The organism is Mycobacterium sp. SMC-17, from assembly GCF_045310915.1.
GTDB lineage: Bacteria > Actinomycetota > Actinomycetes > Mycobacteriales > Mycobacteriaceae > Mycobacterium.
Genome location: NZ_JBJIAK010000015.1, coordinates 56193 through 113023 on the forward strand (window position 1 = coordinate 56193; position 56831 = coordinate 113023).

General features: G+C 68.1%; 56 protein-coding genes, 2 tRNA genes and 1 pseudogene (2 of these 59 cut by a window edge). 32 read left to right on the forward strand and 27 right to left on the reverse strand.

The features are described from left to right. The 4 genes from ACJH7A_RS12205 to ACJH7A_RS12220 all read right to left on the reverse strand — a co-directional run. On the reverse strand, positions 1–389 hold the 5' portion of the coding sequence (locus tag ACJH7A_RS12205) for a DUF501 domain-containing protein (RefSeq protein WP_020099117.1). The gene continues 103 nt to the left of window position 1, outside the view; 389 of the gene's 492 nt are visible here — the first part of the coding sequence; its start codon is at positions 387–389; the stop codon falls past the left edge of the window. Beyond that, a complete protein-coding gene (locus tag ACJH7A_RS12210; RefSeq protein ID WP_318986709.1) occupies positions 382–1077 on the reverse strand; it encodes a septum formation initiator family protein in 696 nt (231 codons plus the stop codon). Before ACJH7A_RS12210 ends, ACJH7A_RS12205 begins: the two co-directional genes overlap by 8 nt. Before the next feature lie 23 nt (positions 1078–1100). Then, positions 1101–2390, reverse strand: coding sequence for a phosphopyruvate hydratase (gene eno, locus ACJH7A_RS12215; RefSeq protein ID WP_318986710.1), 1290 nt, complete (start codon positions 2388–2390; stop codon positions 1101–1103). 97 nt (positions 2391–2487) lie between these two features. Then, positions 2488–3213 (reverse strand): lytic murein transglycosylase, encoded by a 726-nt coding sequence (locus tag ACJH7A_RS12220; protein ID WP_318986711.1) that lies wholly within the window; start codon positions 3211–3213, stop codon positions 2488–2490. A 193-nt stretch (positions 3214–3406) separates the two neighbouring features. On the opposite strand from ACJH7A_RS12220, the gene efeU reads away from it, so the two are divergent. Genes efeU through efeB form a run of 3 tightly spaced genes read left to right on the forward strand, consistent with a single transcriptional unit; the run spans position 3407 to position 6760 of the window. Continuing rightward, positions 3407–4303 (forward strand): iron uptake transporter permease EfeU, encoded by an 897-nt coding sequence (gene efeU / locus ACJH7A_RS12225; RefSeq protein WP_318986712.1) that lies wholly within the window; start codon positions 3407–3409, stop codon positions 4301–4303. Next, positions 4300–5460, forward strand: coding sequence for an iron uptake system protein EfeO (gene efeO / locus ACJH7A_RS12230; protein WP_406802043.1), 1161 nt, complete (start codon positions 4300–4302; stop codon positions 5458–5460). Before efeU ends, efeO begins: the two co-directional genes overlap by 4 nt. Before the next feature lie 28 nt (positions 5461–5488). Beyond that, the gene (gene efeB, locus ACJH7A_RS12235; protein WP_061006160.1) at positions 5489–6760 is read left to right on the forward strand and encodes an iron uptake transporter deferrochelatase/peroxidase subunit; all 1272 of its coding nucleotides are present in this window, start codon (positions 5489–5491) and stop codon (positions 6758–6760) included. Here efeB and ACJH7A_RS12240 read toward each other — a convergent pair. Both ACJH7A_RS12240 and ACJH7A_RS12245 read right to left on the reverse strand, forming a co-directional pair. Further along, positions 6733–7020 carry a hypothetical protein gene (locus tag ACJH7A_RS12240; RefSeq protein ID WP_133427954.1) on the reverse strand — a complete coding sequence of 96 codons (288 nt, stop codon included), beginning with the start codon at positions 7018–7020 and terminating at the stop codon, positions 6733–6735. The genes efeB and ACJH7A_RS12240 overlap by 28 nt on opposite strands. A 343-nt stretch (positions 7021–7363) precedes the next feature. Beyond that, positions 7364–8314: pseudogene (locus ACJH7A_RS12245) on the reverse strand (cupin domain-containing protein). A 34-nt stretch (positions 8315–8348) separates the two neighbouring features. On the opposite strand from ACJH7A_RS12245, the gene ACJH7A_RS12250 reads away from it, so the two are divergent. After that, a complete protein-coding gene (locus tag ACJH7A_RS12250) occupies positions 8349–9041 on the forward strand; it encodes an alpha/beta hydrolase (RefSeq protein ID WP_406802044.1) in 693 nt (230 codons plus the stop codon). Here ACJH7A_RS12250 and ACJH7A_RS12255 read toward each other — a convergent pair. Continuing rightward, positions 9029–9976 carry a nucleoside triphosphate pyrophosphohydrolase gene (locus tag ACJH7A_RS12255; protein WP_406802045.1) on the reverse strand — a complete coding sequence of 316 codons (948 nt, stop codon included), beginning with the start codon at positions 9974–9976 and terminating at the stop codon, positions 9029–9031. The two genes, ACJH7A_RS12250 and ACJH7A_RS12255, sit on opposite strands and share 13 nt — an antisense overlap. After that, positions 9973–13623, reverse strand: a complete 3651-nt coding sequence (gene mfd, locus ACJH7A_RS12260) for a transcription-repair coupling factor (RefSeq protein ID WP_406802046.1) — start codon at positions 13621–13623, stop codon at positions 9973–9975. The genes ACJH7A_RS12255 and mfd overlap by 4 nt, the downstream gene beginning before the upstream one ends. 107 nt (positions 13624–13730) lie before the next feature. Here mfd and ACJH7A_RS12265 point away from each other — a divergent pair, with 107 nt between their 5' ends. The 3 genes from ACJH7A_RS12265 to ACJH7A_RS12275 all read left to right on the forward strand — a co-directional run bounded on the left by ACJH7A_RS12265 (position 13731) and on the right by ACJH7A_RS12275 (position 17228). After that, positions 13731–14978, forward strand: a complete 1248-nt coding sequence (locus tag ACJH7A_RS12265) for a diaminopimelate decarboxylase family protein (protein ID WP_406802047.1) — start codon at positions 13731–13733, stop codon at positions 14976–14978. Between the two features lie 112 nt (positions 14979–15090). Then, the gene (locus ACJH7A_RS12270) at positions 15091–16650 is read left to right on the forward strand and encodes an alpha/beta hydrolase (RefSeq protein ID WP_406802048.1); all 1560 of its coding nucleotides are present in this window, start codon (positions 15091–15093) and stop codon (positions 16648–16650) included. Further along, the gene (locus ACJH7A_RS12275; RefSeq protein ID WP_406802049.1) at positions 16650–17228 is read left to right on the forward strand and encodes an LppA family lipoprotein; all 579 of its coding nucleotides are present in this window, start codon (positions 16650–16652) and stop codon (positions 17226–17228) included. The genes ACJH7A_RS12270 and ACJH7A_RS12275 overlap by 1 nt, the downstream gene beginning before the upstream one ends. On the opposite strand, the gene ACJH7A_RS12280 is transcribed toward ACJH7A_RS12275, so the two are convergent. Beyond that, the gene (locus ACJH7A_RS12280; protein ID WP_064983424.1) at positions 17229–17822 is read right to left on the reverse strand and encodes a TetR/AcrR family transcriptional regulator; all 594 of its coding nucleotides are present in this window, start codon (positions 17820–17822) and stop codon (positions 17229–17231) included. 85 nt (positions 17823–17907) lie between these two features. Between ACJH7A_RS12280 and ACJH7A_RS12285 the strand changes: the two genes are divergently transcribed. From ACJH7A_RS12285 to pth, 8 genes are all read left to right on the forward strand, one after another. Beyond that, positions 17908–17979 (forward strand) — tRNA-Gln (locus tag ACJH7A_RS12285). A 38-nt stretch (positions 17980–18017) separates the two neighbouring features. Next, positions 18018–19460: a bifunctional UDP-N-acetylglucosamine diphosphorylase/glucosamine-1-phosphate N-acetyltransferase GlmU gene (gene glmU / locus ACJH7A_RS12290; RefSeq protein WP_406802050.1), complete on the forward strand. Its 1443-nt coding sequence runs from the start codon at positions 18018–18020 to the stop codon at positions 19458–19460. 103 nt (positions 19461–19563) lie between these two features. Continuing rightward, positions 19564–20544, forward strand: coding sequence for a ribose-phosphate diphosphokinase (locus ACJH7A_RS12295; RefSeq protein WP_406802051.1), 981 nt, complete (start codon positions 19564–19566; stop codon positions 20542–20544). After that, positions 20544–20882, forward strand: a complete 339-nt coding sequence (arsC, locus tag ACJH7A_RS12300; protein ID WP_406802052.1) for an arsenate reductase (glutaredoxin) — start codon at positions 20544–20546, stop codon at positions 20880–20882. Before ACJH7A_RS12295 ends, arsC begins: the two co-directional genes overlap by 1 nt. Further along, positions 20879–21529 carry an LpqN/LpqT family lipoprotein gene (locus tag ACJH7A_RS12305; protein ID WP_064859484.1) on the forward strand — a complete coding sequence of 217 codons (651 nt, stop codon included), beginning with the start codon at positions 20879–20881 and terminating at the stop codon, positions 21527–21529. Before arsC ends, ACJH7A_RS12305 begins: the two co-directional genes overlap by 4 nt. Positions 21530–21553: 24 nt before the next feature. Next, on the forward strand, positions 21554–22423 hold the full coding sequence (locus tag ACJH7A_RS12310) for an oxidoreductase (protein ID WP_064859485.1): 870 nt from the start codon (positions 21554–21556) through the stop codon (positions 22421–22423). A gap of 141 nt (positions 22424–22564) precedes the next feature. After that, positions 22565–23233, forward strand: coding sequence for a 50S ribosomal protein L25/general stress protein Ctc (locus ACJH7A_RS12315; protein ID WP_060999258.1), 669 nt, complete (start codon positions 22565–22567; stop codon positions 23231–23233). A 6-nt stretch (positions 23234–23239) separates the two neighbouring features. Further along, on the forward strand, positions 23240–23815 hold the full coding sequence (pth, locus tag ACJH7A_RS12320; RefSeq protein WP_061010663.1) for an aminoacyl-tRNA hydrolase: 576 nt from the start codon (positions 23240–23242) through the stop codon (positions 23813–23815). A gap of 76 nt (positions 23816–23891) precedes the next feature. Here pth and ACJH7A_RS12325 read toward each other — a convergent pair whose 3' ends face one another. The 7 genes from ACJH7A_RS12325 to ACJH7A_RS12355 form a co-directional block, all read right to left on the reverse strand. Continuing rightward, complete coding sequence (locus ACJH7A_RS12325) at positions 23892–24155, reverse strand: hypothetical protein (RefSeq protein ID WP_061010661.1); 264 nt, start codon at positions 24153–24155, stop codon at positions 23892–23894. Between the two features lie 247 nt (positions 24156–24402). Beyond that, a complete protein-coding gene (locus ACJH7A_RS12330) occupies positions 24403–24825 on the reverse strand; it encodes a hypothetical protein (RefSeq protein ID WP_064859489.1) in 423 nt (140 codons plus the stop codon). 147 nt (positions 24826–24972) lie between these two features. Continuing rightward, positions 24973–26610: a fatty acyl-AMP ligase gene (locus ACJH7A_RS12335; RefSeq protein ID WP_135355194.1), complete on the reverse strand. Its 1638-nt coding sequence runs from the start codon at positions 26608–26610 to the stop codon at positions 24973–24975. A 282-nt stretch (positions 26611–26892) separates the two neighbouring features. After that, the gene (locus ACJH7A_RS12340; RefSeq protein WP_406802053.1) at positions 26893–27861 is read right to left on the reverse strand and encodes a 4-(cytidine 5'-diphospho)-2-C-methyl-D-erythritol kinase; all 969 of its coding nucleotides are present in this window, start codon (positions 27859–27861) and stop codon (positions 26893–26895) included. A 66-nt stretch (positions 27862–27927) separates the two neighbouring features. Then, positions 27928–28848: a 16S rRNA (adenine(1518)-N(6)/adenine(1519)-N(6))-dimethyltransferase RsmA gene (rsmA, locus tag ACJH7A_RS12345; protein WP_406802054.1), complete on the reverse strand. Its 921-nt coding sequence runs from the start codon at positions 28846–28848 to the stop codon at positions 27928–27930. Next, entirely contained in the window at positions 28845–29972 is a 1128-nt protein-coding gene (locus tag ACJH7A_RS12350; protein WP_406802055.1) for a transglycosylase family protein, read from the reverse strand. The genes rsmA and ACJH7A_RS12350 overlap by 4 nt, the downstream gene beginning before the upstream one ends. Positions 29973–30100: 128 nt before the next feature. Beyond that, positions 30101–30934 carry a TatD family hydrolase gene (locus tag ACJH7A_RS12355; protein ID WP_406802056.1) on the reverse strand — a complete coding sequence of 278 codons (834 nt, stop codon included), beginning with the start codon at positions 30932–30934 and terminating at the stop codon, positions 30101–30103. Between the two features lie 25 nt (positions 30935–30959). Here ACJH7A_RS12355 and metG point away from each other — a divergent pair, with 25 nt between their 5' ends. The 5 genes from metG (at position 30960) to ACJH7A_RS12380 (ending at position 37414) form a co-directional block, all read left to right on the forward strand. Next, positions 30960–32561: a methionine--tRNA ligase gene (gene metG / locus ACJH7A_RS12360; RefSeq protein WP_406802057.1), complete on the forward strand. Its 1602-nt coding sequence runs from the start codon at positions 30960–30962 to the stop codon at positions 32559–32561. A gap of 9 nt (positions 32562–32570) precedes the next feature. After that, positions 32571–33926, forward strand: a complete 1356-nt coding sequence (gene gdhA, locus ACJH7A_RS12365; RefSeq protein ID WP_406802058.1) for an NADP-specific glutamate dehydrogenase — start codon at positions 32571–32573, stop codon at positions 33924–33926. A 137-nt stretch (positions 33927–34063) separates the two neighbouring features. Beyond that, complete coding sequence (locus tag ACJH7A_RS12370; protein ID WP_318986734.1) at positions 34064–35233, forward strand: FAD-dependent oxidoreductase; 1170 nt, start codon at positions 34064–34066, stop codon at positions 35231–35233. Continuing rightward, on the forward strand, positions 35230–36147 hold the full coding sequence (locus ACJH7A_RS12375) for an RNA polymerase sigma-70 factor (RefSeq protein WP_212812886.1): 918 nt from the start codon (positions 35230–35232) through the stop codon (positions 36145–36147). The genes ACJH7A_RS12370 and ACJH7A_RS12375 overlap by 4 nt, the downstream gene beginning before the upstream one ends. 13 nt (positions 36148–36160) lie before the next feature. Further along, entirely contained in the window at positions 36161–37414 is a 1254-nt protein-coding gene (locus ACJH7A_RS12380; protein ID WP_406802059.1) for an aminodeoxychorismate synthase component I, read from the forward strand. Positions 37415–37640: 226 nt separating this feature from the next. Here the strand turns inward: ACJH7A_RS12380 and rsmI are convergent, their stop codons facing one another. Next, positions 37641–38498 (reverse strand): 16S rRNA (cytidine(1402)-2'-O)-methyltransferase, encoded by an 858-nt coding sequence (gene rsmI / locus ACJH7A_RS12385; protein ID WP_406802060.1) that lies wholly within the window; start codon positions 38496–38498, stop codon positions 37641–37643. A 23-nt stretch (positions 38499–38521) separates the two neighbouring features. Here rsmI and ACJH7A_RS12390 point away from each other — a divergent pair, with 23 nt between their 5' ends. Both ACJH7A_RS12390 and ACJH7A_RS12395 read left to right on the forward strand, forming a co-directional pair. Continuing rightward, positions 38522–40060 carry a dolichyl-phosphate-mannose--protein mannosyltransferase gene (locus ACJH7A_RS12390; protein ID WP_406802061.1) on the forward strand — a complete coding sequence of 513 codons (1539 nt, stop codon included), beginning with the start codon at positions 38522–38524 and terminating at the stop codon, positions 40058–40060. 101 nt (positions 40061–40161) lie between these two features. Next, positions 40162–40773: an alpha-ketoglutarate-dependent dioxygenase AlkB gene (locus ACJH7A_RS12395; protein ID WP_060999285.1), complete on the forward strand. Its 612-nt coding sequence runs from the start codon at positions 40162–40164 to the stop codon at positions 40771–40773. On the opposite strand, the gene ACJH7A_RS12400 is transcribed toward ACJH7A_RS12395, so the two are convergent. Together ACJH7A_RS12400 and ACJH7A_RS12405 are read right to left on the reverse strand one after the other, a co-directional pair. Continuing rightward, a complete protein-coding gene (locus ACJH7A_RS12400) occupies positions 40774–41430 on the reverse strand; it encodes a DUF5642 family protein (protein WP_406802062.1) in 657 nt (218 codons plus the stop codon). It abuts the gene before it with no gap. A gap of 10 nt (positions 41431–41440) precedes the next feature. Next, positions 41441–42106, reverse strand: coding sequence for a DUF5642 family protein (locus ACJH7A_RS12405; RefSeq protein WP_406802063.1), 666 nt, complete (start codon positions 42104–42106; stop codon positions 41441–41443). A gap of 149 nt (positions 42107–42255) precedes the next feature. On the opposite strand from ACJH7A_RS12405, the gene ACJH7A_RS12410 reads away from it, so the two are divergent. Continuing rightward, positions 42256–42960: an LpqN/LpqT family lipoprotein gene (locus tag ACJH7A_RS12410; RefSeq protein WP_073694364.1), complete on the forward strand. Its 705-nt coding sequence runs from the start codon at positions 42256–42258 to the stop codon at positions 42958–42960. A 3-nt stretch (positions 42961–42963) separates the two neighbouring features. On the opposite strand, the gene ACJH7A_RS12415 is transcribed toward ACJH7A_RS12410, so the two are convergent. Together ACJH7A_RS12415 and ACJH7A_RS12420 are read right to left on the reverse strand one after the other, a co-directional pair. Next, the gene (locus ACJH7A_RS12415; protein WP_406802064.1) at positions 42964–43800 is read right to left on the reverse strand and encodes a shikimate 5-dehydrogenase; all 837 of its coding nucleotides are present in this window, start codon (positions 43798–43800) and stop codon (positions 42964–42966) included. Next, positions 43800–44798, reverse strand: a complete 999-nt coding sequence (locus ACJH7A_RS12420; protein WP_073694362.1) for a GNAT family N-acetyltransferase — start codon at positions 44796–44798, stop codon at positions 43800–43802. The genes ACJH7A_RS12415 and ACJH7A_RS12420 overlap by 1 nt, the downstream gene beginning before the upstream one ends. Positions 44799–44945: 147 nt before the next feature. Here ACJH7A_RS12420 and ACJH7A_RS12425 point away from each other — a divergent pair, with 147 nt between their 5' ends. The 7 genes from ACJH7A_RS12425 to ACJH7A_RS12455 all read left to right on the forward strand — a co-directional run bounded on the left by ACJH7A_RS12425 (position 44946) and on the right by ACJH7A_RS12455 (position 50439). Further along, positions 44946–45197: a type B 50S ribosomal protein L31 gene (locus ACJH7A_RS12425; RefSeq protein WP_073694427.1), complete on the forward strand. Its 252-nt coding sequence runs from the start codon at positions 44946–44948 to the stop codon at positions 45195–45197. Between the two features lie 125 nt (positions 45198–45322). Next, a complete protein-coding gene (locus ACJH7A_RS12430; RefSeq protein WP_073694361.1) occupies positions 45323–45553 on the forward strand; it encodes a WhiB family transcriptional regulator in 231 nt (76 codons plus the stop codon). A gap of 29 nt (positions 45554–45582) precedes the next feature. Then, positions 45583–46965: an MFS transporter gene (locus ACJH7A_RS12435; protein ID WP_406802065.1), complete on the forward strand. Its 1383-nt coding sequence runs from the start codon at positions 45583–45585 to the stop codon at positions 46963–46965. 55 nt (positions 46966–47020) lie between these two features. Next, on the forward strand, positions 47021–47935 hold the full coding sequence (locus ACJH7A_RS12440) for a lysophospholipid acyltransferase family protein (RefSeq protein ID WP_406802066.1): 915 nt from the start codon (positions 47021–47023) through the stop codon (positions 47933–47935). Positions 47936–48004: 69 nt separating this feature from the next. Further along, the gene (locus tag ACJH7A_RS12445; protein WP_073694359.1) at positions 48005–48802 is read left to right on the forward strand and encodes an enoyl-CoA hydratase/isomerase family protein; all 798 of its coding nucleotides are present in this window, start codon (positions 48005–48007) and stop codon (positions 48800–48802) included. A 14-nt stretch (positions 48803–48816) separates the two neighbouring features. Further along, on the forward strand, positions 48817–50058 hold the full coding sequence (locus ACJH7A_RS12450) for an MgtC/SapB family protein (protein WP_406802067.1): 1242 nt from the start codon (positions 48817–48819) through the stop codon (positions 50056–50058). A 120-nt stretch (positions 50059–50178) separates the two neighbouring features. Beyond that, the gene (locus ACJH7A_RS12455; RefSeq protein ID WP_406802068.1) at positions 50179–50439 is read left to right on the forward strand and encodes an SHOCT domain-containing protein; all 261 of its coding nucleotides are present in this window, start codon (positions 50179–50181) and stop codon (positions 50437–50439) included. A 27-nt stretch (positions 50440–50466) separates the two neighbouring features. On the opposite strand, the gene hchA is transcribed toward ACJH7A_RS12455, so the two are convergent. The 6 genes from hchA to ACJH7A_RS12485 form a co-directional block, all read right to left on the reverse strand. After that, positions 50467–51342, reverse strand: a complete 876-nt coding sequence (hchA, locus tag ACJH7A_RS12460) for a glyoxalase III HchA (protein ID WP_406802069.1) — start codon at positions 51340–51342, stop codon at positions 50467–50469. Between the two features lie 124 nt (positions 51343–51466). Next, positions 51467–51539 (reverse strand) — tRNA-Ala (locus tag ACJH7A_RS12465). Positions 51540–51587: 48 nt separating this feature from the next. Then, positions 51588–52772: a gephyrin-like molybdotransferase receptor GlpR gene (glpR, locus tag ACJH7A_RS12470; protein ID WP_406802070.1), complete on the reverse strand. Its 1185-nt coding sequence runs from the start codon at positions 52770–52772 to the stop codon at positions 51588–51590. A gap of 182 nt (positions 52773–52954) precedes the next feature. After that, a complete protein-coding gene (locus ACJH7A_RS12475; RefSeq protein WP_406802071.1) occupies positions 52955–53608 on the reverse strand; it encodes a GNAT family N-acetyltransferase in 654 nt (217 codons plus the stop codon). 3 nt (positions 53609–53611) lie between these two features. Beyond that, a complete protein-coding gene (gene glp, locus ACJH7A_RS12480; RefSeq protein WP_133427929.1) occupies positions 53612–54850 on the reverse strand; it encodes a gephyrin-like molybdotransferase Glp in 1239 nt (412 codons plus the stop codon). Positions 54851–54936: 86 nt separating this feature from the next. Continuing rightward, complete coding sequence (locus ACJH7A_RS12485; protein ID WP_406784555.1) at positions 54937–55827, reverse strand: UTP--glucose-1-phosphate uridylyltransferase; 891 nt, start codon at positions 55825–55827, stop codon at positions 54937–54939. A gap of 159 nt (positions 55828–55986) precedes the next feature. Here ACJH7A_RS12485 and ACJH7A_RS12490 point away from each other — a divergent pair, with 159 nt between their 5' ends. Both ACJH7A_RS12490 and ACJH7A_RS12495 read left to right on the forward strand, forming a co-directional pair. After that, the gene (locus tag ACJH7A_RS12490; RefSeq protein WP_064859513.1) at positions 55987–56559 is read left to right on the forward strand and encodes a 5-formyltetrahydrofolate cyclo-ligase; all 573 of its coding nucleotides are present in this window, start codon (positions 55987–55989) and stop codon (positions 56557–56559) included. A 267-nt stretch (positions 56560–56826) separates the two neighbouring features. Further along, a protein-coding gene (locus ACJH7A_RS12495) for an FmdB family zinc ribbon protein (RefSeq protein ID WP_061003899.1) crosses the window boundary here: on the forward strand, positions 56827–56831 show its 5' portion. Its footprint extends 313 nt past the window's final position; 5 of the gene's 318 nt are visible here — the first part of the coding sequence; its start codon is at positions 56827–56829; the stop codon falls past the right edge of the window.

The following is a 56831-nucleotide window of genomic DNA, read 5'->3' on the forward strand; positions in this document are numbered from 1 at the left end:
AGCGAATGCGCCATCACGACGTGCAGGCACTTGACCCGGTCGGGCATCCCGCCGCCGGAGAACGTCGTGCCCAGCGACTCGATGGCGTCCCGCTCGGCCAGGAACGACTCGTGCGCGCGCCGATACGCCGCCGCCAGCTCCTCGGAGGCCTGCAGCCGTTCGGTCATCTCGCGCATGAGACCCGACGACTCGAGCCGGCTGGCCGCGGCCGTCAGCGCCGGATGGGTCAGGTAATACAAAGTGGGAAAAGGGGTTCCGTCGGGCAGTCGCGGCGCGGTCTTCACCACACCGGGCTCGCCGTTGGGGCAGCGGTAGGCGATCTCCAGGACACCACGCGGCTCCCGCCCCAGCTGGGCCGCAACGGCTTCGAGATCAGCAGCGTCAACCACCGGGCGGCGCCTGAGGTGCGGGCAGATCGGTCGGAGGCACGTCACCATCGGGGGTGACCCCGTCGGGACCGGGCGCGACGACGGCAGGCGCCGGCGTGAGCCCGTGCGGCTGATCGGCGATGGTGTGCCACAGCGCGGTGTACCAGGGCTGGTTGCTCTTGGCGGTGGGCGACGGCGCGGGCGCGACGGGGGTCGTGACGGCGCCGGGAGGCAGTTGCACCTGATACGGGATGTCACCCGGCATCACGAAGCCCAACCGCTCACGAGCCTGCGCGGCGATGTACACCGGGTCGGCCAGCTTCACCTTCTGCTGCTCCAAATTGGCTATCTGCGAACGTAATTGGGACTCGGCGGTGGCCAGCTGCTGCATCTCGGTGCGCTGCGCGAAGAACGTCCGCACCGGCCCGGCGATGGTCAGGGTCAGCACGCACACCACGACGGCGAGGATCGCCGCGCGCCGCGCCGCCGACCCCAGCCGCTGCTCGGCATGGTGCTCGACCGACTCCGCATAGGCCTGCCGGATGGGCTCGGTGACCGGAGCCGGCAGGTTCTCCGGAACGCGCCGCGGCTCCGCCTTGGGGCGGTTACCCGCCTTGGCCGCCGACGTGCCGGCCCCGGCACGCCCCCGCTTCGCCTCGCCGGGTTTGGCGGGGCGAGAGGCGGGGGAACGCCGTTTGGGATCGGGCATGTCGGTAGGTCAGACCCGCGAAACTACTTGGCTTCCAACGCGAAACGCGGGAACGCCAGGTCGCCGGCGTAGCGCGCGGCGTCACCCAGGGTCTCCTCGATGCGGAGCAGCTGGTTGTACTTGGCGACGCGCTCGCTGCGGGCCGGGGCACCGGTCTTGATCTGGCCACAGCTGCACGCGACGGCCAGGTCGGCGATGGTGGTGTCCTCGGTCTCGCCACTGCGGTGGCTCATCATCGACTTGTAGCCCGCGGCGTGCGCCAGGGCCACGGCGTCCAGGGTCTCGGTGAGCGTGCCGATCTGGTTCACCTTCACCAGCAGCGCGTTGGCGGCACCCTTCTCGATGCCCTCCTCCAGCCGCTCCGGGTTGGTGACGAACAGGTCGTCGCCGACGAGCTGGACGCGGTCACCGATGGCGTTGGTCAGCGCGACCCAGCCGTCCCAGTCGTCCTCCGACAGCGGGTCCTCGATGGACACCAGCGGGAACGCATCGAGCAGCGAGGCGTAGAACTCGGCCATCTGCTCGGCGGTGCGGGTCTGCTTCTCGAAGGCGTAACCCGTTCCGTCGGTGTAGAACTCGGTGGCCGCGACGTCGAGGGCCAGCGCCACGTCGCTGCCCAGCTTGAGGCCGGTGGCGTCGATGGCGGTGCTGATCAGCTCGAGCGCGGCATGGGTGCCGGCGACGTCGGGCGCGAAACCGCCCTCGTCACCGAGGCCCGTCGCCAGACCCTGCTTCTTGAGCACCGACTTGAGCGAGTGGTAGACCTCGGCGCCCCAGCGCAGCGATTCCTTGAAGGTGGGGGCACCGATCGGGGCGACCATGAACTCCTGGACGTCGACACCGGTGTCGGCGTGCGCGCCACCGTTGAGGATGTTCATCATCGGCACCGGCAGGATGTGGGCGTTCGGGCCGCCGATGTACCGGAACAGCGGCAGGCCGGCCGAGTCGGCAGCGGCCTTGGCCACGGCCAGCGAGACGCCGAGGATGGCGTTGGCGCCGAGGCGCGACTTGTCCGGCGTGCCATCCAGGTCCAGCAGCGCCTGGTCGATGATGCGCTGGTCGTCGGCGGCCTGGCCGATGACGGCGGGAGCGATCTCGTCGAGCACGGCCTCGACGGCCTTCTCGACACCCTTGCCGAGGTAACGCGCGCCGCCGTCGCGCAGTTCGACAGCCTCGTGCTCACCGGTCGACGCACCCGACGGCACCGCCGCGCGAGCGAAGGTTCCATCGGTCAGAGCGACCTCGACCTCGACCGTCGGATTTCCCCGAGAGTCGAGAATCTCGCGGGCTCCGACCTGTTCGATGATTGGCACTTGGGTCTCCCTCTGGCGTCACGGACTCGTGCGAACGCCCATCAGCCTAAACGGTGCCCGTAGTAGAAGTGCGGCAGCTACCGGTACCTATCGCAACCTATCGCTGGTGCCCGTTGGCATACGCCGTCGCCCAGTCCCGCACGGCGCGCGCGTAGTCGTCGGACAGGTTGTAGGCGTGCAGCGCGTCCATCCAGCCGTGCGGGCTGGACAGATCCTTGCCGCGGTAGCAGAGATAACCCGCCGCCGACAGCGCCGCGTCGTCGATGTTGTCGGGGCTGGCGAACCCGGTGTTGTTTGCGTCGACGCCGTACAACCGCCACGTGTCCGGGATGAACTGCATGGGCCCCATGGCGCGGTCGACGGCGTCGTCGCTGTCCATGCTGCCGGAGTCGGAGTCCGGAATCCGCAGGTTGTTCATGGTGCCGTCGAGTGGCACGCCGCGGATCGGGGGCGTGACGTCACCGTTCGGGGCGATGGTCGCGCCGCGGTAGGTGCCGTGGTGGCTCTCGACCATCCCGATGCCCGCGAGCGTCGTCCACGCGATGTGGCACTTGGGGTTCTCGACCTCGGCCACGCGCGCGGCGTACCCGTAGGCCTCCAGTGCCATGACCGGAATGCCCAGCGGCGGTGCCAGATGCTCGGCCCAGTCACGCAGCTGGTCCGCGCCCCGACCCTTCACATGGGTATTGATCGGAGGCACCGCAGGCCCCGGCGGCGGCGGCACTCCGCGCAGGTAGCCGGGCTGAAACGAGCAGCTCGAGGCCATCAGGAGCGCCGTCGCGAGGACAACAGCGCTCGCCCGCAGCCAACGCGCTCGCAACACCGGTACTCCCCTATACCCAGAGATTGTCGACGGATTCGTCGCCCGTCATCGTCGCATGCCGAGCTGAGTGCACCCCGAAGCGCAAGCTTTCCGGCACGAAGGTACGACGGCCACCCATCCGCTGATAAGGTTGGCTTGCCTTGCTTTGGCAAGGCAAACCTGTGTTGCCGTTTAGTCTATCTAAGGATTGCGGATGACCACCACTTTCGCGGTCTCGACATCGCTGGTCGCCGCAGGCCCGGGCATTTCTTCACAGCTATTTGGCAGCTTGCTGATCGGCCTTCGTGAAGGCCTCGAAACTGCGATCGTCGTCACCATCCTCATCGCCTTCCTCGTGAAGTCCGACCGCCGCGACGCCCTCAAGTGGGTCTGGCTCGGGGTCGCCGCCGCCATCGCGATGACCATTGGCGTCTTCCTGTCCATCCAGCTCAGCGAGAACACCATCTCCGGCCTGGCAGCCGAGGCCATCGCCGGCGTCGCCTCCCTGGTGGCGGTGATCATTGTCACGACCATGGTGCTGTGGATGCGCAAGGCCGCCGCCACCATCTCCGGCGAACTGCGCAGCGACATGGCGCGCGCCCTGGAGACCGGCGGGATGGCCGTCGCCACCCTGGCCTTCCTGGCCGTCGGCCGCGAGGGCGTCGAGACGGCACTGTTCATGGTCGGCTACGCCAACGCGTCAACCGCGTGGCCGTTGGCCGGACTCGTGATCGGCCTGCTCATCGCCGTCGTCGTCGCCTACGGCATGTACGCCGGCGCGGTGCGGATCAACCTGGCGAAGTTCTTCAAGTACACCGGCGCGTTCCTCGTCGTCGTCGCCGCGGGCATCCTGTCGTACGCCATCCACGCGCTGCAGACCGTCGGCTGGCTGCCCGGGCTGGGCGCCAAAGCCTTCGACATGACCGGCGCATTCAACTGGTCGTCGTGGTACGGCCAGGTGATCCAGGGCGTCTTCAACATCAGCCCCGCCCCCTCGATCCTGCAGTTCGTCTGCTGGCTGGCGTACCTCGTGGTCGTCCTGACGCTGTTCCTGCGACCCGTCGCAGCCAAACCCGCCCCTGCTGCCACCCTCGAAAGGTCCGCCAAGTGAATCTCGCTGCCCTGAACGTCAAGACCGGCGTAGCTGCCTCGGTAGCCCTGCTCGCCGGCCTGACCGCGGTCTCCGCGTGCTCGTCCAAGACGGACGAGAACAAGTCCGCCTCCGGCGAGATCACCGTGACCGCGACCGATGATGCCTGCAAACTGTCGGCAACGTCGGCCAAGACGGGCACCAGCACCTTCGTCGTCACCAACAACGGCACCAAGGTCACCGAGTTCTACGTCTACGGCCCCGGCGACAAGGTCATGGGCGAGATCGAGAACGTCTCCCCCGGCCTGCAGCGCAAGCTGATCGTGCAGCTGCCCGAAGCCGGCACCTACAAGACCGCGTGCAAGCCCGGCATGGTCGGCGACGGCATCCGCGGCGACTTCACCGTCACCGGCGACACCGTCAAGATCGACGACACCGGCAAGTTCAAGGAAGCCGCCGACTTCTACAAGAAGTACGTCGTCGAGCAGACCACCGCGCTGGTGCCGGCGACCGAGGCCTTCGCCGCCGCCGTGAAGAAGGGTGACGTCGCCGGCGCCAAGGCGCAGTACCCGAAGGCCCGTACCTTCTACGAGCGCATCGAGCCGGTGGCCGAGTCGTTCCCGGATGACCTGGACCCGCGGATCGACCTGCGCGAAGCCGACGTCAAGCCCGGCGACAAGTGGACCGGCTTCCATGTCCTGGAGAAGCAGCTGTGGATCACCGGCCTGCAGCCTGACGCCAACGCCCTGGCCGACCAGCTGGTCGCCGACGTCAAGGAGCTCGAGGCCGGCGTCAAGGATCCGAAGTGGACCATCGACTCCACCAAGATCGCCGGTGGCGCGCAGGAACTGCTGGACGAGATCGCCAAGACCAAGATCACCGGCGAAGAAGACATCTTCAGCCACACCGACCTGTGGGACATCCAGGCCAACATCGAGGGCTCGCGCACCGCGGTCGGCTCGGTGGACCCCATCCTCGACGAGCGCAACCCGCAGCTGGGCAAGGACGTCGACGCGGCCTTCGAGAATGTCCAGAAGCTGCTGGACAAGTGGCGCCAGGGCGACGGCTTCATCTCGTACGACAAGGTGACCGAGCCTGAGCGGCAGGAACTTTCGCGCGCCGTCGACGCCTTGAGCAAGGAGGTCAGCGAGGTGCAGGGTGTCGTCGCCAAGCAGTGAGCCCCAGCCGGCGACCGCTGAGCCGACCGTGACCGAGTCCGGTGGGCTCAGCCGGCGCAAGCTCTTCGGCGCTGCCGGGGTGACGGCCGCCGTCGTCGGCGCCGCCGCCACCGGCGCGCTGGCCGGCCGTTCCTCCGCGGCCGTCGTCGACAACAGCCTGACCAAGCCGGTGCCGTTCCGCGGCACCCACCAGGCGGGCATCGTCACCGCCGCGCAGGACCGGATGCACTTCGCCACTTTCGACGTCACGACGGACAAGAAGGCCGACGTCGTCGCGATGCTGAAGAAGTGGACCGAGATGGCCGAGCGCATGACGCTCGGCGAGGAGGCCGTCGCGCACGGGGCCATCGGGCTCAATCCGTACGCCCCGCCGGCCGATACCGGTGAGGCCCTTGGGCTTTCACCCTCTGCGCTGACCCTCACGATCGGCTTCGGCCCGACGTTCTTCCGCAAGGACGGCAAGGACCGGTTCGGCATCGACGGGCAGCGGCCGGCACATCTGGTCGACCTGCCCAAGTTCCGCAACGAGACGCTCGACCCGAAGCGCTGCGGCGGCGACATCGTCGTGCAGGCTTGCGCCAACGACCCGCAGGTCGCGGTGCACGCCATCCGCAACCTGGCCCGCGTCGGTTTCGGCACGGTCGCGGTGCGGTACTCGCAGCTCGGGTTCGGCCGCACGTCGTCGACCACCGTCACACAGTCCACGCCACGAAACCTGTTCGGGTTCAAGGACGGAACGAACAACCTGAAGGCCGAGGACACCGCGGCCATCGACCAGCACGTCTGGGTCGGCTCCGGCGACGGACCGGCCTGGATGACCGGCGGCGCGTATCTGATCAGCCGCCGCATCCGGATGCTCATCGAATCGTGGGACCGCACGGTGCTCGCGGAGCAGGAGCGGGTTATCGGGCGGCAGAAGGGCAACGGCGCACCCAACGGGTACACCGACGAGTTCACCCCGCTCGACTTCGAGAGCAAGGGCGCCGACGGCGCACCGCTGATCGACGTCGACTCGCACGTGCGGTTGGCCTCACCCGAGGCCAACAAGGGCGCGAAGATCCTGCGCCGCGGGTACAACTTCACCGACGGCTCAGACGGTTTCGGCCACCTGGACGCGGGCCTGTTCTTCATCGCGTTCGTCCGCAACCCGGCCGAATCGTTCATCCCGATGCAGAAGTCGTTGTCCGACAACGATGCCCTCAACGAATACATCACGCACACCGGCAGCGGCATCTTTGCCTGCCCGCCGGGTGTGCGTGATGGTTCGTCGGACTACTGGGGATCGACGCTGCTCGGCTGAGACTCGGGCTGCTCGGCGGTGCGGTAACGGTTGTAGAACGCGAGCGACGCGACCGCTGCGGCGGCACCGATGACACCCCACAGTGCGATCTGGAAGACCAGCGAACCGAACAGGAAGTCGTAGGTCATGGTCAGGTACAGCGACCAGGCGACGCGGTAGCCCGACCAGAAGGCCAACAGGCCGGTGCTGATCGCGATGATCAGGCTCTGCTGGCGGTCGAAGCGGTTGACGTGCTGTTCGATGGCGGCGGGGAGCTTCATGGTGATTCCTTCCTCAGGTTTCTCGGACGCTCGTCGGTCGGCGTCGTTGAAGCAATCACACCGGGGCCCGCCGGCTACCGATCCCAAGTTCCGGTGACGCGCGAGCGTGCGTACAGATCGCAGATCCGGCGGTTGAGGCGCGCCGGCTGCACATTCGCGGACCCCTCCAGCGCAGGCGGCGGAGATCCAGCTCCAAAACGCCGTGCAGTTGCGTTGGGCGCGCCTACAGCGGCTTCACGTTGCGCGAGACTGACCTGACGGCGGAAATCCAGCTCGAAAATCACCCTGCGGTCAGGCTCGCCGAAGCTCGCGTGGCAACGGGAGTGACGAATATGCCGACTCGTCAGTCCGCGCGGCCCACGGTGTTCCGCCAGCGCAGCGGTGGGGCCCCGAACCGACGGCTGAATGCCCGGCTGAAACCGGCTTCGGAGGAATAGCCCACTGCCGCGGCGATCGCAGCGACCGACGCGGTATCCGTCCGCAACAACTGCGCCGCCCGGTCGAGCCGGCGGTCGATGAGGTAGCCGGCGGGCGGACACCCCAGCAGCCGGGTGAACCGCTCGGCGAACGCGGTCCGCGACAGGTTGGCCATCTGAGCGAGTTAGGCGACCGACCACGGCCGTGCCAAATCCTGGTGAACGGCCGAAAGCACTTGACCCAGTAGCGGATCCAACGCGGCAGTCAGCCAGCCCGACGGCGCGGCCGTGTCGCGCGACCAGGCCCGCAACGTGTGGATGAACAGCAGGTCCAGGATGCGCGAGATCATCACCGCCGATCCGGGCCGCGGCGCCGCGACCTCTGCCACCAGCAGCCGCAGGCTGACCTCCAGCCACTCCCGATCCACCCCGCCACCGGGCACCACGATGGCCGGGGGCAGCACCGACAACAGCGGATCGGCGACGGCGTCGTCGACCGCGAACGTCCCGGTCACCCAGCGCGGCGAATCCTGTTGCGGGAGTTCATCTTCGTCGGTGTAGCGGTCAGCGTCGACGATCTCGCGGACCGGTACGTCGGGCCCCGCCTGCAGCTGGTGCCGGTCACCGCGGGCCAGGAGCACCAGGTCGCCACCGCGCAGCGTGATCGCCGGACCGCCGCCGCGCACCCGGAGCCGGACGTCGCCGTGCTCGACGATGTGCAGGAGGCGTTGCCCCGGCATCGCGATGGTGAACGGCACGCAGCGGGGCGCATAACGGGCGACGTGCTGACCGCGCAGGCGCACGGTGTCGAGGATCTCGGAGAACGCATCGGACACAGCTGGCGGTGAATCGGCAAAGTTTGGCGCCTGATCAGTCATTGAACTTGCCTCATCGTCCAAATACTGTCACCGCATGACCGAAAAACCAACAGTCGTCCTGGTCCACGGATTCTGGGGCGGTGCCGCCCACTGGGCCAACGTGATCGTCGAACTGAACCGGCGTGGCTACCCGTCGCTGCGCGCGGTGGAGAACCCGCTGACGTCGCTGGCCGACGATGCCGAGCGCACCCGCAAGATGGTCAGTCAGGTCGACGGTCCGGTCGTCCTGGTCGGGCACTCGTACGGCGGGGCCGTCATCACCGAAGCCGGAGACCTGCCCAATGTGAAGGCCCTGGTCTACATCGCGGCCTTCGCACCCGACGCCGGGGAGAGCCCCGGCGGGATCACCCAGGAGATGCCACCCGCGGCGGCAGCCAACCTCGCACCCGATTCGGACGGCTACCTCTGGGTCCTCCAGGACAAGTTCCACGAGAGCTTCTGTCAGGACCTATCCGACGATGAAGCGCTCGTCATGGCCGTCACCCAAAAGGCGCCGCTGGCATCGACTTTCAGCGACACGGTGACGGCGCCGGCCTGGCGGGTCAAGCCGTCGTGGTATCAGGTCTCCACACAGGACCGCATGATCCACCCCGACAACGAACGCCGCATGGCGGCGCGCATCAACCCGCGCAAGATCATCGAACTGGACGCCAGCCACGCGTCGCTGGCTTCGCAGGCGGTGGCCGTGGCCGACCTGATCGACGAGGCCGCGACTCAGACGTCCTGAGGCGGCCAGTGCTCCCGCCACTCGTCCTCTGACACCGCGCCCAACGGTGCGGCATCCAACTCCACCGCCACTTCGTCGCCGCGGCGGGCGGCGACGATGCGGCGCTCGGCCTCGCGCACAGTGTCGATGAATTCCAGAGCCACTGTGCGCAAGGCGCTTTCGGCGTCGACGCCAGGTTCCAGCGTCACCGAGGTGAGCCCGGCCGGAAGCAGATCGGACGGCAAACCGGCCGTGCCGGTCCGTTCGATCAGCTTCTGCGCCAGCGCCAGCGCCGGCAGCGCCGTCGGCACCTCGTCCATGCACGACGTCCGTGCCGCCTTCTCCAGCGCCTTGCGCTCTTCCCACTGGGCGATCTGGTCTTCCAGCGAAATCTCTTGTCCGGCAAGTACTGCCGGCACCCGGTTGCCCAGCTTACGAATCAGGGTGTCGGCGACGTCGTCGATGCCGAACGGGTGTAGCGGCGCGTCTTCGGCGATGCGGGCGTGAAACAGCACCTGCAGCAACACATCTCCGAGTTCCTCACGGACGTCGTCGGCGTTGCCGCCCCGCACCGCGTCGAACAGCTCGTAGGTCTCCTCCAACAGGTACCGGCGCAGCGAGTCGTGCGTCTGCTCGCTCTCCCACGGGCCGTTGGTGCGCAGCTTGTCCATCATCGTGACGGCGTCGATGAGCCGCTCGCCCGGCTGCGAACTGTCCGCCGCGATCAGCTTCTCACCGGCCGCGAGCCGCGCCCGCACCTGCGGATGCTCCGGATCGGACGACAACAGCACCGGTGCCGGATTGTCGGCGTCGCCGTAGGCCGGCCGGCCCGACGGCAACGACCACGGCACCTTGACCGGCAGTTCCTCGGTGTACTGCACGTCGCCGGTGAGCAGCACGAGCGCGTCGATCGGCATCAGCGAGGGGCGGCGCGGATCGACCAGGACGACCGTCATGTGCGATCCGCCTCTGCCACCGCGCTACCTCCCAGGTCGGTGATATCAACTTCACCTGCCGCTTTCCCGTCGAGCACCAGCAGCAAACCCGCCACCGCACGCGCCAGCTCCAGGTCCCGGATACGCGGTGCCCCGACCCCGGCACCGGCCCGCGGAATCGGGATCTGCACCGTCGACGTGGTGGCCCGGTACGTCGCGCCGGGATACATCCGCTTGAGCCGCAGCTGCCCCGAGTCCATGAGCGTCAGCGGCGTCAGCCGGATGGTCGAGTCCGAGATCGCGCTCACCTCGGTGACGCCGTACTCGCGGCACAGCAGCCGCAGGCGCGCCACCGCGACGAGGCGCTGCGCGGGTTCGGGCAGCGGTCCGTAGCGGTCCACCAACTCCTCGACCACCGACGCCACCGCCGCGTGGTCGGACGCCGCAGCCATCCGGCGGTAGGCCTCGAGCCGCAGCCGGTCGCTGCCGATGTAGTCCGGCGGCAGGTGGGCGTCGATCGGCAGGTCGACCCGCACCTCCTTCGGTTCCTCCACGGCTGCAATGGTTTTGCCGTCCACGGCGGCCCGGTAGGCCTCGACGGCCTCACCGACCAGCCGGACGTACAGGTCGAAGCCGACGCCCGCGACGTGCCCGGACTGTTCGACACCGAGCACGTTGCCCGCGCCGCGGATCTCGAGGTCCTTCATCGCCACCGCCATACCGGCGCCCAGATCGTTGTTCTGGGCGATGGTCGCCAGCCGGTCGTGCGCGGTCTCGGTGAGCGGCACCTCGGGCGGGTACAGGAAGTACGCGTACCCGCGCTCGCGGCTGCGGCCGACGCGGCCCCGCAGCTGGTGCAGCTGCGACAGGCCGAACGTGTCGGCCCGCTCCACGATCAGGGTGTTGGCGTTCGAAATGTCAAGGCCCGTCTCGACAATCGTGGTGCACACCAGGATGTCGTATTCGCGGTTCCAGAAGCCCTCGACGGTCTTCTCCAGCATCTCCTCGGGCATCTGCCCGTGCGCGACCACGACGCGCGCCTCCGGCACCAGCTGGCGCACCCGCGCGGCCGCGTTGTCGATCGACTTCACCCGGTTGTGGATGTAGAACGCCTGCCCGTCCCGCAGCAGCTCGCGTCGCAGCGCCGCGGCGACCTGCTTGTCGTCATGCGGCCCAACGTAAGTCAGCACCGGGAAGCGTTCCTCGGGCGGCGTCAGAATCGTCGACATCTCCCGGATGCCCGCGAGGCTCATCTCCAGCGTGCGCGGGATCGGGGTGGCGCTCATCGTCAGCACGTCGACGTGCGTGCGCATCGACTTGATGTGCTCCTTGTGCTCGACGCCGAACCGCTGTTCCTCGTCGACGATCACCAGACCCAGGTCTTTCCACGTCACGCCAGTCGCCAGCAGCCGGTGCGTGCCGATCACGACGTCGACCGAGCCGTCCTTCAAACCCTCGACCACCAAACGGGATTCGGCCGGATCGGTGAACCGGGACAGGCCCTTGACCGTCACCGGGAAGCCCGCCATGCGCGCGGTGAAGGTCTGCAGATGCTGGTCGGCCAGCAGCGTCGTCGGCACCAGCACCGCGACCTGCTTGCCGTCCTGCACGGCCTTGAACGCCGCGCGGACCGCGATCTCGGTCTTGCCGTAGCCGACGTCACCGCAGATGACCCGGTCCATCGGGACCGGCTTCTCCATGTCGGCCTTGACCTCGGTGATCGCGGTCAACTGGTCCATGGTCTCGGTGAAGCCGAACGCGTCTTCCATCTCGGCCTGCCACGGGGTGTCCGGCGCGAACGCATGCCCCGGCGCCGACTGTCGCTTGGCGTACAGCGACACCAGCTCGCCGGCGATCTCGCGAACGGCCTTGCGCGCCTTGGTCTTCGTGTTGGTCCAGTCGCTGCCGCCGAGCCGGCTCAGCGTGGGCTCGGTGCCGCCGACGTAGCGGGACAGCTGATCCAGCGAATCCATCGGCACGTACAGCCGGTCGGACCCACCGCCGCGTTTGGCCGACGCGTACTCGAGCACCAGGTACTCACGCCGGGCGCCCCCGACCACACGCTCGGTCATCTCGACGAACTTGCCGATGCCGTGCTGATCGTGCACCACCAGGTCGCCGGCCGTCAACGCCAGCGGGTCGACGACGTTGCGCCGTTTGGCGGCAAGCCTTTTGCCCTCGGTGACCCCGGCCCGGTTACCCGTCAGGTCAGTCTCCGTGATGATCACGAGGTTGACGCCGGCCAGCACCAGACCGTCGTGCAGCGGGCCCTTGAGCACACCGACGACACCAGGCTTCGGCACCTCGCCGGGCTCCAACATCGTTGCGGCGACGTCGGATTCGCCGAGTTGCTCGACCACGCGGTGTGCGGTACCGGTGCCCGGCGTCACCACCGCGGCGAGCCCGCCGGTGGCGATGTGCGCCCGCAGCATCGCGAAAATCTCTTCGAGGCTCTGCTGGCTGCGCGCCGACGGCGCCGGCCGGATGTCGAGCTCCCGCGCCGACTCGTTGGCCAGCTGGCTCAGCGTCCACCACGGGTGGCCGCCGGCGGCCGCGGATTCACGGACCTCAACGAAGTCCCGGAAGCCCGAACCGCCGAGCTGCTCGATGTCGATCGGCGCGTCGCCGCCCACGGCGGCCACCGACCACGACGCCTCCAGGAACTCGCGGCCGGTCTTGATCAGGTCGGCCGCGCGGGTCCGCACCTTCTCCGGATCGCAGATCAGCAGCGGCGCACCGGCCGGGAGCCGGTCGGTGAGCAGCGCCAGTTCGCCGGGGCGCAACACCGGCAGCAGCGCCTCCATGCCGTCGACCGGAATGCCCTCGGCGAGCTTGGCCATCATGTCGGCGACGCTGCCGGTCACCTGGTTGTCGCTACTGGGCAGGCCCGCGCCGATCTCGGCGGCGCGTTCGCGGACGTCCGCGGTCAGCAGCAGTTCACGGCACGGCATCGCGATCACGGTGTCGACGGCGATCTCGGGGATGGACCGCTGGTCGGCCACCGAGAACATCCGCATCTCGGTGACCTCGTCGCCCCAGAACTCGACGCGCACGGGGTGCTCGGCAGTCGGGGTGAAAACGTCGAGAATGCCTCCGCGGACCGCGAATTCGCCGCGCTTGCCCACCATGTCGACGCGCGTGTAGGCCAGCTCGACCAGCCGCGCGACGGTGTCGTCGAAGTCGGCCTCGCCGCCGACGGTCAGCGTCACGGGTTCGGCGTCGGTCACCCCGCCGGCCAGCGGCTGCAGCAGCGACCGGGCCGTGGTGACCACCACGCGCAGCGGCGGACCGAGGCGGGCGTCATCAGGCAGCGCCAACCGGCGCAGCACCGTCAGCCGGGCACCCACGGTGTCGACGCCGGGCGAGAGCCGCTCGTGCGGCAGCGTCTCCCACGACGGGAACAACGCCACGGCGTCGCCGTGGACAGCCCGCAGTTCGGCGGTGAGATCGTCGGCCTCGCGACCGGTGGCCGTGACGACCAGCACCGGGCCCGCGGCGGCCAGCGCGGCCGCGACCGGGAGCCGTGCGCTGACCGGGCCCACCAGAGCCTGCTCGGCGACACCCTCAGCGGCCTGCCGCGTCAATTCCTGCAGGCCAGGATCGGTGAGTGCGAGTTGGACGAGCCCCGCCAACGGGGTTTGGATCGATTGCTGCCCCGGGGAGGTCATGATGCCTCTGATTGTAGTTCGCAGGACTTCGTCAATATTGGGCACCGTCCCGTCAAGGGATCGTCAACGCGGCGCTCAGCGGCCGATTCGGGGCGCAGGGTGGATCCATGACACTGCTCGACATCCTGCCGTCCCTGCGGGGCGCCATGCGTCCGCGCATCGACACCGCCATCTGGCCGCTGACCACCCAGGTCGACGCCCGGGGCCGACTCTGCGTCGGGTCGGTCGCGCTCACCGACGTGGCCGACGAGTTCGGCACGCCCGCATACGTTCTGGATGAGGCCGACTTCCGCAAGCGGGCGCAGCACTACCGTGCCACGTTGCGCGGTGTCGAGGTCGTCTACGCCGCCCAGTCCCTGCTGACCAGGACCGTTGCCGGTTGGGTGCACGAAGCCGGCCTCGGCATGGCGGTGTGTTCAACGGCCGAGCTGGCCACGGCGCTCGCCGGCGGCATGGACCCGGCGCGCATCGTCGTCCACGGCAGCGGCAAGTCGGTCGACGAACTGGCCACCGCCGCGGGCGCCGGCGTCGGCCGCATCGTGCTGGACTGCCCCATCGAGATGGCCTACCTGGCCGGCGTCGCGCGCCGGCGGCAGGCCGTGCTGCTGCAGGTCCGGCCCGGTATCGACGTGCTGCCGACCGTCCGTCGCGCACTGGCCACGCCGCAACTGCCGCTGGCCGGGCTGTACTGCAATCTCGGCACGCAGATCGCCGAACCGGAGGTCTACGTCGAAGCCGTCCGCGGCCTCGTCGACACCATGACCGATGTGCGCGCCGCCCACGGCGTGGTGCTCACCGAGCTGAACATCGGCGGCGGCCACGCCATCGCCTACCGCACCGGGGAACCCGAACTCGACGTGCCGGCCCTGGCCGATTTCCTGGAAGACGCCGTCGACGCCGCGTGCGCCGCCAACCGGTTCCCCCGTCCCCGGCTCGTCGTCGAACCCGGCCGGGCGATCAGCGGCCGCGCCGGCGTGACGCTGCACCGCGTGCAATCGGTGTCGGCCCGCACCGACGGCCGCGCCGTCGTCACCGTCGACGGCAGCCACCCACATTCCGCACCGGTTGCGAATTACACTGTCGCCCTTGCCAATCGGCACCCGCTCGGGCCCACGCGGCCGTCCACCGTCGTCGGCCGCGACGGCTCCGTCATCGCCGACGATCTCGACCTGCCCGACGACGTCCACCCCGGCGATCTGCTCGCCACCGCGTGCACCGGCGCCTACCACCACAGCATGGCGTCGAACTTCACCATGACGACGCGGCCGCCCGTCATTGCCGTGTGCGACCGCCGGGTCCGGGCACTGATCCGCCGCGAGACCACCGCGGACCTGCTGCTGCGCGACTGCGGCTGACGGTGGAATTCCCGTCTACGACAGCGGTTGCGAGACGCTAGCCTGTTGACAGGGAATTCACAGTCCGGGGGGACGGCATGGCATCACGGTCGGGGGCGACTGCCGAGTGTCGGTGACCATTTCCGCGGTGCAGGCTTCGGACCCCGCACGTCTGGCAGACGGTGCCGCGCAACTGCGCGGTGACGTCAAGCAACTCGACGAGCTGATATTCGACGAGCGGCGTGCACTGCACCAGCTCGGCGAGGCCTGGGAAGGTACCGCCGCCGACGCCGCGAAGGCCAAGGGCGACGCCCTGGTTCAGCAACACGAGGCGCTGAAGTCCCGGCTCACGTCCATGCAGTCGACGCTGGAGTCGGCCGGCACCAGCCTGACTACACTGCGCGGCACGATCACCGGGATGGTGCAGCAGGTCTTCGCGCTCGGTGGCACGGTCAGCGACGACGGCACCGCCACCTCGACCGGCGCGGGCCAGACGTTCACCCCCGAACTCGCCGCGGCGTACACCTCGATTCTCAAGAGCCTGCTGCAGCAGTTCAGCGCCGTCGACGAAGCCACGGCCGCCGCCATCGATTCGGCTGGTACCGGCAGGAACAACATCGTCGGTGAGCCGCCGGCCGCGCCCCTGGACCGCGAGCTCGACAGTCTCAAACCGCCCGACGGCGCCACAGACACCGAGGTCAACCAGTGGTGGGACGGGCTGAGCAAGGAAGAGCGGGACCGCATCATCGCCGAGCGGCCCGACTGGATCGGCAATCTCGACGGTGTGCCCGGCTCTGCGCGGGATCTGGCCAATCGCAACCGGTTGGCGAAACTGCGCAATGACCCCAACCTGACCGAAGAGGAGAAGGGCACCCTCGCCGCGATCGACGACGCCCTCTCCAAGCCGGACCGCCAGCTACTGGTGGTGGACTTCGACGGCGAGCACCCGAAAGTGGCTGTCGCGCTGGGCAATGTCGATACCGCCAAGCACGTCAGCGTGTACGTGCCGGGCACCGGGTCGGTGACGTACGACAAGAAGAACGCGGGCAACGACCTGCCGACCTACATCGAGCAGTCCGAGTGGCTCAAGCGCGACACCGAGAACGTCCTCAGAGATGCCGGCAAGGGCGACGAGACCGTGGCCACCGTCGCCTGGCTGGGCTACGAACCGCCGGAGGACGTCGGGCAGGCTGCCAGCGCGCACTACGCCGACGACAACGCGCCGAAGCTGGCGTCGTTCATCAACGGCCTGGACAGCTCGCGCGACACCGACCCGCATCTGACGGTGCTCGGCCATTCGTACGGTTCGACGCTGGCCAGCGAGGCCCTGCAGCGCGGGACGGCCGCCGACGACGCCGTGTTCATGGGCTCACCGGGCCTGGAGACCAACCCGCTGCAGTTCCTGCACCACACCACCCCGTCGGACCTGCATCTGTCGCAGGGCCACGTGTTCGTCGAACATGCCAAGAACGACGTCGTGGCCGACCTCGGCCGCTTCGGCGTGACGATCCCGTCGAACCTGCCCGGCCTCATCGACCTGTCAACCAACGCCGAGACCACGCCGTTGGGGCAACGCGCCGAATCGACGGGCCACAGCAAGTACTCGTTCATCGGCACCACGGCGCTCTACAACCAGGCCGTCGTGGTGGCAGGTCTAGGACAAGATGACCACTACGTGAAGCGGGAGGATTGATGTGGCGTTCGGTGATCACCGTGCTGCTGGCGTTCGCATTGAGTGGGTGCGGTCCGATGTTTGAGTCCGGCTATCAGGGTGGCCCCGTCGAGGGCGATTACGGCTACGGCACTCCTCAGGAGCTCGGCACGCTACTGGCCCGCCGCGACGCGGAAGACGTCATCGCCGACCGCGACCGCATGATGACCGAGATCGCCGACGCTCTCGCCGCCATCGTGCCGGGGGGCCAGTGGCTGCCCGACGACAAACCCGGCTCCACAGGCTGCGGCGACTTCGGATCGACCAAGGGCAACATCTACTTCAGTCCGCACTACACATCGAAAGTGCCTGTGCCCGCCGCGCTCTGGAACCGGGCCACGCAGGCCATCATCGACATCGCGGCCAGATACGGCTACACCAATGTGACCGGCGGCCCGGGAGACGTCACGGACGACGAGCACAAAGGACTGGTCATCACCGACGCCGACGGCGGCCGCTTCACGTTCGGGTCGGCCAAGGCCTCGTCGATGTACGTCGGCACCGGCTGCTACCTCACCGCCGAGGACAAGCGCAAGGCCCGCGAAGCCGCCCCGAAGTAGTCAGTTCTCGTGCAGCTCCGGGTCGGACTCGAGGTGCGTCAGCCCGTTCCAGCACAGGTTGACCACGTGCGCGGCGACCACTTCCTTCTTGGGCTGCCGCACATCCAGCCACCACTGGGCCGTCATCGACACCGAACCGACCAGCGCCTGCGCGTACAGCGGCGCCAGTTCCGGATCGAGCCCCCGCCGGGAGAAGTCACCGGCCAGGATCGACGACACCTGGTTGACGGCGTCGTTGAGCAGCGTCGCGTAGGTGCCGGCCGTGATGGTCGCGGGCGAGTCGCGGATCAGGATCCGGAAGCCGTCGGTGTGCTCCTCGACGTAGGTCAGCAGCGCCAGCGCCACCCGCTCGACGCGCACCCGGGACCTGTTGTTGGTCAGTGACGACGTGATGCCGTCCAGCAGCGCCGACATCTCGCGGTCGACGACGACGGCGTAGAGGCCTTCCTTACCGCCGAAATGCTCGTAGACGACGGGCTTGGAGACGTTGGCGCGCTGCGCGATTTCCTCGATGGACGTGCCGTCGTAACCGCGCTCGGCGAAAAGCGACTTCGCGATCTCGATGAGCTGCTGACGGCGTTCACTGCCGGTCATGCGCGCACGAGGGCTGCGCGCTCCGTTCTCCGCCGCTGCCATGGTCGCCAGCGTATCCGCTTGCACTAGAGTCTCTGGCGAGTAATCCGTCGTGGTGTAATCGGCAGCACCTCTGATTTTGGTTCAGATAGTTCAGGTTCGAGTCCTGGCGACGGAGCAAGTTCAAAGCGCGATGCGGCGTAGAGAGAGGCGTACGTGACTCGAGGCGAAGCCGCTGTCATCGTTCTGGCAGCTGGGTCGGGCACCCGGATGCGCTCCGACATCCCGAAGGTCCTGCATACGCTGGCCGGCCGCAGCATGCTGGCGCACGCGCTACATGCCGTGGCCAAGGTCAACCCGACGCACCTGGTCGTGGTGGTCGGTAAGGAGCGCGAGCGCGTCACCGCCCATGTGCACGAGATCGCGGGCGGCCTCGGGCGCAGCGTCACCGTCGCCATCCAGGACCAACAGCTCGGCACCGGGCACGCCGTCAGCTGCGGGCTGTCCGCACTGCCCGAGGACTTCGCCGGCACCGTCGTCGTCACCGCGGGTGATGTGCCGTTGCTCGGCGCCGACACCCTTGCCGACCTCGTCGACACCCACGCCGCCGCCACCGCGGCTGCCACGGTGCTGACCACCACCGTCACCAACCCGACGGGCTACGGCCGCATCCTGCGCACGCAGGACCACGAGGTGATCGGCATCGTCGAGCAGGCCGACGCCACCGAATCCCAGCGCGCCATCCGCGAGGTGAACTCCGGGGTGTACGCGTTCGACGCGGCAGCCCTGCGGTCGGCGCTGAGCCGGCTGCGCTCGGACAACGCCCAACAGGAGCTCTACCTCACCGACGCCATCGCGATCGTGCGCGGCGACGGCCAGATCGTCCGGGCCCACCACGTCGACGACAGCGCACAGGTCTCCGGTGTCAACGACCGCGTGCAACTGTCCGAGGTGGCCGCCGAGCTGAACCGCCGCATCATCGCCGGGCATCAGCGCGCGGGCGTCACGATCATCGACCCGGCCACCACCTGGATCGACGTCGACGTGAGCATCGGCCGCGACACCGTCGTCAAGCAGTGCACCCAGCTGCTGGGCGCCACCGACGTCGGCGCGAACTGCGTCATCGGCCCCGACACGACGCTGACCGACATGGAGGTCGGTGACGGCGCCGAGGTGATCCGCACCCACGGGCAGCTGGCCGTCATCGGCGCCGGCGCCACCGTCGGGCCGTTCACGTACCTGCGGCCCGGCACCGAGCTGGGCGCCGACGGCAAGCTGGGCGCGTTCGTCGAGGTCAAGAACTCGAAGATCGGCACCGGCACCAAGGTGCCGCACCTGACCTACGTCGGGGACGCCGACATCGGCGAGTACAGCAACATCGGCGCGTCCAGCGTCTTCGTCAACTACGACGGCGAGAACAAGAACCGCACCACCATCGGTTCGCACGTGCGCACGGGCTCGGACACCATGTTCGTCGCACCCGTGACCGTCGGCGACGGCGCCTACACCGGCGCCGGCACCGTGGTCCGCGAGGACGTGCCGCCCGGCGCGCTGGCCGTCTCGAAGGGTGAGCAGCGCAACATCGAAGGCTGGGTCGAGCGCAAACGCCCCGACTCGAAGGCCGCAGCCGCAGCCCGGAAAGCGCGCGGCGAGAGCTGAGCTCGATGTTTGTTGTTGGTGTTCTGGTAACCCGGCAACAGTTCCGGGTTACCGGCAAGTACCATTACCGCGTATCGATCCCCCACCGCGAAAGCAGCACACAGTGGCCACGGACTGGACCGACAACCGCAAAAATCTGATGCTCTTCTCGGGGCGCGCGCACCCCGAACTGGCCGAACAGGTGGCCAAAGAGCTCGGCGTCGAGGTCACCCCGCAGACATCCCGGGACTTCGCGAACGGCGAGATCTTCGTCCGTTTCGACGAGTCGGTGCGCGGCAGTGACGCCTTCGTGCTGCAGAGCCACCCCGCGCCGCTGAACCACTGGCTGATGGAACAGCTCATCATGATCGACGCGCTCAAGCGCGGGTCGGCCAAGCGGATCACCGCGATCCTGCCGTTCTACCCGTACGCGCGCCAGGACAAGAAGCACCGCGGCCGCGAGCCCATCTCGGCCCGCCTGGTCGCCGACCTGCTCAAGACCGCCGGCGCCGACCGCATCGTCTCGGTCGACCTGCACACCGACCAGATTCAGGGCTTCTTCGACGGTCCGGTCGACCACATGCGCGGCCAGTCCCTGCTGTGCGGCTACATCGGTGACAAGTACTCCGACTCCGACCTCGTCGTGGTCTCCCCCGACTCCGGCCGCGTGCGCGTCGCCGAGAAGTGGGCCGACTCCCTGGGCGGCGTGCCGCTGGCCTTCATCCACAAGACCCGCGACCCGCTGGTCCCCAACCAGGTCAAGGCCAACCGCGTCGTCGGTGAGGTCAAGGGCAAGACCTGCATCCTGACCGACGACATGATCGACACCGGTGGCACCATCGCCGGCGCCGTCAAACTGCTGCGCGAAGACGGTGCCAAGGACGTCATCATCGCCGCCACCCACGGCGTGCTGTCCGACCCCGCGGCCCAGCGCCTCGCCGACTGCGGCGCCCGCGAGGTCATCGTCACCAACACGCTGCCCATCACGCCGGACAAGCAGTTCCCGGCACTGACCGTGCTGTCGATCGCGCCGCTGGTGGCCGCGACCATCCGCGCGGTGTTCGAAAACGGCTCGGTCACCGGCCTTTTCGACGGTTCTGCGTAATGTCGCGGATTTACCACAACCCCAAGTGCTCGACCTCCCGCAAGACGCTGGATCTGTTGCGGGAGAACGGCATCGAGCCTGAGGTTGTGCAGTATCTGAAGACGCCGCCGACGCGCGCCGAACTCGCGGCCATGATCGAGGATGCCGGCATCGACGTCCGCACCGCGGTGCGCAAGCGCGAAGCCCTCTACACCGAACTCAATCTGGCCGACGCCACCGACGAGCAGCTGCTCGATGCCATGGCCGAACACCCGATCCTGATCGAGCGGCCGTTCGTCGTCACCGACAAGGGCACCCGGCTGGCCCGCCCGATCGACGCGGTCCGCGAGATTCTGTGATCCTGCAGCGGGTTGCCGCGGCGGCTGCCGTCGCTCTGACCCTCGCCGCATGCGACGCGAAAACGCCTGACTACAAGTCGATCTGGTCGACGACGCCGACCACCAGCACGACGCCGGTGGACAAGGCCAGCCTGATCCCGTTCCCCGATTACCTGAACAAGCTCGGCGTGCAGAGCAAGCAGGTCGTCCCCGACCAGCTGACCGACCTCAAGGTGACACTGCCGCGGCCGCAGGGCTGGACGGGCTACAAGAACCTCAACTACTCGCCCGGCACCGTGACGATCGCCAAGAACGACACCTATCCCCTGGCGATGCTGATGGTGTTCCAGCTGTCCGGTGACTTCGACGTCAAGGACGCCCTCAAACACTCCGACGCCGACGCGCTGCTGTCCGAGAACTTCAAGAAGCTCTACAGCTCGGCCGAGGACTTCCAGGGTTATCCGTCGGCGATGATCGAAGGCAGCTACGACCTGCACAACCGCCGGATGCAGTCGTACAACCGCATCGTCATCGCGCAGCCGTCGCCGCCGCGACCGGGGATCCACTACCTGATCCAGCTGACCGTCACGACGTACGCCGAAGAAGCCAAGGAGCAGGCGGGCGACATCGAGGCGATCATCAAGGGCTTCTCGGTCGGACCCCAGTAGCGGCTCCGCACTAAGCTCGCCGTCATGAGCGAATGGACCGCCGCCGACCTTCCTTCTTTCGCTGGCCGCACCGTCATCGTCACCGGTGCGAACAGTGGCCTCGGCGAGATCACCGCCCGTGAACTGGCCCGCGTGGGCGCCAAGGTCATCCTCGCCTGCCGCAACACCGCCAAGGGCGACGCCGCGGCCGCCGGCATGACGGGCGACGTCGAGGTTCGGCCGCTGGATCTGCAGAGCCTGGCCTCGGTGCGGGAGTTCGCCGCCGGGGTCGACGAGGTCGACGTCCTGATCAACAACGCGGGCATCATGGCGGTGCCCTTCGCGGTGACCGAGGACGGCTTCGAGAGCCAGATCGGCACCAACCACCTCGGCCATTTCGCCCTGACCAATCTGCTGCTGCCCAAGATCACCGACCGCGTCGTCACGGTGTCGTCCGAGCTGCACCTGCTGGGCTACATCAGCCTCAAGGACCTGAACTGGAAGTCGCGGCCGTACTCGGCCTGGCTGGCGTACGGCCAGTCGAAGCTGGCGAACCTGCTGTTCACCAAGGATCTGCAGCGCCGGCTGTCGGTGGCCGGCTCTCCCGTGCGGGCGCTGACCGCACACCCGGGCTACTCGGCCACCAACCTGCAGGGCCACACCGGCAACGAGTTCGGCGACAAGTTCTGGCTCGCCGCCAACAAGATCGCCACCCCCGCCGCCTTCGGCGCCCGCCAGACGCTGTTCGCGGCGTCGCAGGACCTGCCGGGCAACACGTTCGTCGGCCCGAAATTCGGCTTCCGCGGGCCGACCGGCCCCACCCGGCTGATCAAACCGGCCGCCCGCTCGGCGCGCACCGCGACCGCCCTCTGGGACCTGTCCGCCCAGCTCACTGCCACTGAATTTCCGCTGTAAGGGGCGTTTCCGCTAGTCTTGCTGACGATCACGGCGAGGGTCGGTCTGTTTTCAGGCCACCGTTATCGACGGGAACTACAGCACAAATGTGCTCAGCCCTGGCCGTGCCACCCAGTAGATACGGCATCAGGAGCAATTCACATGGCCAAGAACGCGGCCCCCACCTCGAACAATCTGACCGCTGCGGTCCGTACCCGGACCGGCAAGGGCGCCTCGCGTCTGGCCCGTCGCGAAGGCCGCGTGCCCGTCGTGCTGTACGGCCACGGCACCGACCCCCAGCACCTCGAGATCAACGCCCGCGAGTTCGCCGCCGTCCTGCGTAACTCGGGCACCAACGCGGTGCTGACCCTGGACATCGCCGGCAAGGAGCAGCTCGCGCTGACCAAGCAGGTCGTCGTTCACCCGATCAAGCGCAACATCGAGCACGCCGACCTGATCGTCGTGAAGCGTGGCGAGAAGGTCACCGTCGACGTGAACGTCCTCGTCGAGGGCGACGCCGCCGCCGGCACCCTGGTCACCCAGGACGCCAACACCATCCAGATCGAGGCCGAGGCGCTGTCGATCCCCGAGTCGCTGACCGTTTCGGTCGAGGGCGTCGAGGCCGGCACCCAGATCCTGGCCGGCCAGGTCGAGCTGCCCAAGGGCGTCACCCTGGTGACCGACGCCGAGACGCTGGTCGTCAACGTCGTCACCGCGCCGACCGCTGAGGACCTGGACGCCGAGGGCGCCGGCGAGGAAGAGGCCGCTTCGGGCGAAGAGGCCGCAGCCGAGGGCGAGGCGGCCGAAGAGGCCGCTGCCGAGTCGGAGTAGTCCGCTTTGGCCGAGCCACTGCTGGTGGTCGGCCTGGGCAATCCTGGGCCGCGCTACGAAACAACGCGGCACAACGTTGGATTTCTGGTTGCCGACATCCTGGCCGAGCGCATCGGCTCAGGATTCAAGGTGCACAAGAAATCCGGAGCTGAGGTCACCACGGGCCGGCTGGGAGGCCGGTCCGTGGTGCTCGCCAAGCCGCGCACCTACATGAACGAATCCGGTAGGCACGTGGGGCCTTTGGCGAAGTTCTATTCGGTCGCACCGGCTGACGTCGTGGTGCTCCACGACGAGCTGGACATCGACTTCGGCCGTATCCGGCTCAAGTTCGGCGGCGGCGAGGGCGGCCACAATGGCCTGCGCTCGATCGCTTCCGCCTTGGGCACCAAGGACTTTCAGCGGGTCCGCATCGGCGTCGGCCGCCCGCCGGGACGGCAGGACCCGGCCGCGTTCGTACTGGAGAACTTCAATTCGAAGGAACGGCCCGAGTTGGGCACCATCCTCGAACAAGCCGCCGACGCAACGGAATTGCTGCTGCAGCACGGCGTCGAGGCGGCGCAGAACACCGTCCACGCCTGGTAGCCCGTTCTGGGTGTGAAACCACGAAAGCCCCCAAATTCCACCGAATTTGGGGGCTTTCGCGATTCTCGCGGGAAGATTATCCGCAGATGTGTTGCCGGTCAACGGCATCGGTGTAGCAGTTACGGCGGCCCTGCGCGCCCACGCGCGAGCTCTGGGTGGTGTCCTGGGTGCGGATGCCCGGGGTCGCCTTGATCGCCACGCTGCCGTTGGTCTCACAGGTAGAAGTAGCTCCGGAGTCCTGACAGGTCGGGCGGGCACCTGCGACGGGCGCCATGATGCCGCTGACCGAGGCCAGGCCCACCAGCAGAGCTGCCATCGTGCGCTTGCCTTGATGAGTCATGTCACCTTCTCATTTCCGGGGAAGGCCTTCTGTCTCTCAGCCTGCCTTCTGTCCCCGCATGTTAGTTCGACTATATGTTTCAGCCATGTGACCGTGCCATGAACTCATGGCAAACTCACATGTCTGCGAGCAGCCGAAATGCGGTGACCTGGCGGTCTGAGAATTGACGGTGAGCAAGGTCACCGGATGGCCGAGGAACTTTCCCAGGCAACGGAATTCGTGACGACCGCTGCGCGCGTGCCTCAGTTCACGGGCACGACGAGGCCAGCGTGGGTGAGTCCGCAGCAAGAGGAGTGTTGTTGGCCTCCGCCCGGTTGAAAGCGTCGCGGCGGGCGTCATCGATCGTCGACCCCGCGCCGCCGGACACGACACCGCTCGCAGGGGCATGCACGTTGACGATGCACAACCGGTCGTTGGTGACCTCATCGCTGGTGCACTGGTCGGCGCCGGCCCGGTTACAGGCCGCAATCACCGCCACAGAGGCCGCGTGGACGTCAGGCCCGGTCGCGGTGAAGCCGACGACGGTGCCGCCGCGAACGCCGGAACCGACCGCGGCGGCAATGTTGTTCGGCTTACCGATCACGCCCGCCGAACCGTCGGCGCACGCGGGCACCGCGGCGATGGCGCTCACGCCGAGCACCGCCGCCAGGGCAGCCACCACACGCCTCATGAATCCGCCGGTCCTCTCGTCCGTAACTGGCGAGATTACCCGGGGTTCACAGCTTTCGCTCAGCGAAGCGAGCGATGCCGCCCGCGCGAAAAACGTAAAAACCCCTGACTTCCAAGGAAATCAGGGGGCTTTCACGTCTTCTCGAACCTAGCCGGTGACGAGTTCCACCGAGTTGGCGCGACGGAGCTTGCCGGACGGGGTCTTGGGGATGGTGCCGGGACCCAGCACGACGACGTTGCGCGGCCGCACGTCGACCTCGGTCACGACCTCGTGCGCCACCTGATGCTCGATCCGGCGCACTTCCACCGGGTCCTGCCAGGCGTTGGATTCGACTGCGACAGCGAACGTCTCGCGCGAATGACCGGCGTCGAGGCGCACCGCCACGGCGCAGCCCGGGCGCACGCCCTCGACACGGCCCGCGGCCCGCTCGATGTCGGTCGGGTAGATATTGCGGCCCGCCATGATGATGACGTCCTTCACGCGGCCACACACCACGACGTTCTGCTCCTCGGTGATGTACCCGAGGTCACCGGTGTCGTACCAACCGTTCTCGTCCTGCGTCGGCAGGAAGCCGGCCATGGTGATGTAGCCGGGGGTCACCGATTCGCCGCGCAGCTGGATGACGCCGACACCGCGCTCGGGCAGGACGTTGCCGTCCTCGTCGACGACGCGGGCCTCGAGGTCGCGCAGCAGCGGGCCCAGCGAGGCCAGGCGACGCGTGTTGCCCTTCGAGGCGGGCACGGCACGCCGCAGCGCGGCCAGCAGATCGGCGTCGACCTCGTCGACGACCAGGCCGGCGTTGCACGGCGAGAACGACACCGCAAGGCAGGTCTCGGCCATACCGTAGGCGGGCAGGATGGCCGAGGCCTTCAGCCCGAACGGCTTACCGGCGTCGATCAGGTCTTCGACGTCCGCGGGGTCGACGGGCTCGGCGCCGGACAGCGCGAACCGCAGGGTGGAGAGGTCGTATTCGCCCGGCTTGGCCTGGCGGCGCAGCCGCTTGGCGAACAGCGCGTAGGCGAAGTTCGGGGCCGCCGTCATGGTGCCCTTGTACTTGTCGATGAGCTTGGCCCACAGCAGGGTGTCGCGCAGGAAGTCCATCGGCGTGACCTTGACCAGCTCGGCGCCGAAGTACATCGGGATGGTGAGGAAGCCGACCATGCCCATGTCGTGGAAGCACGGCAGCCAACTGACCATGACGTCCTTGTCGACGTCGTACTCGGCGCCGATGAACATGGCCTCGGCGTTGGAGTAGATGTTGCGGTGCGTGATCTGCACGGCCTTGGGCGATCCGGTCGAACCCGACGTCAGCTGCATCAGCGCGAGGTCGTCCTCGCCGGTCTCGACGGGGTCGATGGGCTCGGCGGCGAGCAGGTCGCCGACCTTGAGGACCTGCAGGCCCTTCTCCTCGAGCACGGGAACGGCGACCAGGAACGGCTCGGAGACGACGACGGCCTTGGCCTCGATCATGCCGATGACGTTCATGGTGTCTTCGGCCCAGACGGCGAGGTCGGTACGGGGCGTCGGCTGGTGCAGCATGGTGAGGCTGCCGCCGCGCATCCAGATGCCCTGCACGGTCGGGGCGATCTCGACCGGGAAACCGGCCAGCACACCGATCTTGTCGCCGGGGCCGATGCCCGCGGCCGCCAGGCCGCCGGCGACGCGGCGCGCCCGCTCGTGGACCTCACCCCAGGTGTGGCGCACTGGCTCGTGCGGCTCACCGGTGACCATGCCCCGCTGCGATGTACGAGCGTTGTAGTACATCTTGTCGGTAAATCGGCTCACGACAACCTCCTGAGGTCAGGCGCCACTGCCCGTCGTTCCATAGTCCGTCCGGTGCCAGGCGCACATGTAGAGGCGCGCACGCACAATTCGGCCGCGGTTATATCTCGAATCGATGGCTGCACTGCCATGACTCCGGCGCTGCGCATCCGCTCACCGACACCGCCGGTGAGAGAAACCATTGCGTTCCACGCCTGGCCGCTGGCATACACCATCGATCATCTTAAGAGACTCTTAAGTAGCTAACAAACTGTTGGCCGAATTGAGTGCTGGGTCACACCCGGATCAGCCCTGCTTGCTGGGCGCCGGCACCACCCTGGCGCCGTGCACCGGGCCGCTGGCCACACGTACCGTCCGGCACACCCCGGCGCCGGAAAGCTGGGTACCGACCTCGACGGCGTCGTCGGCGGAAGCACACAGGAACGCGCACGTCGGCCCGGAACCGGACACTATGCCCGCCAGGGCGCCCGCCTCGACGCCCGCGCGCAACGTGCGCCGCAGTCCGGTGTCCAGGCTGACGGCCGCGGCCTGCAGATCGTTGCCCAGCAGCGGCGCCAGCTCACGCGGATCACCGGAGGCCAACGCGGTCAGCAACGGCTCGGGATCGTCCAGCGCCGGCGGGCCGCCCGCGCGGGCGTCTTCCCGCAGGTTGTCCAGCTCGGCAAAAACTTTCGGCGTGGACAGGCCGCCCTCGGCAAATGCCAGCACCCAATGGAAGGTGCTCCGCGCCAACACCGTGGCCAGCTGCTCGCCGCGGCCGGTGCCCAGCGCGGTGCCGCCGTGCAGCGCGAACGGCACGTCGCTGCCGATCCGCGCGGCCAGCGCATGCAGGTCCCGCCGCGGCACGCCCAGCTCCCAGAGATTGTTCATCGCGACCAGCACGGCGGCCGCGTCGGCACTACCGCCGGCCATGCCGCCGGCCACCGGAATGGACTTGTCGATCGAGATCGCGACGTCAGGCGCGCGGCCGACATGCTCGGCCATCAGTTCCGCGGCCCGCCAGGCGAGGTTGCGGTGGTCGGTCGGCAGGCCCTCGGCACCGGCGCCGAACATCTCCACCGACAGCAGGTCGGCGTTGCGGACGGTCACCTCGTCGAACAGCGAGACGGCGTGGAACACCGTGGTGAGCTCGTGATAGCCGTCATCGCGACAGTCCCCGACACCGAGGTACAGATTCACCTTGCCCGGCACGCGGACGGTCACCGAGCCGGTGGGCACCCACTCAGAAGCAGTGTTTCCATCCGACGTAGACACGCCACGACAGTAACGCCCGCGGCGAGGGCCACAACACCAAGTGCTGAAAAGGCCCGCCCGCCAGCCCTAGTGGGTGGCGTCGACCTGCTGCTCAGGCTCCGGAGTGGCGGCGCGCTGCTCACGATCCAGCTCACCCGAACGCTGCAGCAGTCGCACGAAGTCGGCGATCGCCAGGGTCTCGCCCCGACGTGCCGGATCGATGCTGACGGCCAGCAGGCGCTCGGCCGAGGCATTGCCCGAACCCGCCCACTCGGCGAATGCGTTGCGCGACGTCTTGCGCCGCTGCGCGAACGCGATGTCGATCAGGTCGAACACCTGAGTGCGGAAGCTGTCGTCGGTCGGCCACGGCGACGTCTCGTGCCGGTCGATCCGGACCAGGCCCGAGTACACCCGCGGGATCGGCCAGAACACCGTCGGCGAGACCATGCCGTAGCGCCGCACGTTGCCGAAGAACCGCACCTTGGCACTGGGCACCCCGTAGTCCTTGGTGCCCGGGTCAGCGGCGAGCCGCTCGGCGACCTCGGCCTGGACCATCACCATGACGGTACGGATGGTCGGGAATTCCGAGAGCAGGTGCAGGATGGCCGGCACCGCGACGTTGTACGGCAGGTTGGCGACCAGCGCGGTCGGCTGCTCGTCCAGGTCGGACGGCATCAGGTCGAGCACGTCGCGGTTCAGCACGGTCAACCGGCCGATCTCGCTGTGGGAGTGCTCGGCGACCGTGGTCGGCAGCTGGCGGGCCAGCACGGGGTCGATCTCGACGGCCGTCACCTTCGCGCCGCGGTCCAGCAGCGCCAGCGTCAGCGAGCCCAGACCCGGGCCGACCTCCAACACGTGGGACTGCCGGTTCACCCCGGAGGCCGACACGATGCGGCGCACCGTGTTGGCGTCATGCACGAAGTTCTGTCCGAAGGCCTTACGCGGCCGGAAATCAAGCTCTTTTGCCAGATGCCGGATTTCGGTTCGACCGAGTAGCCGGATCGTCATCGTGCCCCAATTCTCCCGCTACACACTGGCCAGGCACCCCAACCTTGGCGGGCTCGCGTCACTTCAGCAATCGCGATCTGCTCTTCACGTGTCGCAAGATCAGCTCTCGCAGCATAACGCAGACCACCCTGCCGCTCCCAGGTGTTCTGATCAAATTGGACTCCGCCGTAAAAACCATTGCCGGTATTGATGGCCCAGTTACCGGTGGACTCGCAACGCGCCAGGGCATCCCACGCGGCTCCCTGCGTCACCGGCGGCACCTCGGTGCCGGGCTTGGCGCCGATGCGCAGGACGCCGTCGCGCGCCGGGGTCAGCACCTGGTTGGACACCGGCAGGCGCCCGGTTTCGACACCGTTGACCGTGGCCACAGCGAACGTGACGTTCTGCGTGCCGGGCTGGCCCGGATCGTCGACCACCTTGCGGCTCATGTTCAGCGCCGGGTCGGGCACGGTGTTCATGGTCGGGGGCAGCGGCGATTCGGTGGTCACCTGCTGCAGCCGAATGCGGGTCACGTCGATCGTCATGCCCTCGGTCACCGGGGTGGCCGCCGCGGGGACGACGGTGTCGCGCTGCTCCAGTGGCACGCCGGCGGTGGCCAGCAGCCCGGCGACGTTCGCCGCGGCCAGGTGCACCTGACGCGGCACGCCGCCGTCGACGATGGTCACGTTGCGGGCGCTGACTACGGGCAACGACATGCCGGCGAGCGGCACGCGGGTGGCGCGGTCTGCCGCGACGGGCGCGGTGTCGGTCAGGGAGAGCTGCTTGAGGGCGTCCTGCACGGTGGCCGCGGTGGTCCACACCTGACGCGTGCCCTGGCCGTCCAGCGAAATCTCGAGCGGGCGGCTGCGGCGCAGCACGATGTTCTCGGCGTCGTGCACGTCCTGGTCGGCCGCCGGGAACAGGTCGTCGCGCTCGCCGACCGAGAAGCCGTTCTCGGTCAGGACATCGCCGATGCGCGTCTTCATGGTCTGCACCGTCATCGGTGCGCCGTCGATGGTGAGGGTGACGGTCTTGTGGTTCGCGACGGCGAACCCTCCGGCGACGGTCAGCGTGGCGAGGAAGGCCCCGGTCACGCCACGCAGCATCGGCGAGCGCGCATCATGCAGTTTGTTCAGAACGTTCAAGGCGTCAATCCCGTGTCTTTCGGGCCCGAGGTGGCCCCGAGCAGCGGCCGCGGTGACCGCATAAAAGCCACCTCGACCGGGTTGATCACAGAACGGTAACGAACGTCCCCGGGAGGCGGCAACTTGGACTAATGATACAGTCCATAGCTTTTCGAAGCGTTTTCCGAGGTCACCGCGGCAATTTCGGCCGCTGAAGAATCTCTGATCTCGGCCAGCGCACGGACCGTGTACGGCAGGCAGTACGACTCGTTCGGCGCCCCGCGGAACGGGTGCGGCGTCAGGAACGGCGCATCGGTCTCGACGAGCAACAGTTCCGCCGGGATGATCGCCGCCGCCTCCCGCAGCGCGTGTGCATTACGGAAGCTGACGGTGCCGGACAGACTCATGAGCCAGCCGTGGTCGGCGCAGGTCCGCGCCATCGCGGCGTCCGACGAGAAGCAGTGGAAGATCACCGTCTCCGGAGCGCCCTCGGACCTGAGCAGGTCGAGGACCTCGGCATCGCCGTCCCGGTTGTGGATCATCAGCGGCTTGCCGACGCGTTTCGCCAGGTCGATGTGCCAGGCGAAAGCCTCGCGCTGCGTCGCTTCGTCGGCGCAACCGTCGAGCTTGCCGGGCCAGTACATGTCGATGCCGGTCTCCCCCACCGCGACCACGCGCGGGTCGGTCGCCAGCCTCTCCAGGGTGCGTTTGGCCTCGTCATCGAGGACGTTGGCACGGGTCGGGTGCAGCGCGACGGCGGCGTAGACCCGCGGATCAGCGTGCGCCGCGCCCACGGCCCACTCGGCGGCCTCGAGATCGTCGGCGATGGTCACGACCTTCTCGACGCCGACGGCCTCGGCCCGGTCCAGGATCACGCGAATGCTCTCGGCATCGGTCGCGCCACACGCATCCAGGTGGGTGTGGGCGTCGATCAGGCCGGGCAGTGGTTCCGGGGCGGGCGGCTTCTCTCGTTTGGCGCTCACAGCGACACCTTAAAGTGAGACCCAAATGACTCAATCTCTCCCCGGCGCGGGGACGCGCACCCCAGGCGCCCCTTTCTACATCACCACCGCCATCGCGTACCCCAACGGCGCACCGCACATCGGGCACGCCTACGAGTACATCGCCACCGACGCGATCGCCCGGTTCAAGCGACTCGACGGCTACGACGTCCGCTACCTGACCGGCACCGACGTGCACGGCCAGAAGATGGCCGAGGCCGCGGCGACCGAGGGCATCACCGCGGCGGAGCTGGCTAAGCGCAACTCCGACGTGTTCCAGGCGCTGCAGGAGAAGCTCAACATCTCGTTCGACCGGTTCATCCGGACCTCCGACGCCGACCACTACGAGGCGTCCAAGGAAATCTGGCGGCGCATGAACGAGGCCGGGGACATCTACCTCGGCACGTACGCCGGCTGGTATTCGATCCGCGACGAGCGCTTCTTCGCCGAGGACGAGACCGAGGTGCGCGGCTCAGGCGATACGGCCGGCCGGTTCGCCATCGAGACGGGCACCCCCGTCACGTGGACCGAGGAGCAGACTTACTTCTTCAAGCTGTCGGCCTACACCGACCGGCTGCTGGCGCACTACGAAGCGCACCCCGAGTTCATCGGGCCGGACGTGCGGCGCAACGAGATCGTCAGCTTCGTCTCGGGCGGGCTCAAGGACCTGTCGATCTCGCGCACCACCTTCGACTGGGGTGTCCCGGTACCCGACCACCCTGAGCACGTCATGTACGTGTGGGTCGACGCGTTGACGAATTACCTGACGGGCGTGGGCTTTCCGGACACCGCGGCGGAAGCGTTCGGCAAGTACTGGCCGGCCAATCTGCACATGATCGGCAAGGACATCATCCGGTTCCACAGCGTGTACTGGCCGGCGTTCCTGATGTCGGCCGGAATCGCCCTTCCGGAAAGGGTTTTCGCGCACGGCTTCATCAACGTCAAGGGCGAGAAGATGAGCAAGTCGGTGGGCAACGTGGTGGACCCCATCGCGCTGATCGATGCCTTCGGCCTGGATCAGGTGCGCTACTTCTTCCTGCGGGAGGTGTCCTTCGGCCAGGACGGCAGCTACAGCGAGGAAGCCATCATCGGCCGCATCAACGCCGACCTGGCCAACGAACTGGGCAACCTGGCGCAGCGCTCGCTGTCGATGGTGAACAAGAATCTCGGCGGAATCGTCCCGGAGCCAGGCGAATTCACCGCCGCCGACCTGGAGCTGCTGAAGCAGGCCGACGCGCTCCTCGAGCAGGTGCGGGCGCACTACGACGTGCCGGCCATGCATCTGGCACTGGAGGCGATCTGGCTGATGCTGGGTGCCGCCAACCGCTATTTCTCGGCCGAGGAACCGTGGGTGCTGCGCAAGTCTCCCGCTGAGTCGGACCAGACCCGCTTCGGCACGGTGCTGTACACGACGCTGGAGGCGGTCCGGATCGCCGCGCTGCTGGTGCAGCCGGTGATGCCGGAGTCCGGGGGGAAGCTGCTCGATCTGCTCGGGCAGGACGCCTCGGCACGGGATTTCCGTGCCCTGGGCACCAGGCTGGCACCGGGCACGGTGCTACCGACACCCGAAGGCGTATTTCCCCGCTATCAAGCGGAGACCAAGGAGTAGCGAAAAGATATGGCGCAGGACGGCTTACACGAGCGGCTGCACGACGTCTACGAGGAAGTCACCCGCCGCAACGCCGGCGAGATCGAATTCCACCAGGCCGTCTACGAGGTTCTGACGAGTCTGGGCCCGGTCGTCGACAAGCACCCGGAGTACTCCGACACCGCCATCATCCGACGGTTGTTCGAGCCCGAGCGGCAGATCATCTTCCGGGTGCCGTGGATCGACGACGCGGGTGCCGAGCAGATCAACCGGGGCTTCCGCGTCGAGTTCAACTCCGCGCTGGGCCCGTTCAAGGGTGGCCTGCGGTTCCACCCGTCGGTGTACCTGGGCATCGTGAAATTCCTTGGCTTCGAGCAGATTTTCAAGAACTCGCTGACCGGTCTGCCCATCGGCGGCGGCAAGGGCGGGTCGGACTTCGACCCCAAGGGCCGCTCCAAGAACGAGGTGATGCGGTTCTGCCAGTCGTTCATGACCGAGCTGTACCGGCACATCGGTGAGTACACCGACGTCCCCGCCGGCGACATCGGCGTCGGCGGCCGCGAGATCGGCTACCTGTTCGGCCAGTACAAGCGCATCACCAACCGCTACGAGTCCGGCGTCCTGACCGGCAAGGGCCTGACATGGGGTGGCTCGCAGGTCCGCACCGAGGCCACCGGCTACGGCACGGTGTTCTTCGTCGACGAAATCCTGCGCAGCTCCGGGCAATCGTTCGACGGCAAGCAGGTGGTGGTGTCCGGATCCGGCAACGTCGCGATCTACGCCATCGAGAAGGTGCACGCGCTGGGCGGCACCGTCATCGGCTGTTCGGATTCCGGCGGGTACATCGTGGACGAGAAGGGCGTCGACCTCGAGCTGCTGAAGGACCTCAAGGAAGTGCGCCGCGGCCGGATCTCCGAGTACGCCGACATGCGCGGCGGCAGAGCGCGATTCGTGGAGAACGACTCGGTCTGGCAGTTGCCGTGCGACATCGCGCTGCCCTGTGCCACGCAGAACGAGTTGGACGGCGACGACGCGAAGGCGCTGATCGAGTCCGGCTGTCAGGTCGTCGCCGAGGGCGCCAACATGCCGTGCACCCCGGAGGCGGTGAAGCTGTTCGCCGAAGCGAAGGTCGCGTTCGCGCCCGGCAAGGCCGCCAACGCCGGCGGCGTCGCCACCAGCGCGCTGGAGATGCAGCAGAACGCGTCGCGCGACTCGTGGACGTTCGAGGAGACCGAGCAGCGGCTCGCCGAGATCATGGGCCGCATCCACGACCGCTGTCTGAGTACCGCCGACGAGTACGGCCAGCCGGGCAACTACATGGCCGGCGCCAACATCGCCGGGTTCATCCGGGTCGCCGACGCGATGTCGGCCCTCGGAGTGGTCTGACCTGCGCATTGACCCCCGCTGGTCGCAGGGTCCGCACTGGAGTCGAGTGATCTGGGCCACATCTGCGGGTACGTTTGTCACACTTTCGGCGCCGCCGGTGTCTTGAGGGCATAACCAACCCCGAAGGAGATGCAGTGATGACCGGAAACCAGAAGCTCCACCGCGTTGTCGTCATCGGCGGCGGATACGCCGGCGCACTGGCGGCCAATCACGTCCGGATGCGCGACGACGTGGCCGTCACCCTGGTGAACCCGCGGCCCAAGTTCGTCGAACGCATCCGCCTGCACCAGCACGCGGCCGGGAACTACGACGCCACCGTCGGCTACGACACCCTCCTCGCCGACGACGTCCGCGTGGTGATCGACACCGCCACCCGCATCGACGCCGCGGCCCGCACCGTCGAGCTGGCGTCTGGCGACACCCTGGACTACGACTACCTGATCTACGCCGTCGGCAGCACTGGCGCCGTCCCGGCGTCGGTGCCCGGCGCCGCCGAATTCGCTTACCCCCTGGCCGAATTCGAGCAGGCGGAGCGGCTGGCAGCGCGACTGCAGGACGTGCCGCTGTCCGCGCCACTGGTGGTCATCGGTGCCGGGCTGACCGGCATCGAGGCGGCGTCCGAATTCGCCGAGGCCGGCCGCAACGTCGTGTTGGTCGGCAACAAGCTCGCGCCGGCGATGAGTGCCCCGGCCCGCCGCTCGGTGGCCAAGGCCCTGGCCAAGCTGGGCGTGACTGTGATCGAGGGCGACGTCAGCGCCGTCAGCGCCCACCGGGTGACCCTCGCCGACGGGCGCTTCATCAGTAGCGCCGTCACGGTGTGGACCGCCGGCTTCGGCACCCCCCAACTGGCGGCCGCCAGCGGACTGCGGACCGATGACCTGGGCCGGTTGCTGACCGATGAAACCATGACCAGCATCGACGATCCGCGCATCGTCGCCACCGGCGACGCCGCTGCACCGTCGGGTCAGCCGCTGCGGATGAGCTGCCAGGCGACGAGTCCGCTCACCGTGACGGCCGTGGGGACCGTGCTGAGCCGGATCGCCGGAACCGAGCCCAAGCCCCTCGACCCCGTGTTCGTCGGATCGTGCGTCAGCCTCGGCCGGCACCTGGCGACCATCCAGATCGCCCGGAAAGACGACTCCTCCACCAATTACTACATCGGCGGTCGAGTCGGCGCGAAGCTGAAGGAAGCCATCTGCAAGGGCACGCTGTGGGGGATCCGACGGGTCGCCAATAAGCCGAGCGCGGTGTTCGTGATGACGGGCGGCAAGCGGGCCGAACAACTGGCGGAGACTGTCAGCGCATGACCGGCTCAGCCAGTGTCGCAGGGGGTGAACACGCCGAGCGGTTCACCCACCTGCGGCCGCTCCTCTTCACCATCGCCTACGAAATCCTGGGCTCGGCAACGGAATCCGACGACGTGCTGCAGGACAGCTACCTGCGGTGGGCCGAGGTCGACCTCGACACCGTGCGGGACACCAAGTCGTACCTGGCGCAGTTGGTCACCCGGCAGGCGTTGAATGCCCTGCGGGCCGGCGCTCGCCGCCGCGAGGAGTACGTCGGCCCGTGGCTGCCCGAGCCGCTGCTGCTCGACGAGCGCGACGCCTCCTCGGATGTCGTTCTCGCCGAGTCGGTTTCGATGGCGATGCTCGTGGTCCTGGAGACGCTGGGCCCCGACGAACGGGCCGTGTTCGTGCTGCGTGAGGTGTTCGGGTTCGACTATGACGAAATCGCCGGGGCCGTAGGCAAATCCACCGCGGCGGTGCGCCAGGTCGCACACCGGGCCCGCGAGCATGTCCAGGCCCGGCGTAAGCGGTACACGCCCGACACCGCCAAGTCCGCCGAGGTCACCACGCAGTTCCTGACGGCAGCGGCGACCGGCGATCTGGACGGCTTGATGACGCTGCTGGCCCCGAACGTCACTTGGACCGCGGACAGCGACGGCAAGGTCAGCGCCGCCCGGCGACCGGTCTACGGCCCGGACAAGGTCGGGCGACTGCTGCTCGGCCTCATGCGCGGCATCGCCGACTACCCCGAGGCCCGCGCCGACCTCGCGACGTACAACAGCGCCCCGGCACTGGTGCTCTACCTCGGCGAGAAACTCGAGGGCGTCATCCTGATCGAGATCGAGGACGGCAAGATCAGCCACTTCTACGCCGTGCGCAACCCCGACAAGCTCGGTGGGGTGCTGGTCGAGCGGGAGATCCGGCGGACCGTCTGACAAGCTGTGGGGCGTGCGAGTCGAGCGGTTGGCCGACCTGGGCGACGCCCCGGGGGTGTTGAAGGCTGTCGCCGACGCCGCCGCCCGCCGCGGCCTGCCCCCGCCGGCCGCGCTGCTGGGTGACTGGTTCGGTGCGACGGCCGTCATCGCGCCGAGCGTCGCCATCGAGCCGGTGGCCGCCACCGAAGTCTTCGACGCGCCAACGGGTTCCGGTGAGACGATCGGTGGCGGCTGGTTCGGCTACCTGTCGTACCCGGACGGTGGTCACCGGATTCCGGAGGCTGCCGGCGGCTGGTCGGACTCGGTGCTGCGGCAGGACGCCGCCGGGCACTGGTGGTACGAAAGCCTTTCCGGGGCAGCGCTTCCCGACTGGCTGGCCGCCCTGGAGCCGGCGGCGCCCGCGCCGTACGCGATCGACTGGCGGGCGCCGGACCGCGCCGGCCACCGCGCCGGCGTGCTGTCCTGCCTCGACGCGATCGCCGCGGGCGAGGTGTACCAGGCCTGCGTCTGTACCCGCTTCACCGGACGCCTGTCCGGCACGCCCATCGACTTCTTCGTCGACGCGGTGACGCGGACCGCGCCCGCCCGGGCCGCGTTCGTCGCAGGCGAGTGGGGCGCTGTCGCGTCCCTGTCGCCGGAACTGTTCCTGAGCCGCCGCGGCGAGGTCGTCACCTCCAGCCCCATCAAAGGCACTCTCCCCCTTGATCGTCCGCCGTCGGAGCTGGCTTCGTCGGTCAAAGACGTCGCCGAGAACATCATGATCGTCGACCTCGTGCGCAATGATCTGAGCCGTGTCGCGACGACCGGGTCCGTCCGGGTGCCGCAGCTACTGGCAGTCGAGCCCGCGCCGGGCGTCTGGCATCTCGTGTCGACGGTGGCCGCGCAGGTTCCGGTCGACACCCCGATGGCAGCCGTGCTCGATGCCGCGTTCCCGCCCGCCTCGGTGACCGGCACCCCGAAATGCCGCGCCCGCGAACTCCTCGCCGACTGGGAGCCGTACGACCGCGGAATCTATTGCGGGACGGTCGGTTTGGCGTCACCCCTGGCCGGCACCGAACTCAACGTCGCGATCCGCACCGTGGAATTCGACCCCGACGGCGGAGCGATCCTGGGGGTGGGCGGTGGCATCACCGCCGACTCCGACCCGGACCGCGAATGGGAAGAGTGCCTCCACAAGGCCGCCGCCACCGTCAGCCTCTCCCTGTCTCGCGAGCAGTCCGCTGCAAGCGGGCGGTACCCTGCACAAAATTGGGTCGATCGACACTGATCTAGCTACCCGACTCTCTTAGGCCTCGGATCCCAGTCACCTGGTGACTGGGATCCGAGGCCTTAGTGCGACCTAAGCGAGTCGGGTCGGTTCACGCGGAGATTGGCGGCGAATTTCGTGATCGCCTGCGAAGCATCGCAGGCGATCGCCCGCGTGGCGCATCCAGGCCCGCACCGGCCGGACAGTCGACCCACAGAAAACGTCAGCGGAGCCTTTTTCAACACTTTTATGTCTCACGGGCCTTCAGGACCGCGTCGTAGAGCTCGCGCCGGGACGGCGCGCCGGGGTTCTCGGCGATCACTTGCGCGCAGGCGTCTTTGACGCGCGCGCCGTCGTCGACCAGGTCCTGAACCAGCGCGACCAGCGCGTCGATGTCCGCCACCGGCGTCGCTCCCGCCAGCACCACGGTGATCTCGCCGAGTACGCCGTCGGCGGCCCACTCGGCCAATTCCGCGAGGGTGCCCCGCCGAATCTCCTCGTGTGTCTTGGTCAGCTCACGGCACACGACCGCGCGCCGGTCCGGCCCGAGCGCCGTCACTGCCTCGGCCAAGGTCTCGGCCAGCCGGCGCGGTGACTCGAAGAACACACACGTCCGCCGCTCGGTCGCGAACCCGGCCAGCCACGCCGCCCGGCCCTTGCGCGGCGCGAAGCCTTCGAAGCAGAACCGGTCCGACGCCAGCCCCGACACCGCCAGCGCCGTCGTCACCGCCGACGGGCCCGGCAGACACGACACCGGCAGCCCGGCCTCGGCGCAGGCGGCCACCAGTCGGTACCCGGGATCGCTGATCAGCGGCATGCCGGCGTCGCTGACCACCAGCACGGTCTCGCCCGCGGCGATCGATTCGACGAGCCCCGCGACCCGGGAGGCCTCGTTCTGGTCGAAGAAACTGACGACGCGCCCAACGGGCCGGACGTCCAGCGACGCGGCCAGTGCCCGCACCCGTCGGGTGTCCTCGGCGGCGATCACATCGGCACTGCCGAGCGCCTCGATCAGGCGGGCCGACGCGTCGCCGGGCCGGCCCAGCGGAGTGGCCGCGAGCAGCAGCCGACCAGCGTCAGCAGGCGGACCAGAAACTGATGTCACCGGGACAGCCTACGATCGCTGACGTGACCGCCCCCGCTCTCGACGCCTCCGACGCCGAGCGCGAGGTCCCCGTGATCAGTCCGGCGCCGCTGACGCCTGCCGCCGATTTCGGCCCGACCGATCGGCTGCGCGGCTGGACCATGACCGCGGTGATCACCGCGCTGGCCGTCATCACCCGGTTCCTGAACCTGGGCTCCCCGACCGATGCCGGCACGCCGATCTTCGACGAGAAGCACTACGCGCCGCAGGCCTGGCAGGTGCTGCACAACAACGGCGTCGAGGACAACCCCGGCTACGGCCTGGTGGTGCATCCCCCGGTCGCCAAACAGCTGATGGCCATCGGCGAGTGGATCTTCGGCTACAACGGCGTCGGCTGGCGGTTCTCCGGCGCGGTGTGCGGCGTCATCCTGGTGCTGTTGGTGGCGCGGATCGTGCGGCGCATGACGCGCTCGACGCTGTTGGGCGGCATCGCCGGGCTGCTGATCATCGCCGACGGCGTCAGCTTCGTGTCGGCGCGCACGGCGCTGCTGGACGTCTACCAGACGGTGTTCATCGTGGCGGCGTTCGGCGCGCTCATCGTCGACCGCGACCAGGTGCGCGCCCGCATGCACGTCGCGATGACCGAAGGTCGCATCGCCGACACGGTGTGGGGCCCGCGCCTCGGCGTGCGGTGGTGGCGCTTCGGTGCCGGCGTACTGCTGGGGCTTGCGCTGGCGGTGAAGTGGTCGGGCCTCTATTACATGGTGTTCTTCGGCCTGCTCACCGTTGCCTTCGACGTCGCAGCCCGGCGCGCGTACCGAGTGCGGCGGCCCTGGCTGGGCACGTTGCGCCGCGACGTCCTGCCGGGGATGTGGGCGCTGACGCTCATCCCAGTCGGTGTCTATCTGGCGTCGTACGCGCCATGGTTCGCGTCCGAGACCGCGATCGACCGGCACATGGAAGGCCGGAACATCGGCGACGGCGCCTTCTCCGCGCTGCGTTCACTCTGGTACTACACGCACGACGTCTACAGGTTCCACTCCGGGCTGACCAACGCCGCGGGCAATCACCATCCGTGGGAGTCGAAGCCGTGGACGTGGCCCATGTCGCTGCGGCCCGTCCTGTACGCCATCGACAACAACAACGTGCCGGGCTGCGGCGCACAGTCGTGCGTGAAAGCCGTGATGCTCGCGGGTACACCGGCCATGTGGTTCATCGCGGTGCCGGTGCTGGCCTGGGCCGTGTGGCGGACGTTCATCAAACGCGACTGGCGCTACGCCGCCGCGCTCACCGGCTACGCCGCGGGGTACCTGCCGTGGTTCGCCGACATCGACCGGCAGATGTACTTCTTCTACGCGACGCCCATGGCGCCGTTCCTCATCATCCTGATCACGCTGATCCTCGGCGACATCCTGTATCCGAGATCGACGGAACCGGAACGACGAACACTCGGGCTGCTGGTCGTGTGCTTCTACGTGGCGCTGGTGATCACCAACTTCGCCTGGATGTACCCGATCCTGACCGGCCTGCCGATCTCGCCGGCCACCTGGAACCTGGAGATCGTCCTCCCGTCCTGGCGTTGACCCTGCGTCTGGTGCGCAAGAGCGCGAGTGGCGAACGCCGCCACCGCGGAGTCAACGGAACGGTTCCGACACATCGAACGCCTGTGCGATAGGATCGCGGGGTGTCCTTGGCGGTTCAGGGTTCGCTGTTCGACCATGCCGAACGGCGCTGGCTCGGTGACGGCGCCTGGGTCGACGTCCGCGCCGGCTGGCTGACGGGCGCCGACACGCTTTTCGACGAGCTGCTGACCGCCATCCCCTGGCGCGCCGAGCAACGCCAGATGTACGACAAGGTGCTCGACGTGCCGCGTCTCGTCAGCTTCCACGACCTCGCGCAGGACCGGGCGCCACATCCCGGGCTGGCGCGGCTGCGGGTCCGGCTCAACGACGCCTACGCCCACGAGCTCGGCGAGCCGTTCACCACCGTCGGCCTATGCCTGTACCGGGACGGCAACGACAGCGTCGCGTGGCACGGCGACACCATCGGGCGCAGCAGCACCGAGGACACCATGGTCGCGGTGCTGAGCCTCGGAGCGACAAGGGTTTTCGCGCTGCGTCCCCGCACCACGGGCGCCGACGGCAGGCGCACCAGCGTCCGGCTGCCGCAGGGCCACGGCGACCTGCTCGTCATGGGCGGCTCCTGCCAGCGCACCTGGGAGCATGCGGTGCCCAAGACCGCCCGCCCCACAGGGCCGCGGATCAGTATCCAGTTCCGGCCGCGCAACGTGCGCTGACTACTGGCCCCGCACCGCGGTGACCGACTTGGTCAGCAGCTCCGTCGCCTTCTGCGTGTTGACCGGCACGACTGGCTTGTCCGGCACGACGAGCGAGTTGGCGGTCACGATCACCAGGAATCGGCCGAACCCGCCGACGTAGTTGTACAGCTGACCGGCAGCCGGCTTGCCGGCCGCCACCGTCTCGAGAATGCGGTGGGTGCCCAGCGTCTTCACCCCATCGATGGGCGGGGCGGGCACCTCTTCCACCAGGCCCCGCACCCCGGCGCCGGAGAAGGCCACCTTCTTGCAGCTGTCGCCCGGATCAGCCGGCGCGATCGGCTCGGACGTCTCCACCGCCAGGATGACGAACCGGTTGCCCTGGCCTTCTGCGGTGACGGCGGTCATGTTGCCCTTGGCGCCGGGTGAGACGGCCATGCCGGAGGCGAACTTGGCGCAGTCCGGTGGCTCGAATTTCAGACCGGGGGGCAGTGTCTGCGGGGCGAACGCGCGCGGGTCGATGCCCGTCGGCGCAACCGTCTTGACCTGGTATTCGGGCCCGAAAGTGCCCTTCAGATCAAGGATTTTGGTGATGTCGGGGTCGGCGACCACCTGGGCGTGGGACGTGCATGCCGCCACCAGACCGGCAGAGGCCACCGCGAGCACCGTTCTGCGCATTGTGGCGAATCTACCGGGCCGACCCGTCCACGGCCGGGATGCCCCGCACCGACCGCACGGCCGCGTCCAACAACGTCGCCGGGAGATCCGCGGGCAGCGCGGGCGCGACAGCCCCCGGATCGGTCACCATGGTGACCGAAACCGCCAGCGTATCGACGTAGGCGATCAGAGTCGTTGCCTGCGAATGGGTTTGCGCGCCGTTCTCGACACTGGTGGTGATGTGCGCCGTCATGCCCAGCGTCCGGGCGTCGGCGACCTGGGGCGCGTCGGTGAGGTCGACGGCCGCCCGGGCCCTGGCGGTGCTGAGCGTCCAGGTATCGCAACCGCCGGCGAGCGCGGGTGCCGCCGGCGCCGCGGTCGCGTACACGATGCCGCCCGGCCCTGACGCCGACCAGCCACGAACACCGTCGGCCGGTGCGGCCATCAGCGCTGCGCAGTCCGGCGGGTCGGCGGCCGACCCCGCGGACATGCCCCAGAAGGTTGTCGGGACAGCGGGCGCCGGCAACGCCCCGAACTCGTAGCCCTGTAGGTTTTTGGGGAGGTGTTGGCGCATCCGGCCGATCGCGGCAGGATCGGCGGGTTTCGCGGCCGCCGGGGTGGTGGGCCGCGTGGGCGGGGTCGTCGACCCGCACGCGGCGCACAGCAGAACCGCCACCGACCACGCCACTGCGCGCATTTGCTGTTGATAGCACGGCAGACGCGCCGACCCCCGACAATGCCCGCCGCCACGCCGAAGCGTGTTTTGCTCGGGGTGGCATAGCGCGAAAGCTTGCCTCTCCGGCCGCGTCCGCCCCGTAGTCTGCAACCGAACGACAGGAGACGGAAATGTTGCCGATGAGGGTTGCCGGCGTTGCGCTGGCCGTGACAGTGACCGCGCTGGGAGCGAGTGCGTGCAACTCGGACTCGAAACCCGCTCCTTCGTCGTCCTCGTCGAGCAGTGCCACGAGCACCAGTGCCGCAGCGGCACCGTCGTCTTCGGCGCCGGGCGCACCGGCCGCACCGGCCGCGCCGAAGAAGACCATCCGGGACTACCTGCACGAGAAGAACATCACCGAGCAGCAGCTGCATCCCGGTGACCCGGGGGCGCCGACGCTGACCATGCCGCTCCCGCAGGGCTGGGTGGACGCCGGCCCGCTGACCCCGAAATGGGCTTGGAGCGCAAGCAAATTCGATGACCCGGCGGTGAAGGCCGACCCACCGACCATCATTGTGCTGATCTCGAAGTTGCCTGGCGGCAATGCGGACGAGGTGCTGCAGTACGCACCGGGCGAGCTGCAGAACCTGCACAATTGGCAGGACGCCGGCACCAACTGCGACGCCAAGCTCGCCGGCTACAAGGCATGTCAGGTCGGCGGCATGTACACGCAAGACGGCAAGGACCGGCTGATGGCCCAGAAGACGGCAGCCATCCCGGTCAAGGACGGCGTGATCGTCCTGCAGATCAACGCCAACGGCACCCGGGAGACCATCGGGCCGCTGATGGATGCCACGTCGGCGATCGACAAGTCACTGGCGATCACCACACCCTGAGTTTCAGGCGCGGGAGAACGCCGACGCCGCGGCCACCTGCTCGGCAGTCGGCCGCACGCCGGTATACCGCTCGAACTGTTCGGCGGCCTGCAGCGCGATGACCTCCGCACCGGTGATCACCGGAACCCCGGCAGCACGCGCCGCGCGCACCAGCGGGGTCTCCGACGGCAGGGCCACCACGTCGAACGCCGTGCGCGCCTTGGCAATAACCTCGGGTTCGAAGGACAGGTCGTCGGCTTCGGCGCCACCCGCCATCCCGATCGGGGTGACGTTGACGACGATGTTGGCGCCGCCTGACGCGTCGGCCGCGTAGCGGTAGCCGAGCCGGTCGGCCAGCCGGCCGCCCGTCTCCTGGTTGCGGGCCACGATGGTGCCGGACTGAAATCCCTTGTCCCGGAACGCCGCTGCGACGGCGCTGGCCATCCCGCCGCTGCCGCGAATGAGCAGTGATGAGCCCGGGTCCAGGCCGTGCTCGTCGATGAGCCGGGCGATCGCGAGGTAGTCGGTGTTGCACGCGGTGAGCCGGCCCCCGTCGTTGACGATGGTGTTCACCGAATTGATCACGCGCGCAGACTCTTCCAGCTCATCGACCAGCGCGATGACGTCTTCTTTGAACGGCATGGACACCGAACAGCCGCGAATGCCCAGGGCCCGGACCCCGCCGATCGCCGCGACGATGTCCGTCGTGGTGAAAGCCTTGTAGATGAAATCCAGGCTGAGCTCGTTGTAGAGGTAGTTGTGGAAGCGGGTGCCGATGTTGCTCGGCCGGGCAGCCAGCGAGATGCACACCGCAGTGTCCTTGTTCAGCAGCGGACGCCCGGAGTACAACGATTCCGTCATCAGCCGACCGCCTTGATCACATGCTGCGCCAGGGTGTAGATGTCGCGATACTGCTTGTGCGACAACGCCAATTGGTCGGGCGCCGGGACGTCGAACTCGGTGACGATCATGTTGCGGTCATCCCGCTCCCAGGTCGCACCGTAGTGTTCGAGAATCTTGCGCATCGGAAAGTTGTCGGACAGCACCCGTGCCGCGAACCGCTCGATGCCTGAGCCCCGAGCGGCCGGCACCAGCGCATCCATGAGGAAAGTCCCGATGCCTTTGCCCTGATAGTCGTCGCCGACCATGAAGGCCACTTCGGCGACGGTCGGATTCTCGTGCAGCCGAACGAATCTCGCGTCGGCGACCATCGGCCCGTCGGGTCCGTCCACACCGTCGGTCAGCACCCAGACGAAATGGTCCACATAGTCGACCTCGAACAGGTAGGCCATCAGTGCCGGGCTGGGCTGGTAAGCGGTCTGGAATCGGCGGTACATGGTCTCGGTCGAGAACTCGACGGGCCCCTGGCGCACGCGCGGGTTATCGCCCGGCAGCACGGGCCGCAGGTACATCTGGCTACCGTCGCTCAGCTTCACCGGAAGCGGCGTGATGAACTCCGCGAGCCGCTGGCGTGCCGTACGCACGAGGCGTTCGGCCATACAGGGCACGTCGAGCATGGCCGTCAGTGCGTCATGCCCGCCGGTCCAGCCGGCCAGCGGTTCTGTGACCACCACCGTGGCGTTGCGGGTACCACCCCGCAGCAGCGCGATCTCACCGACGATCAGGCCCGGGCCGATGTTGTGGACGATGAGTTCGCCGTCGGGCGCGGCATGCGTCACCCGGACACTGCCGGAGCTGATCAGAATGAACGACGACGCGACTTCGCCCTGCGTCATCAGCACCTTGCCGGGTTCGGCTGTCAGCGGGCGCAGAAGGGGCGCGAGCCGGTCGAGATCCGCTCGGTGGCAACTGGCGAAGAACCCCAGCGAAGCCAGCTCATCCGTCGTCGATTCCGGCACGGTGCAAACGTTACCGGCGGACGGGACGCCGTGTGGTGCCGTTGGGACGCCCCTTATTGAAAACAGTTTTCGACAAGCCTGCTTGCGTCGGGTATCGTCGGCCACGCCTTAATGACAATGATTTTCACCTGGTTGACGGAGGTACCCATGAAAACCGGCATTCACCCCGACTACCACCATGTCGTCTTCCAGGACGCCACGACCGGACGGACATTCCTGACCCGCTCCACCGCCACGAGCTCGCGAACCATCGAGTGGCGGACCGCCGACGGGATTCACACCTACCCCCTCATCGTCGTCGACATCACGTCGGACTCACACCCGGTGTGGACCGGCAAGCGGCAAATCCTGGACACCGCCGGACGCGTCGAGAAGTTCAATCGCAAGTACGGCCGATGACATTGCCGCGGGTATCCCCTTGCCCCGTTGAGATATTCGCCTCTCCACCAAGGACCACCCGACACCGCCCGCGCCCCGGGGCCCACAGCCGGGGCGCGGCCACGACCGCGGCCTGGGACTGGCAGTTGCACGCCAGTTGCCGCGGCCTGCCGGCCGAGGTGTTCTACACCGGCGACGACGACCGCGGTGCCCGGCGGGCCGCCCACGAAGAACACGCCAAGCAGATCTGCCACCGCTGCCCGGTGCAACGCGATTGCCTCGGTCATGCCCTGGAGGCCGAGGAGCCCTACGGTATCTGGGGTGCGACGACACCGAAGGAACGAGCCGCGCTGCGGGGGTCGCCGATTCGGCCGTAGTTCAACCCCGCGCGCCGTATCGTCGACGCGTGATCCCCCCGGTTGATCGCGTGCGCTCGCGATGGATCCTCGCGGCGGTCTCCACGGCGCTGTTCTGTGTGCAACTCGACTACTTCGCCATGAATCTGGCGCTGCCCCGCATGGCCGCCGACTTGGGCTCTACGACAACCGATCTGCAGTGGGTCGTCAGCATCTACATGCTGACCCTCGGCGCCTTCATGGTCCCGGCCGGCCGCATCGGTGACATCTTCGGCCGTCGCCGCGCGCTGCTCGGCGGTATCGCCCTGTTCGGCATCGCCTCGGTGGGCTGCGCACTGGCACCCACGGCCGCCGTGATCATCGGGTTCCGGGCGTTGCAGGGTATCGGCGCCGCCTTCATCTTTCCGGTCTCGGTCAGCGCCCTCACCAATGCTTTCTCCTCGGAAAAGTCCAGTCAGGCAATCGGATTGGCCTACGGCATCGCCGGGCTGGGCAACGCGGCCGGGCCATTGGTGGGCGGCCTGCTGACCGAGACCCCGGGATGGCGCGCGATCTTCTTGCTGCTCGTTCCGCTGTCGGCCGTCGCGCTGCTCATCGGAGCCATGACCATTCCAGAGAGCTCCGACGCGACCGCAGACCGCCGGCTCGATATCGGCGGCCTGGCCCTCATCACCACGGGCATCGGGCTTTTCACGGTCACCTTCGACCGGGCCCCGACGTGGGGATGGCTGTCACCCCAGACGGTGACGGCGTTCGTCGTCGCGGTGGTGGTGCTGGCGGGATTCGTCGTCGTGGAACAACGGGTGCGCTCACCGCTGGTGAACCTGGCGCTGCTGCGGAACCCGACCTTCACCATCCTGGTCGTCGCGGGCACCATCGCCAACGTCGCCTACACCGTGACAGTGTTCCTGTCGACGCTGAACCTGCAGCTGGTACGCGGCCTCAGTCCACTGACCGCCGGCATCGCGTTCCTCGGCCCCTCGGCCGGCGCCGCACTCGGCGGCGTGCTGTCGGGCCGCATCGGCGCCCGGTTCCCACCGGTACTCGTCATGGGTACCGGGTGCGCCGCGGCGGCGGTATCGCTTGCCGGGCTTGCTGTTTCGCGGCATTGGGCGCCGTACCTGGTGGCATTGACGGTCTGCGGATTCACCATGGGCCTGGTGTACGCCTTCACCACGGTCGCCACGCAGACAGTCGTCGCACCCGAGCGCGCGGGCGAGGCAGCGGGCGTCACCCTCACGGCGCTGGTGACCCTCGCGGGCGTCGGTGTCGCAGTCTCCGGAACCGTGCTGGAAGTGCTTCAGCACCACCACGTCACGACGGCAGAGGGCATCGAACGCATCCTGCTGGTAATCGCGGCGCTGCTGCTGCCGGCCGGGCTGGCGGTGCTCCGGAAGGCCCGCTTGCGAACTTCACAGGGAATTATTAGCTGAGCTAGCAAAATCGTCGGTACCTTGGTGACAACGCCACGACACCGAGGGAGCACCGATGGGATTCGGACCGCCACAGGGCCGGCCGACTGTCACCGACGACGAAATCGCCGCCATCATGGATCCGCCGCAACGGGTCCGCGCACTGCGAAACATGCTGGGCGCCACCGGCGATGCGCTCGAACCGTTGATCGACCTGTATCGGCCGTACGTCACCGGGCTGGACCGACTGCCCCGCGACGGCCGATTTCTGTTGGTGGGCAATCACACCGCATTCGGCTTCGCCGAGATTCTGCTGATGCCGTACTACACCCGGCGCGAGCTCGGCGTGCAGGTGCGCCCGCTTGCCGAGCGGGGCCTGGCACAGGCCAAGGGGTTCGGCGGCGATCTCGTCGCCGCGTACGGCGGCGTCGTCGGCCATCCCGACACCGCGCGAGAACTCATGCGGCACAACGAGACCGTGCTGGTGTTCCCCGGCGGCGGGCGCGAGATGCCCAAGTTCAAGGGCGAGGAGTACCAGTTGAAATGGGACGGGCGAAGCGGTTTCGCCCGCGTGGCCATCGAAAGCGGCTACCCGATCGTGCCCGTCGGCCTGGTCGGCAGTGACGACGTCTACGAACCTCTCGTCGAGCGCGACAGCACGCTGGGCGGGCTCAGCCAGTCCATCGGCGCGCGGTTCGGCGGGCGGACCGACATGGCGATGCCGCTGGTCCGCGGCATCGGGCCGACGCTGATCCCCCGCCCGCAGCGCATGTACCTGGAGTTCGGCGAGCCGATCAGCACGACGGCGCCCACCGGCCGGACCAACCACGCGCGCTGGGTGGAGACGGTCAAGACCACGACTCAGCAAGCGCTGGAACAGATCCTGGCCAGCCTACTGGAGGTCCGGGCCGGCGATCCGTACCGGAACCTGAATCCGCTGGCGTGGTCGCGGGCGGCCCAGCCGCCGGAGGCCGTCGTCCGCGCGGGTTGACCTTCGCGGCGGTCGGGAAACCGTAACGTGGGTTGCCACCGGGCGCATGCACCAGAAAGGCTTCGCGAGATGGCATTCACCGATTACCAGCAGCTGACCCTGACGCGCCGTGACAATGGGGTCCTGCTGATCACCCTCGACCGGCCGGAGAAGTACAACGCCGCCGATGAGGGCATGCACGCCGAGCTGGCCAACATCTGGAAGGACGTCGCGGCCGATCCGGACACCCGGGTGGCCGTGATCACCGGAGCGGGCAAGGCCTTCAGCGCCGGCGGCGACCTGGCCATGGTCGAGCGCATGGCCGGCGACTACCAACGCGTCTCGCACATGCTCGACGAGATGAGCGACCTGGTCTACAACATGATCAACTGCGACAAGCCGATCGTGTCCGCCATCAACGGCGTCGCGGTCGGCGCCGGTGCCGTGGCCGCGCTGCTGGCCGATGTGGCGATCATCGCCGAGGACGCCAAGATCGGCGACGGCCACGTCAAACTCGGTGTGGCCGCGGGCGACCACGCCGCGATCATCTGGCCGTTGCTCGCCGGAACCGCCAAGGCGAAGTACTACCTCATGACGGGCGAGATGATCGACGGCATCGAGGCCGAGCGCATTGGCATGGTCGCCAAAGCCCTTCCCCGCGAACAGGTTTTGGACGAGGCGCTCCGCATCGCCGACAATCTGGCCACCGGTGCGCAGCAGGCGATCCGGCTCACCAAACGCGCACTGAACAACTGGCTCCGCAATGCCGGCCCCATCTTCGACCAGTCCGCGGCCTACGAGATGTTGACGTTCCTCGGCCCGGATGTGGTCGAGGGTTACACGGCGCTGCGCGAGAAGCGTCCGCCCCGGTTCCCGTCCGCGCAGTAGGTGCAGGAGCCGTCGTGAGCTGGCAGCAGATCGAGCCCTTTCTGGTGGCGCTTGCCATCGGGCTACTGCTCGGCCTCGAGCGCGAACGTAGCCATGCCCGCAAGCTCCCTGCCGGATCGCGCTCGTTCGCGCTACTGTCGCTGGCTGGGGCGGTCGCAGCAGGTTTCGGCCAATGGGTCATCGTCGTTGGATTTCTCGGCGTCGGCGCCCTGATCGCGCTCGCCTACTTCCGGACCAGCGCAGAAGATCCCGGAACGACCACGGCGACAGCAGCGCTCGTCGCGTATCTCCTTGGCGCCCTGGCCTATTCCCGTCCGGCAGTGGCGGTGGCCCTCGCCGTCGTCGTCGCCGGCCTGCTCGTCTCGAAGAACCGCATCCACCGTTTCGCCCGCGACATCATGACCGAGGTCGAACTGGAAGACGCGATCAAATTTCTCGTCGTCGCATTCGTGATCCTCCCGCTGCTACCGGACCGCGGGTTGGGGCCCTACGGCGTCCTCAATCCGGAGAAGGTGTGGACGCTGGTAGTCCTGCTCACCGGCATCGGGTGGGTGGGTTACATCGGTGTTCGAGCTCTGGGCCCGGAGCGTGGACTGCTCGTCACGGGTATTGCGGGCGGGTTCGTCTCGGCGAGCGCGACAACGGCGTCGATGGGGCGGCTGAGCCGCACGACACCCAGCTTGCGTGCCCCGCTGGCCGCTTCCTTGCTGGCCAGCCTGGCCACCTTTGTGCAGCTGCTCATCGTGATCGCAGTGGTGGACATCGAAGTGCTCCGTCGGCTGTGGCCACCGGTGGCCGCCGGTGCCGCCGTGCTGGTGGTCATCGCCGCCGTCGTCTACCAGGGCGCCGGTCGGCCGGACCAGAGCGCCACCACTCCCGTCGAGCGCGCCTCGGCCAGCCGGCCTTTCGCCCTGCGGCCGGCGCTCATCCTGGCCGCAGTGCTCACCCTCGCGCTGCTCGTCGGCCGATGGGGAGCCGACGTACTCGGCACCCAGGGCGCTGTCCTCGCTGCCTTCGCCGCGGGTTTGGCCGACGCTCACGCCGGTTCGGTTGCCGCCGCAAGCCTTGCTGCCAAGGGTGACATCACCGTCGATACCGCGCTTCTCGCGGTGGCGGCCGCGCTCGGTTCCAACCTCATCGTCAAAACAGTGCTGGCTTTCACTGCCGGAGGCCGACGGTTCGGGCTCCGGTTTCTCGCCGGGATGACGCCGCCGGCGTTGGTGTTCGGCGTTGTCTTGGCCCTGACGATGACGTAGCTGGGCGTGCAGGCCGGCTACCTGGTGCCGAAAGTCCCATCGCCGCTGTCCCTTTGGCACCAGCGAAGAGCCGGTCCACGGCGGGACGATGGTCCTCAGCAGCGGAAGGAGCAGCGCATCATGATGTTCTGGTACGGCCACGACATGGGCGGTTGGGGTTACGCGGCGATGGCAATCGGGATGTTCCTGTTCTGGGCACTGGTTGTCGCCAGTCTCATCGCACTCGTCCGCGGCGTCGGCGGCGGACAGAGGACCTGGTACTCCGGCCCCGCCGAAGCCGACGCTCGACAGGTACTTGCGGTGCGATACGCACAAGGTGACATCACCGAAACGGAGTACCGCGAGAGGCTGGCGGTACTCCGCGAACACGCGCGAACGTGACCTCTACGGTCCAGCTCACGGCAGCCGTCACACCGTTGCGGACGCCGCCTCGACCAATGCATCCGCAGCGAGTAGACCCAGGTTGTTCGAAGCCAGTGGGCTGTCCCCGGTGAGCAGCCGCCGGTCCTGGTGGACCTGCCCGCTCATCTGGTCGTTGACCACCTTCAGCCCTTGATTCTCGAGCGCCTCGGCGATGAACAGCCGGAGCCCGCCGGGCAGGTAGCCGATGTCCTTGTTGGGGCCCTTGTCGAGCGCGTCCGGGAACACGCAGATGCTGTAGCCCTTGAACGGCGAGTCCTCCTTGCCGATCGCGGCCGCGAGCAGGCTGGCCGGCCCGTGACAGAGCGTGATGACGAATCTGTCGTTCTCCAGTGCCCAGTCGAGCACCTGACCGACCTCGGGGCTGAACGGGATGCCGACCTCGACACCGTGACCACCCGGGATGAACACCGCCAGGTAGTCGGAGTCGGGGCCCAGTCTGTCCGCGATCACTTCGCGCAGCGCCAGAGGCTCCTTGAGCTTCGGCTTGAGGTCTTCGTACGTCTTGAGCACCGCGTCGTCCTTGCGGGGCATCGCCCACAGCTCCAGCTTGGCCGGGTTTCCCGTGATGGTGGCGACGTCGACGTCGAACCCGGCGGCCATCAGGTGATGCAGCGGCAGCAGCATCTCCACGGGGTGGTTTCCGGTGGAGAACATGGTGCCGTTGTCCATCAGCAGATAGCGCTCGTCGGTGGCGATCATCAGGACCTTCCACCGCCCGCCGGTATAGGCGCCGGCGTGCTGGACACCGCCGAAATCGGTTTTGTCCGAGGTGTATTGGCTCAACGAGTACGCCGAGGGGAAGAACGCGTTGTCCTCAGCCGGATCGGGTGTCGGGGACTTGCTCAGTTCGGATTCGCTCATGAGGATGTCCTGACGTTGTCGGGATGTGGGGCGACGCCAGCCAGCCTATGAACTTCCCGGCCAGAGCGGTAGGTCCGGAAAGCACAAATGGGGCCGGTGGACACCGACCCCATTTGAATCTCTGTGGAGCTAAGGGGAATCGAACCCCTGACCTTCTCGATGCGAACGAGACGCGCTACCAACTGCGCTATAGCCCCTTACCGGAAGCAAAGGCTACCAGTACCGGTCCGCCACATGAAAACCGGTTACTGCCCGGCCGCCCGGGGCAGGTCATAGTCGCGCGCCATCCGGGCATATTCCAGGTGCTCGAAGATCGGGTCCTCGTCGTCGATGTCCAGCACTACGGCGCCTGGCCGCCGCAGCCTAGAAGGGACGACATCGAACTCCTCGTCCTGAGTGTTCTCCACACCGTGCCGCGACCGCATCATGCGCTGGGCACGACGGCGCCGCAGCTGCTCTTCGATGCGGGTCTGACGACGCAGGTAAGCCAGGTACAGCACGGAGATGACGCTGACCGCGCCGCAGACCCACCACATGCTCGGCGACAGCGAGAAGGCCGCGATGCCGGTGAACAGGATGGCCAGCGCCATGCCCGAGAGCATCCGGCTGCGGAAGCGGTACTTGCGCTCGGCGGCCGCAACGGCGGCCTTCGACTCGTAGCGGTTGCGGCGGGCGTGCGACATCGAGTCGGCCAGCTTCGGCTCGTCCTCCGACACGGCCTCGACACCCGACGTGTCGTCGACGTACTCGTAGTCGTGCTCGGTGCCGTCCTCCGCTTCGGCCTGAGGCTCTTCCACAGTCTCGCCAGCCTCGTCGGCCGCCACCGCCTCATGAACGTCGGTGGTCGGCTCTGCCTCTGCCTCTGCCTCGGGCTCGGCCGCGGCCATCTCGTCGGTGAGCGCTTCCTCAGGCTCGAAGTCGGCCTCGGAGATGGTCCGGATCGCCATGGTCGGCGTCGCGACGTCATCGAAAAGCGTTGGCTGTTCCTGACTTTCAGGCTCAGGAACGACCTTCATGCGTCCGGAGGCGCCGATCGGCAGCGCACCGGAGTCCATCTCGACGACCTCGACGTCCAGATACGCCGATTCCTCGACGACGACCTGTTCGGCCAGTACCACCGCACGCGGGGCACCGGCTTCAGGGTCGGCGACCGGGATCGAATCGGTCGTCGCGTCGCCGCGCGCGAAGTCATCTTCGAACGCGGTGAAGTCCTCGTCCTGCTTCCAGTGCGGGTCGCTGTAGTGCCCCGAGGCGGGTCCACTGCGGCGCCGCAGCCGGCTGTTGCCCTGCGTGTTGAGCACGCGGGTCGCCAACGCGACATCGCTCGTACGGCGGACGTTTTCGCGCTTGCTGATCAACATCGGCACCAACACGAAAAGCCACAACACGACGAGGGATATCCACAGTAGGGATTGGGGGATGCTTGGCATGTCGCCGGCTCCTTTCCCCATCAGATTAGGTCCGTGACCAGCGCATCCGAAGCCGACGCGCCAGGTTCAATTACACACCTGTAATTCGCTACTTACAAGCACATCAGTCACTTATGTCACATCTGCAACACAGACTCATTTGCGATTTGCGCACATTTCACGGCGCCGACGGTACGAATTGCTCAGACCCAGGTGGCTCGACCATCCCTGACCAGCGCCGATGACGCTGACTGCGTCATCTCCTCCACCGTCTTCGCGACCAGCAAATGGTCGCGCCAGGCTCCGTCGACTTCCAGGTACCGCTGCAGCAGGCCCTCTTCGCGGAAGCCCACACGCGCCAGCACCGACCGGCTCGGACCGTTCTCCGGCCGCACCGTCGCCTCGATCCGGTGCAGGCCGACCGGGCCGAAGGCATGGTCGACGCCCAGCGCCAGCGCGGCCGTCGCGATCCCTCCGCCGGTGAACCGGCTTGCCACCCAGTACCCGATCCACGCCGACCGCAGCGCTCCGTGCGTGACGTTGCCGATGGTCAGCTGCCCGCAGAACTCACCGTCCAGCTCGATGACATACGGCAACATGCGACCGCGCCGGGCCTCGCCCCGCAGCCCCGAGCACAGTGCCGGCCACGACGAAACAGCATGGCGCGCAGTCCAATCCACCTCGCCGACGGGCTCCCAGGGCTCCAGGTGCGCGCGGTCGGTCAGCCGCATCCGGCTCCACACCGGGCCGTCGCGCAACCGCACCGGCCGCAATCGCACCACCCCGGCATGCACCCGGATCGGACCGACCGACAGCGGCCAGCCAGGATGCATCGAACTCGAACGCAACAGGTTCACGAATCAGCCACGCTGTGCAAGAAAGGCCACGTCGACCGATTCGCCCGTGCGAATCTGCTCGGCCTCGGTCGGCACGATCACCAGGCAGTTGGCCTCCGCGAGGGTGGCCAGCAGGTGCGACGCGCCCGGGGCCCCGCCCAGCGCCTGCACCAGGTACTCGCCGGTGTCCTGATCGCGCATCAACTGGCCACGCAGAAATCCCTTGCGCCCCACCACCGACGAGATGGGTGACAACGTCCGAGCCGGCACCACGCGCCGCATCGGCTGCCGCTTGCCCAGCGACATCCGGATCAACGGACGGACCATCACCTCGAAGACCACCAGCGCACTCACCGGGTTCGCGGGCAGCAGGAAAACCGGGACGCCGTCGCGGCCGAGCGTGCCGAAACCCTGCACCGATCCGGGGTGCATCGCGATCCGGGCGACCTCCATCTCCCCCAGCTCGGCGAGCACCGCGCGCACGCCCTCGGCCGCCGCGCCGCCGACAGCGCCCGCGATCACCACGACTTCCGACCGGCTCAGCTGGCCCTCGATCACATCGCGCAGGGTCTTGGGGTCGGCATCCACGATGCCGACGCGGTTCACCTCGGCGCCGGCGTCGCGCCCGGCGGCGGCCAAGGCATAGGAGTTGACGTCATAGACCTGGCCGTTGCCGGGCGTGCGGGAGATGTCGACGAGCTCGCCGCCGACGGAGATGACCGTCAGCCGCGGCCGCGGGTGGACCAGCACGCGTTCGCGGCCCACCGCCGCCAGGAGTCCGACCTGGGCCGGCCCGATGATGGTGCCGGCACGCACCGCGACGTCGCCGGGCTGCACGTCGTCCCCGGTACGACGGACGTAGGCGCCGGACCGCACCCCGCGCAGGACCCGCACGCGCGATTCGCCGCCGTCGGTCCAGCGCAGCGGCAGCACCGCGTCGGCGAGCGTGGGCATCGGCGCACCGGTCTGCACCCGGGCGGCCTGCCGCGGCTGCAGGCGAGTGGGGGTTCGTTCGCCGGCGGCGATGGTCGAGACCACGGGCAGCGTGACGTCGGCGTCGCCGCCGGAATCCGCGCCAATGACGTCGACGCTGCGCACCGCATAGCCGTCGATGGCGGCTTGATCGAACCCGGGCAACGGGCGTTCGGTGACCACCTCTTCGGCGCACATCAGGCCCTGCGCTTCGGCTATCGCCACCCGCACCGGCCGCGGTGCCACCGCCGCAGCCGCAACCCGGGCCTGCTGGTCCTCAACCGAACGCACAGCTCGCCTTTCTGCATACCTCGCACACCGTGGCTGACCACATGCTCGCGCACGTGCGGGCCAACCGTACCGCCGGTGTCAGGCGCTCAGCGCTCGGCAAGACCCAATCGCTCGACCAACCAACGCCGCAATTCCGGGCCGTAGTCGTCGCGTTCCAACGCAAAGTCAACCGCAGCTTTAAGGTAGCCGCCGGGATTTCCCAGGTCGTGTCGGGACCCGCGGTGCACCACCACATGCACGGGGTGGCCGTCCTCGATGAGGAGCGCGATGGCGTCCGTCAACTGGATCTCGCCGCCGACACCCTTCTGCACGCGCCGCAACGCGTCGAAGATGGCGCGGTCCAGGATGTACCGACCGGCCGCGGCGAACGGCGACGGGGCGTCCTCGGCCTTCGGCTTCTCCACCATGCCCTTGACGCGCAGCACATTCGGGTTGGCCGCGTCGGGCACCGTCTCGACGTCGAACACGCCGTAGGCGCTGATCTCGTCCTCGGGCACCTCGATGGCGCACAACACCGAGCCGCCACGCTTGGCGCGTACCTTCGCCATGGTCTCGAGCACGCCGGTCGGCAGCACCAGATCGTCGGGCAGCAGGACCGCGATGGCATCCTCGTCGGGCAGCAGCACCGGCTCGACGCAGCTGACGGCGTGGCCCAGGCCCAGGGGCTCGGCCTGCACGACCGACTCCACCTTGATCAATGCGGGTGCGCGCCGCACCTTCTCGAGCACCACGTGCTTGCCGCGCGCCTCGAGCGTTCCTTCGAGGATGAGGTCCTCGACGAAATGCGCAACGACGCCGTCCTTGCCCTCCGAGGTCACGATGACCAGTCGCTCGCCGCCGGCGTCGGCAGCTTCCGCAGCAACCAGCTCGATGCCGGGGGTGTCGACGACCGGCAGCAACTCCTTGGGCACGGTCTTGGTGGCAGGCAGGAAACGCGTGCCCAGACCAGCCGCCGGGACCACCGCGGTACGCGGCATCGGCACTGAAGTCTGTGTCGTCATTGTTCACACGATAACGGCAATGCCTCGATCTGCCCTACCAAGGTGCACCTTCCAGGGGTCAGCGGCAACGCCGAAGTGGCCGTTACCTGGACAGGTGTACAACACCGGGCGAGCAAATATGACACGGTGGTAACCGTGACCCCTGAGGGAAAGCGTGAGCTGCGCAGCGCCATCCTGAATCGACGGCGGGCCCTGACGCCGGAGCAGAGGCAGGCGGACGCCGAAGCGCTGGCGCGACGGGCGCCCGAATTGGTGAGCCCCGGCGTCGTGGTGTGCGCGTATGTCCCGATCGGCACCGAACCGGGTTCGCCGGCGATGCTGGACGCCCTGATCGACGCCGGTGCCCGGGTGTTGTTGCCGGTGACGCACCCCGACGCCCCGCTGAGCTGGGGCTGGTATCGCGCCGGGCATCTCACGAAGGCGTCCTTCGGACTACTCGAACCGGCGGGGCCGCATCTTGCACCCGATGCGATCCGGCAGGCCGGCGTGGTGCTGGTCCCTGCGCTCGCCGTCGACCGTGCGGGCGTGCGCCTCGGCCGCGGCGCCGGCTTCTACGACCGGTCGCTCTCGCTGGCCGCGGCGGACGCGCTGCTCGTGGCGGTGGTGTACGACGACGATCTGCTGCCGGCGCTACCTGCCGAACCGCACGACGTCGCGATGACGCATGCCCTGACCCCGCGGGCGGGCCTGGTCACGCTGGGAGTTTGAAGCTGAGGGAGACGATCAGTCCTTGCCGCAGGTACATCCCGATCCGCAGTTGCAGTTTTCACAGGTGCAGTCCGGGTTGTCACAGCCGCCCTTGGTCATGATGCGAGTCATGCGCACAATGCTATGTGTCCCGCCGCCATCCCGGACGTGATTGCCCCTGCCACCTGGCCACCGGGCCTGTCGGCCTGGGAATGCCCGGCACCGAATAGCTGTTTTGGCACTTGAGCCGGTAGAGTGCTAACAAGTTTGACGACCTCGGAGGTTTACGTGCC

Coding starts and splice junctions, on each gene's coding strand:
- ACJH7A_RS12210 (WP_318986709.1), bottom strand. CDS start 1,077: ATGCCCGATCCCAAACGGCGTTCCCCCGCCTCTCGCCCCGCCAAACCC.
- efeU (WP_318986712.1), top strand. CDS start 3,407: ATGACCACCACTTTCGCGGTCTCGACATCGCTGGTCGCCGCAGGCCCG.
- ACJH7A_RS12240 (WP_133427954.1), bottom strand. CDS start 7,020: ATGAAGCTCCCCGCCGCCATCGAACAGCACGTCAACCGCTTCGACCGC.
- ACJH7A_RS12250 (WP_406802044.1), top strand. CDS start 8,349: ATGACCGAAAAACCAACAGTCGTCCTGGTCCACGGATTCTGGGGCGGT.
- ACJH7A_RS12255 (WP_406802045.1), bottom strand. CDS start 9,976: ATGACGGTCGTCCTGGTCGATCCGCGCCGCCCCTCGCTGATGCCGATC.
- mfd (WP_406802046.1), bottom strand. CDS start 13,623: ATGACCTCCCCGGGGCAGCAATCGATCCAAACCCCGTTGGCGGGGCTC.
- ACJH7A_RS12265 (WP_406802047.1), top strand. CDS start 13,731: ATGACACTGCTCGACATCCTGCCGTCCCTGCGGGGCGCCATGCGTCCG.
- ACJH7A_RS12275 (WP_406802049.1), top strand. CDS start 16,650: ATGTGGCGTTCGGTGATCACCGTGCTGCTGGCGTTCGCATTGAGTGGG.
- ACJH7A_RS12280 (WP_064983424.1), bottom strand. CDS start 17,822: ATGACCGGCAGTGAACGCCGTCAGCAGCTCATCGAGATCGCGAAGTCG.
- arsC (WP_406802052.1), top strand. CDS start 20,544: ATGTCGCGGATTTACCACAACCCCAAGTGCTCGACCTCCCGCAAGACG.
- ACJH7A_RS12310 (WP_064859485.1), top strand. CDS start 21,554: ATGAGCGAATGGACCGCCGCCGACCTTCCTTCTTTCGCTGGCCGCACC.
- ACJH7A_RS12315 (WP_060999258.1), top strand. CDS start 22,565: ATGGCCAAGAACGCGGCCCCCACCTCGAACAATCTGACCGCTGCGGTC.
- ACJH7A_RS12325 (WP_061010661.1), bottom strand. CDS start 24,155: ATGACTCATCAAGGCAAGCGCACGATGGCAGCTCTGCTGGTGGGCCTG.
- ACJH7A_RS12330 (WP_064859489.1), bottom strand. CDS start 24,825: ATGAGGCGTGTGGTGGCTGCCCTGGCGGCGGTGCTCGGCGTGAGCGCC.
- rsmA (WP_406802054.1), bottom strand. CDS start 28,848: ATGACGATCCGGCTACTCGGTCGAACCGAAATCCGGCATCTGGCAAAA.
- metG (WP_406802057.1), top strand. CDS start 30,960: ATGACTCAATCTCTCCCCGGCGCGGGGACGCGCACCCCAGGCGCCCCT.
- gdhA (WP_406802058.1), top strand. CDS start 32,571: ATGGCGCAGGACGGCTTACACGAGCGGCTGCACGACGTCTACGAGGAA.
- ACJH7A_RS12370 (WP_318986734.1), top strand. CDS start 34,064: ATGACCGGAAACCAGAAGCTCCACCGCGTTGTCGTCATCGGCGGCGGA.
- ACJH7A_RS12375 (WP_212812886.1), top strand. CDS start 35,230: ATGACCGGCTCAGCCAGTGTCGCAGGGGGTGAACACGCCGAGCGGTTC.
- ACJH7A_RS12400 (WP_406802062.1), bottom strand. CDS start 41,430: ATGCGCAGAACGGTGCTCGCGGTGGCCTCTGCCGGTCTGGTGGCGGCA.
- ACJH7A_RS12405 (WP_406802063.1), bottom strand. CDS start 42,106: ATGCGCGCAGTGGCGTGGTCGGTGGCGGTTCTGCTGTGCGCCGCGTGC.
- ACJH7A_RS12410 (WP_073694364.1), top strand. CDS start 42,256: ATGTTGCCGATGAGGGTTGCCGGCGTTGCGCTGGCCGTGACAGTGACC.
- ACJH7A_RS12415 (WP_406802064.1), bottom strand. CDS start 43,800: ATGACGGAATCGTTGTACTCCGGGCGTCCGCTGCTGAACAAGGACACT.
- ACJH7A_RS12425 (WP_073694427.1), top strand. CDS start 44,946: ATGAAAACCGGCATTCACCCCGACTACCACCATGTCGTCTTCCAGGAC.
- ACJH7A_RS12440 (WP_406802066.1), top strand. CDS start 47,021: ATGGGATTCGGACCGCCACAGGGCCGGCCGACTGTCACCGACGACGAA.
- ACJH7A_RS12445 (WP_073694359.1), top strand. CDS start 48,005: ATGGCATTCACCGATTACCAGCAGCTGACCCTGACGCGCCGTGACAAT.
- ACJH7A_RS12455 (WP_406802068.1), top strand. CDS start 50,179: ATGATGTTCTGGTACGGCCACGACATGGGCGGTTGGGGTTACGCGGCG.
- hchA (WP_406802069.1), bottom strand. CDS start 51,342: ATGAGCGAATCCGAACTGAGCAAGTCCCCGACACCCGATCCGGCTGAG.
- glpR (WP_406802070.1), bottom strand. CDS start 52,772: ATGCCAAGCATCCCCCAATCCCTACTGTGGATATCCCTCGTCGTGTTG.
- ACJH7A_RS12485 (WP_406784555.1), bottom strand. CDS start 55,827: ATGCCGCGTACCGCGGTGGTCCCGGCGGCTGGTCTGGGCACGCGTTTC.